Origin of the sequence: Rhizobium sp. CF142, assembly GCF_000281145.1 — a bacterium.
In the GTDB taxonomy this organism is placed as follows: Bacteria; Pseudomonadota; Alphaproteobacteria; order Rhizobiales; family Rhizobiaceae; genus Rhizobium.
Genome location: NZ_AJWE01000098.1, coordinates 1 through 55378, shown reverse-complemented (window position 1 = coordinate 55378; position 55378 = coordinate 1). Strand labels below are relative to the sequence as shown.

The 55378-nt window shown below is 58.0% G+C and carries 56 protein-coding genes, 2 tRNA genes and 1 pseudogene; 33 read left to right on the top strand and 26 right to left on the bottom strand.

Going from position 1 to position 55378, the window contains the following annotated elements; genetic code table 11:
• Positions 1-34: 34 nt before the first annotated feature.
• From PMI11_RS21390 to PMI11_RS21375, 4 genes are all read right to left on the bottom strand, one after another.
• On the bottom strand, positions 35-679 hold the full coding sequence (locus PMI11_RS21390) for a hypothetical protein (RefSeq protein WP_007821145.1): 645 nt from the start codon (positions 677-679) through the stop codon (positions 35-37).
• 348 nt (positions 680-1027) lie between these two features.
• Entirely contained in the window at positions 1028-1540 is a 513-nt protein-coding gene (locus PMI11_RS21385; RefSeq protein ID WP_007821144.1) for a hypothetical protein, read from the bottom strand.
• 47 nt (positions 1541-1587) lie between these two features.
• On the bottom strand, positions 1588-2451 hold the full coding sequence (locus PMI11_RS21380; RefSeq protein ID WP_007821143.1) for a hypothetical protein: 864 nt from the start codon (positions 2449-2451) through the stop codon (positions 1588-1590).
• Between the two features lie 227 nt (positions 2452-2678).
• Positions 2679-2753, bottom strand: a tRNA-Thr gene (locus tag PMI11_RS21375).
• 154 nt (positions 2754-2907) lie between these two features.
• On the opposite strand from PMI11_RS21375, the gene PMI11_RS21370 reads away from it, so the two are divergent.
• From PMI11_RS21370 to PMI11_RS21325, 10 genes are all read left to right on the top strand, one after another.
• Positions 2908-3117, top strand: coding sequence for a hypothetical protein (locus tag PMI11_RS21370; protein ID WP_037071850.1), 210 nt, complete (start codon positions 2908-2910; stop codon positions 3115-3117).
• Positions 3118-3233: 116 nt separating this feature from the next.
• A complete protein-coding gene (murA, locus tag PMI11_RS21365; RefSeq protein WP_007821142.1) occupies positions 3234-4526 on the top strand; it encodes a UDP-N-acetylglucosamine 1-carboxyvinyltransferase in 1293 nt (430 codons plus the stop codon).
• 115 nt (positions 4527-4641) lie between these two features.
• Positions 4642-5079, top strand: a complete 438-nt coding sequence (locus PMI11_RS21360; protein ID WP_007821137.1) for a DUF2948 family protein — start codon at positions 4642-4644, stop codon at positions 5077-5079.
• Between the two features lie 34 nt (positions 5080-5113).
• Positions 5114-6412: a histidinol dehydrogenase gene (gene hisD / locus PMI11_RS21355; RefSeq protein WP_007821135.1), complete on the top strand. Its 1299-nt coding sequence runs from the start codon at positions 5114-5116 to the stop codon at positions 6410-6412.
• A 4-nt stretch (positions 6413-6416) separates the two neighbouring features.
• Positions 6417-6890 carry a UPF0262 family protein gene (locus PMI11_RS21350; RefSeq protein ID WP_007821133.1) on the top strand — a complete coding sequence of 158 codons (474 nt, stop codon included), beginning with the start codon at positions 6417-6419 and terminating at the stop codon, positions 6888-6890.
• Positions 6887-7372, top strand: a complete 486-nt coding sequence (locus PMI11_RS21345; RefSeq protein ID WP_193385624.1) for an arsenate-mycothiol transferase ArsC — start codon at positions 6887-6889, stop codon at positions 7370-7372. The genes PMI11_RS21350 and PMI11_RS21345 overlap by 4 nt, the downstream gene beginning before the upstream one ends.
• A 120-nt stretch (positions 7373-7492) precedes the next feature.
• The gene (infA, locus tag PMI11_RS21340) at positions 7493-7711 is read left to right on the top strand and encodes a translation initiation factor IF-1 (RefSeq protein ID WP_003545338.1); all 219 of its coding nucleotides are present in this window, start codon (positions 7493-7495) and stop codon (positions 7709-7711) included.
• A 58-nt stretch (positions 7712-7769) separates the two neighbouring features.
• A complete protein-coding gene (locus PMI11_RS21335) occupies positions 7770-8390 on the top strand; it encodes a Maf-like protein (protein WP_007821131.1) in 621 nt (206 codons plus the stop codon).
• 183 nt (positions 8391-8573) lie between these two features.
• Complete coding sequence (gene yacG, locus PMI11_RS21330) at positions 8574-8786, top strand: DNA gyrase inhibitor YacG (protein WP_007821130.1); 213 nt, start codon at positions 8574-8576, stop codon at positions 8784-8786.
• Between the two features lie 246 nt (positions 8787-9032).
• Positions 9033-9108, top strand: a tRNA-Phe gene (locus PMI11_RS21325).
• A gap of 496 nt (positions 9109-9604) precedes the next feature.
• On the opposite strand, the pseudogene PMI11_RS38155 reads toward PMI11_RS21325, so the two are convergent.
• Positions 9605-10621: pseudogene (locus PMI11_RS38155) on the bottom strand (recombinase family protein); the annotation flags it as partial.
• Entirely contained in the window at positions 10618-11025 is a 408-nt protein-coding gene (locus tag PMI11_RS37405) for a hypothetical protein (protein ID WP_007821129.1), read from the bottom strand. The pseudogene PMI11_RS38155 and the gene PMI11_RS37405, both read right to left, overlap by 4 nt.
• Before the next feature lie 344 nt (positions 11026-11369).
• Between PMI11_RS37405 and PMI11_RS21310 the strand changes: the two genes are divergently transcribed.
• The 3 genes from PMI11_RS21310 to PMI11_RS21305 all read left to right on the top strand — a co-directional run bounded on the left by PMI11_RS21310 (position 11370) and on the right by PMI11_RS21305 (position 12972).
• Entirely contained in the window at positions 11370-12008 is a 639-nt protein-coding gene (locus PMI11_RS21310) for a hypothetical protein (RefSeq protein WP_007821128.1), read from the top strand.
• 291 nt (positions 12009-12299) lie between these two features.
• Complete coding sequence (locus tag PMI11_RS37610) at positions 12300-12515, top strand: hypothetical protein (RefSeq protein ID WP_162137076.1); 216 nt, start codon at positions 12300-12302, stop codon at positions 12513-12515.
• Positions 12472-12972 carry a hypothetical protein gene (locus PMI11_RS21305; protein WP_162137075.1) on the top strand — a complete coding sequence of 167 codons (501 nt, stop codon included), beginning with the start codon at positions 12472-12474 and terminating at the stop codon, positions 12970-12972. The genes PMI11_RS37610 and PMI11_RS21305 overlap by 44 nt, the downstream gene beginning before the upstream one ends.
• 1092 nt (positions 12973-14064) lie before the next feature.
• On the opposite strand, the gene PMI11_RS21295 is transcribed toward PMI11_RS21305, so the two are convergent.
• Entirely contained in the window at positions 14065-14634 is a 570-nt protein-coding gene (locus PMI11_RS21295; RefSeq protein ID WP_051034624.1) for a recombinase family protein, read from the bottom strand.
• Positions 14635-14941: 307 nt separating this feature from the next.
• Here PMI11_RS21295 and PMI11_RS21290 point away from each other — a divergent pair, with 307 nt between their 5' ends.
• From PMI11_RS21290 to PMI11_RS21265, 7 genes are all read left to right on the top strand, one after another.
• Positions 14942-15295 (top strand): hypothetical protein, encoded by a 354-nt coding sequence (locus PMI11_RS21290; protein ID WP_037071844.1) that lies wholly within the window; start codon positions 14942-14944, stop codon positions 15293-15295.
• A 47-nt stretch (positions 15296-15342) separates the two neighbouring features.
• Positions 15343-15564 (top strand): hypothetical protein, encoded by a 222-nt coding sequence (locus PMI11_RS37400; RefSeq protein WP_007821124.1) that lies wholly within the window; start codon positions 15343-15345, stop codon positions 15562-15564.
• 1 nt (position 15565) lies between these two features.
• Positions 15566-16117, top strand: a complete 552-nt coding sequence (locus PMI11_RS21285; protein ID WP_007821123.1) for a hypothetical protein — start codon at positions 15566-15568, stop codon at positions 16115-16117.
• A 171-nt stretch (positions 16118-16288) separates the two neighbouring features.
• Positions 16289-16477, top strand: coding sequence for a hypothetical protein (locus tag PMI11_RS21280; protein ID WP_037071843.1), 189 nt, complete (start codon positions 16289-16291; stop codon positions 16475-16477).
• Positions 16470-16757, top strand: coding sequence for a type II toxin-antitoxin system RelE/ParE family toxin (locus PMI11_RS21275; RefSeq protein WP_007821122.1), 288 nt, complete (start codon positions 16470-16472; stop codon positions 16755-16757). Before PMI11_RS21280 ends, PMI11_RS21275 begins: the two co-directional genes overlap by 8 nt.
• A 164-nt stretch (positions 16758-16921) precedes the next feature.
• Positions 16922-19246: an AAA family ATPase gene (locus PMI11_RS21270; protein WP_007821117.1), complete on the top strand. Its 2325-nt coding sequence runs from the start codon at positions 16922-16924 to the stop codon at positions 19244-19246.
• The gene (locus tag PMI11_RS21265; RefSeq protein WP_007821115.1) at positions 19243-21132 is read left to right on the top strand and encodes a UvrD-helicase domain-containing protein; all 1890 of its coding nucleotides are present in this window, start codon (positions 19243-19245) and stop codon (positions 21130-21132) included. Before PMI11_RS21270 ends, PMI11_RS21265 begins: the two co-directional genes overlap by 4 nt.
• A gap of 25 nt (positions 21133-21157) precedes the next feature.
• Here PMI11_RS21265 and PMI11_RS21260 read toward each other — a convergent pair whose 3' ends face one another.
• The 6 genes from PMI11_RS21260 to PMI11_RS21230 all read right to left on the bottom strand — a co-directional run bounded on the left by PMI11_RS21260 (position 21158) and on the right by PMI11_RS21230 (position 25955).
• Positions 21158-22618: a TraM recognition domain-containing protein gene (locus PMI11_RS21260; RefSeq protein WP_007821113.1), complete on the bottom strand. Its 1461-nt coding sequence runs from the start codon at positions 22616-22618 to the stop codon at positions 21158-21160.
• Positions 22615-22845, bottom strand: coding sequence for a hypothetical protein (locus PMI11_RS21255; protein ID WP_007821111.1), 231 nt, complete (start codon positions 22843-22845; stop codon positions 22615-22617). Before PMI11_RS21255 ends, PMI11_RS21260 begins: the two co-directional genes overlap by 4 nt.
• Positions 22842-23333: a hypothetical protein gene (locus PMI11_RS21250; protein ID WP_007821109.1), complete on the bottom strand. Its 492-nt coding sequence runs from the start codon at positions 23331-23333 to the stop codon at positions 22842-22844. The genes PMI11_RS21255 and PMI11_RS21250 overlap by 4 nt, the downstream gene beginning before the upstream one ends.
• Before the next feature lie 24 nt (positions 23334-23357).
• Complete coding sequence (locus PMI11_RS21245; protein ID WP_007821108.1) at positions 23358-24629, bottom strand: relaxase/mobilization nuclease domain-containing protein; 1272 nt, start codon at positions 24627-24629, stop codon at positions 23358-23360.
• The gene (locus tag PMI11_RS21240; protein WP_007821107.1) at positions 24626-25066 is read right to left on the bottom strand and encodes a hypothetical protein; all 441 of its coding nucleotides are present in this window, start codon (positions 25064-25066) and stop codon (positions 24626-24628) included. Before PMI11_RS21240 ends, PMI11_RS21245 begins: the two co-directional genes overlap by 4 nt.
• A 655-nt stretch (positions 25067-25721) precedes the next feature.
• The gene (locus PMI11_RS21230) at positions 25722-25955 is read right to left on the bottom strand and encodes a hypothetical protein (protein WP_007821103.1); all 234 of its coding nucleotides are present in this window, start codon (positions 25953-25955) and stop codon (positions 25722-25724) included.
• A 183-nt stretch (positions 25956-26138) separates the two neighbouring features.
• Between PMI11_RS21230 and PMI11_RS21225 the strand changes: the two genes are divergently transcribed.
• Positions 26139-26945 (top strand): non-homologous end joining protein Ku, encoded by an 807-nt coding sequence (locus PMI11_RS21225; protein WP_007821101.1) that lies wholly within the window; start codon positions 26139-26141, stop codon positions 26943-26945.
• Between the two features lie 33 nt (positions 26946-26978).
• Here PMI11_RS21225 and ligD read toward each other — a convergent pair whose 3' ends face one another.
• From ligD to PMI11_RS21205, 4 genes are read right to left on the bottom strand one after another with little or no spacing between them, the layout of a single operon-like run.
• Entirely contained in the window at positions 26979-29504 is a 2526-nt protein-coding gene (gene ligD / locus PMI11_RS21220; protein WP_007821097.1) for a DNA ligase D, read from the bottom strand.
• A gap of 2 nt (positions 29505-29506) precedes the next feature.
• Entirely contained in the window at positions 29507-30349 is an 843-nt protein-coding gene (locus tag PMI11_RS21215) for a non-homologous end joining protein Ku (protein WP_007821095.1), read from the bottom strand.
• Between the two features lie 12 nt (positions 30350-30361).
• Positions 30362-30595 (bottom strand): DUF2188 domain-containing protein, encoded by a 234-nt coding sequence (locus tag PMI11_RS21210; protein ID WP_007821093.1) that lies wholly within the window; start codon positions 30593-30595, stop codon positions 30362-30364.
• 32 nt (positions 30596-30627) lie between these two features.
• Positions 30628-30891, bottom strand: a complete 264-nt coding sequence (locus PMI11_RS21205; RefSeq protein WP_007821092.1) for a hypothetical protein — start codon at positions 30889-30891, stop codon at positions 30628-30630.
• Positions 30892-31047: 156 nt separating this feature from the next.
• Here PMI11_RS21205 and PMI11_RS21200 point away from each other — a divergent pair, with 156 nt between their 5' ends.
• The 4 genes from PMI11_RS21200 (at position 31048) to PMI11_RS21185 (ending at position 35797) form a co-directional block, all read left to right on the top strand.
• Positions 31048-31476, top strand: coding sequence for an OsmC family protein (locus PMI11_RS21200; RefSeq protein ID WP_007821091.1), 429 nt, complete (start codon positions 31048-31050; stop codon positions 31474-31476).
• Between the two features lie 96 nt (positions 31477-31572).
• A complete protein-coding gene (locus tag PMI11_RS21195; RefSeq protein ID WP_007821090.1) occupies positions 31573-33024 on the top strand; it encodes an FAD/NAD(P)-binding protein in 1452 nt (483 codons plus the stop codon).
• Positions 33025-33140: 116 nt separating this feature from the next.
• A complete protein-coding gene (locus PMI11_RS21190; RefSeq protein ID WP_007821089.1) occupies positions 33141-34034 on the top strand; it encodes a DMT family transporter in 894 nt (297 codons plus the stop codon).
• Between the two features lie 65 nt (positions 34035-34099).
• Positions 34100-35797, top strand: coding sequence for a hypothetical protein (locus tag PMI11_RS21185; protein WP_007821088.1), 1698 nt, complete (start codon positions 34100-34102; stop codon positions 35795-35797).
• A 1-nt stretch (position 35798) separates the two neighbouring features.
• Here PMI11_RS21185 and PMI11_RS21180 read toward each other — a convergent pair whose 3' ends face one another.
• The 4 genes from PMI11_RS21180 to PMI11_RS21165 form a co-directional block, all read right to left on the bottom strand.
• On the bottom strand, positions 35799-37373 hold the full coding sequence (locus PMI11_RS21180) for a VOC family protein (protein WP_037071869.1): 1575 nt from the start codon (positions 37371-37373) through the stop codon (positions 35799-35801).
• Positions 37374-37461: 88 nt separating this feature from the next.
• Positions 37462-39057, bottom strand: coding sequence for a response regulator (locus PMI11_RS21175; protein ID WP_007821086.1), 1596 nt, complete (start codon positions 39055-39057; stop codon positions 37462-37464).
• A 3-nt stretch (positions 39058-39060) separates the two neighbouring features.
• Positions 39061-39486: a response regulator gene (locus PMI11_RS21170; RefSeq protein ID WP_007821084.1), complete on the bottom strand. Its 426-nt coding sequence runs from the start codon at positions 39484-39486 to the stop codon at positions 39061-39063.
• Positions 39473-41560 (bottom strand): sensor histidine kinase, encoded by a 2088-nt coding sequence (locus tag PMI11_RS21165; RefSeq protein WP_081493286.1) that lies wholly within the window; start codon positions 41558-41560, stop codon positions 39473-39475. The genes PMI11_RS21170 and PMI11_RS21165 overlap by 14 nt, the downstream gene beginning before the upstream one ends.
• Before the next feature lie 258 nt (positions 41561-41818).
• On the opposite strand from PMI11_RS21165, the gene PMI11_RS21160 reads away from it, so the two are divergent.
• The 3 genes from PMI11_RS21160 to PMI11_RS21150 all read left to right on the top strand — a co-directional run bounded on the left by PMI11_RS21160 (position 41819) and on the right by PMI11_RS21150 (position 43820).
• Positions 41819-42190 carry a response regulator gene (locus PMI11_RS21160; protein ID WP_007821078.1) on the top strand — a complete coding sequence of 124 codons (372 nt, stop codon included), beginning with the start codon at positions 41819-41821 and terminating at the stop codon, positions 42188-42190.
• A gap of 457 nt (positions 42191-42647) precedes the next feature.
• Positions 42648-43352, top strand: a complete 705-nt coding sequence (locus PMI11_RS21155) for a response regulator transcription factor (protein ID WP_007821077.1) — start codon at positions 42648-42650, stop codon at positions 43350-43352.
• Between the two features lie 30 nt (positions 43353-43382).
• Positions 43383-43820 carry a response regulator gene (locus PMI11_RS21150; protein WP_007821076.1) on the top strand — a complete coding sequence of 146 codons (438 nt, stop codon included), beginning with the start codon at positions 43383-43385 and terminating at the stop codon, positions 43818-43820.
• Positions 43821-43830: 10 nt separating this feature from the next.
• Here the strand turns inward: PMI11_RS21150 and PMI11_RS21145 are convergent, their stop codons facing one another.
• The 4 genes from PMI11_RS21145 to ybaL form a co-directional block, all read right to left on the bottom strand.
• Positions 43831-44547: a sensor histidine kinase gene (locus PMI11_RS21145; protein WP_007821068.1), complete on the bottom strand. Its 717-nt coding sequence runs from the start codon at positions 44545-44547 to the stop codon at positions 43831-43833.
• Between the two features lie 96 nt (positions 44548-44643).
• Positions 44644-47193 (bottom strand): protein translocase subunit SecD, encoded by a 2550-nt coding sequence (secD, locus tag PMI11_RS21140; RefSeq protein WP_007821067.1) that lies wholly within the window; start codon positions 47191-47193, stop codon positions 44644-44646.
• 94 nt (positions 47194-47287) lie between these two features.
• Entirely contained in the window at positions 47288-47707 is a 420-nt protein-coding gene (locus PMI11_RS21135) for a hypothetical protein (RefSeq protein WP_007821066.1), read from the bottom strand.
• Positions 47708-47722: 15 nt separating this feature from the next.
• Complete coding sequence (gene ybaL, locus PMI11_RS21130; RefSeq protein ID WP_007821065.1) at positions 47723-49546, bottom strand: YbaL family putative K(+) efflux transporter; 1824 nt, start codon at positions 49544-49546, stop codon at positions 47723-47725.
• 34 nt (positions 49547-49580) lie between these two features.
• On the opposite strand from ybaL, the gene PMI11_RS21125 reads away from it, so the two are divergent.
• Positions 49581-49886: a helix-turn-helix domain-containing protein gene (locus tag PMI11_RS21125; RefSeq protein WP_037071842.1), complete on the top strand. Its 306-nt coding sequence runs from the start codon at positions 49581-49583 to the stop codon at positions 49884-49886.
• A 6-nt stretch (positions 49887-49892) separates the two neighbouring features.
• On the opposite strand, the gene PMI11_RS21120 is transcribed toward PMI11_RS21125, so the two are convergent.
• A complete protein-coding gene (locus PMI11_RS21120) occupies positions 49893-51317 on the bottom strand; it encodes an ArnT family glycosyltransferase (protein ID WP_007821063.1) in 1425 nt (474 codons plus the stop codon).
• 650 nt (positions 51318-51967) lie between these two features.
• Here PMI11_RS21120 and PMI11_RS21115 point away from each other — a divergent pair.
• The 4 genes from PMI11_RS21115 to PMI11_RS21100 form a co-directional block, all read left to right on the top strand.
• Complete coding sequence (locus PMI11_RS21115; RefSeq protein WP_007821059.1) at positions 51968-53596, top strand: globin-coupled sensor protein; 1629 nt, start codon at positions 51968-51970, stop codon at positions 53594-53596.
• A 63-nt stretch (positions 53597-53659) separates the two neighbouring features.
• Positions 53660-53956, top strand: a complete 297-nt coding sequence (locus PMI11_RS21110) for an STAS domain-containing protein (RefSeq protein ID WP_007821057.1) — start codon at positions 53660-53662, stop codon at positions 53954-53956.
• Positions 53953-54318, top strand: a complete 366-nt coding sequence (cheY1, locus tag PMI11_RS21105) for a chemotaxis response regulator CheY1 (protein WP_003570362.1) — start codon at positions 53953-53955, stop codon at positions 54316-54318. Before PMI11_RS21110 ends, cheY1 begins: the two co-directional genes overlap by 4 nt.
• 18 nt (positions 54319-54336) lie before the next feature.
• The coding region (locus PMI11_RS21100) for an Hpt domain-containing protein (protein ID WP_007821053.1) at positions 54337-55378 on the top strand (1042 nt) is incomplete at its 3' end.

Below are 55378 nucleotides of genomic sequence, written 5' to 3'. Positions count from 1 at the left end.
TTGCGCGTGTCAAGCTGCCAACCGACGCTGCGGTCTATGAGGTGCGAGGACAGGTATCGAGCTCGATCCACTCTTCTGCAGATGCAAAGCACCTGACTGGTATACCTATTACTTTCGCAATCAGAGGGCCGACTTTTGGGTCCGGATTTATTACATCCACGTATTCGGCGCTCTCAGCCCAGCCTCTGTAGATCTCATTCAGGTCGACATCACTCTCTGTCATCCCGATGCCCCACATTACGATGCTTCGAGGTTGTCGCTTTTTGACCGACGCGAGGATCATTCGGGCCATCGGCGTCTGTTCGTATGTCTTGTTCAAACGAGGCGGAATGAGCCCAATGTATGCCGATCTCCCATCGCCAGTCACAAACATGGGAAAGAGGTTTCCGGGATCGCCAAACGAGAAACCATTTTCGTCGAAAGCCATGTTTAGCGAGCCGTGAGGTTTGCACACAGGAATTTGCGCGGGATCCGTGGGATTGGGAAGATATGTGAAATCTGACCCATTTTGCATGAGCCCAGCTTCGATTAACGTATCGTAATTGAGGCTTAAAATAAGATCGTCGGCCGAGAACCTAGAAACCATACGTCTTGTAATAGGGAGATCTGTGAAGTCAGCGCCTTTTTGAAAGCCTTGGTTAATGAGCAGAGCGATTGGATCACCGATGCCGTGGCGCATGAAGTTTTTCCAATGCGCTTCTCCCTGTAATACATTAGGCAGGGTGTCCTTGATCCGCCACGCAAATTCAATGAACTGCTCAATATTGACCTCGTTCCGCTCTTAAAGCGAAATGAAGACCTCTCGAAGATCCTGATCTCCACTAATCCTAATGCCTTTTTCAGCCAGAAATAGGTGTAGGAAAGGCCACGGATGGAAATTCGCCCACGTTTTCCGAGCGAAATTTTTCATCGTTGGAGGCCAAAACTCCCTTGGCACACCAAGTTCGGATGCCTGGGCTACAGAGGCGCCGGCGCCTACGACAAGGTGACGCATATTGAAGTTCATCTCCGTTGGACAGTTATCGCTTCAGTGATCACGTGACTCGTCCACCAGCTTCCGGAGTCGCTGGTGCAATTCCTTCGAGCGCTTATGGTGGTTTAGAAACTGGTCTGTCATGTCGCGCCAGGGCTCGTCGCCGGCTTTGAACTGGTGCCTTAAACGCCCCGCTTCGATCGCCTCGATGTTGGCTTCGTGAAATGCAATGGCTTCATCGATTTGTTCACGAGCTGACTCCGGAAATGAATCGTCCATAAGTTTCCCCCCGTTCATTGCTCGCGATGCCTTAGCTCGCTTCGCGCGCTCGCTAATTTCTGCAATTCTCTGCTCACGGGCTCGACGAGCAGCCAGCTCGGTTTCGAGGCGTTCGTAGATAAGAATCGCTCTTTCACCTTCTTCCCCAAGTGTCACGATGATCTCTGACAGGCGGTTGAGCGCCCGCTCAATGCGTTTTGCTGTGATCGGTTTTTCGAACGAGTGCACGAAACTTGTTCGACTCTCATGGTCAGCTGCTGAAGAGCCGTCGCGAGAGATGTTTTTCATGCGGCCCTCCCGCTCGACATGCCCTTGGTGTCTTGAATCCTGACAACTCAGGGCAGGTTGTCTTTAAAGATGTCGATATATTTAGACCGCCAGCTATCATACTTGGGGTATCGCGAGAGGTATTCGAGCGAGCCGTCAGTGAGGGTGTGCGCAGACCATATTTCCTCCGCCACATTCCCAACCTCGGCAATGAGGTCCGATAGCTTCGCTTTATCCTCCTCTGGAAGGTCGGTCTCCCTTATGAGTTTATCGAGCAGACTCCTTGGCTGTCTCGCCTCTGGTGACTGCAACAGCTCGTGGAAGTTTACGTTCGGATTCTGATAGCTTTTTAATTTTGCCGAAAGGGCTATATATTCGGGATCTGCTGCATCGATCGGGCCCCTAAATTTTTCACTTATCTGTTGCTGCACCATGCGACGCCGATCATTTACTCTCTGAGCAACAATCTGTTCAGCGATTGAAAGCAAGTCGATTGTCATAAATCTGAGAAGCGGTTCACGCATCTCACGAACCTGCGATTCAGGGATTTCATGCATCGAGAGATTGTCTTCGATCTCGCGCATAAAATTCTGTTTAGCAGCCCAAGGTACATCTGACATTCGATTCATGTAGCCTAACTGGTATAGAAGAAGCTTGGATGAGGTAGATGCTGATGCTCGAAGCAGTTTCGTCAGCTCTTCAGCCTCGGTGATGCGCTCGCGCAGCTTTGCCTTCAGCCCGAAGAAGGCGAAATTGTCCATCAATGGAAGATAAATGAAAATAAGGAAGACCCCGGTAAGAACGCCGAGGACAGTCGCCGCTGCCGCCTTATCCTGGTAGGCCGTCACTATGCAGAAACCGGCTGCTGCAATACAACCCGCCCAGAGCACGGTTCGATCCCATTTCACAGATCTCTTCGACGCATTTTCCATGCCAACTCCAAGGCGCTCGGTTGAATCTGGATCGGACTATAATGGGCGGTGTTTGAACTCTCTAGTTTCCGGACACCGTCTCCACGGGAACATTTTCAGAACTACCTGCACGGATTTTGCACGGATCTTCTAGCGAATTCGCGTTCTGTTCCGCGATTTCATACCGAATTGCGCGGCGGGCACGGGTGGGTATTCCACCGTAATATGCTGATATCTTTTAAGAAAACTGGTGCTGCCGAGTGGGATTGAACCACCGACCTCACCCTTACCAAGGGTGTGCTCTACCACTGAGCTACGGCAGCAGGACCAGACGCGAGAAGCGGAAACGCTCAATTCGCGTGAACGGGGCGGCTATTGCCACAGCTTCGGCAGGAGTGCAAGCCGCAAATTCCAACTTCTCTGGGAATAACGTCCCGCCCACTTTTGGAATGGCTCGAATTCGGGTAGTTCTGGGGGATGAACGAAGAGACTGAGAAGGCCCGGCAGAGCCGGAAAGCGGCCATGGAAGCCCAAGCGGCATTGCGCCGCGAACGGGCGGCCGAAAAGCTGAGAGAAAATCTTTCAAGACGCAAACAGCAGGTGCGTGCTCGCCGGTCCGGACAGGCGGACGAGACGAATGGGCTGCCCGCTGCAAAAACGCCTGCCGCAAAAATGGACGAATCGTAATGTTCGGTCCGCGACGAATTGAAGCGTGCGGGGATTTGCTCTAAAGACCCCCACTTCTTGCCTTGCCCCCACAGGCAAAACCTTTCAAGAAAGGCGGGCCTCGCCCGTAGGTACACATGGATCGTATCAGAATTGTCGGCGGTAATGAGCTCAATGGCATCATTCCGATCTCCGGCGCCAAGAATGCCGCGCTGCCGCTGATGATCGCCTCGCTTTTGACGAGCGATACGCTGACGCTGGAAAACGTACCGCATCTTGCCGATGTCGAATTGCTGATGCGCATCCTTGGCAATCACGGCGTCGATGTCGCCGTCAACGGCCGCCGCGAGCGCCAGGAAGATTCCTACGCCCGCACGATCCATTTTACCTGCCGCACCATCGTCGATACCACCGCGCCCTATGAGCTGGTCTCGAAGATGCGCGCCTCCTTCTGGGTCATCGGTCCGCTTCTCGCCCGCGAAGGCCATTGCCGTGTTTCTCTGCCGGGCGGCTGCGCCATCGGCACGCGTCCGGTCGATCTCTTCATCGACGGCCTGACCGCGCTCGGCGCGACGATGGAAATCGATGGCGGCTATATCAATGCCAAGGCGCCGCAGGGCGGTCTCATCGGCACCCACTACACCTTCCCGAAAGTGTCCGTTGGCGCGACGCATGTGCTGATGATGGCGGCAACACTTGCCCGCGGCACGACCGTAATCGGCAATGCCGCACGCGAGCCCGAAGTCGTCGACCTCGCCAACTGCCTGAACGCCATGGGCGCGAAAATTTCCGGCGCAGGCACCTCGACCATCACGATCGAAGGCGTCACCTCGCTTTCGGGCGCGCGCCATCGCGTCCTGCCTGACCGTATCGAAACCGGCACCTATGCTATGGCCGTCGCTATGGCCGGCGGCGATGTCGTACTCGAAAATACCGATATCGCTCTGCTGGAAACGGCGCTGGAAACGCTGCGCCGCGCCGGCGCGGATATCTCGTCGACCAACAATGGCATGCGCATCAAGCGTAACGGCGCCGGCATCCAGCCGGTCGATATCGTCACCGATCCCTTCCCGGGCTTCCCGACCGACCTGCAGGCGCAGTTTATGGCGCTGATGACCCGCTCGTCCGGCATCTCGCATGTCACGGAAACCATCTTCGAAAATCGCTTCATGCATGTACAGGAGCTTGCCCGCCTCGGCGCGAAGATCTCGCTGTCGGGCCAGACGGCGAAGATTGAAGGTGTCCAGCGGCTGAAGGGCGCCCCGGTCATGGCGACTGATCTTCGCGCTTCCGTCTCTCTCGTCATCGCCGGCCTTGCCGCCGAAGGCGAGACCACGGTTTCCCGCGTCTATCACCTCGATCGTGGCTTTGAGCGGCTGGAAGAAAAGCTGACCCGCTGCGGCGCCATCGTCGAACGCGTCAGCGAGTAAGAAAAGGGCGCTTATGCGCCCTTTATCCTGGTTGCGTATTTGGCCGTCGCGCCTTATTTCCCTTGTCTGACAGATCCGCCGCTGCTGCGGCCGAAAGACATGGGATAGAGGCTGGATGACCGACCTGAAGCTTGTTGCGCTCGATAGCGAAGACTTGGCCGTCATTTCCGCACATATGCAGGACAGCGTCTTCAAGGTGGCCGATATCGATTGGTCGCCGCGCGACAAGCAGTTTTCGCTCGCTACCAACCGTTTCGTCTGGGAAGAGGCGGCCCGCAAACGCAAGGGTTTCGAACGACGCCGCGCTGCTCTCGTTTTCAAGCGCGTGCTTTCCGTCCGCTCGATTGGCATCGACCGTGCTCGGCGCGACGACGTGCTGTCGCTGCTGGCCTTGCGTTTCGAGCAGAAGGGCGAGGGGCCGGAAGGCACGCTGGAGCTTTCGCTGTCCGGCACGGCCTCGATCGTCCTTGAGGTCGAATGCATCGAAGTGCAGCTTGCCGATATCGGCGGCGCCTGGGAAACGACTTCCAAGCCGCGTCACCCCGGCACCTGAGCCCAACAGTTTCGATCAGAGAAGGAATACCGCCTTGGCAATCTGGCTCAATCAGGCATCCGATGGTTTTGAGCAGCGTTTCGCGGCTTTTCTGACCACCAAGCGGGAAGTCTCCGAAGACGTCAACGCCGTGGTACGCGCCATTATCGATGACGTTCGCACCCGCGGCGATGTCGCTCTCGCCGAATATTCGAAGAAGTTCGACAGCATCGACTACGCCACCGTACCGATGCGCGTCACCGAGGAAGAAATCGACAACGCCGTCGAGGTCACTCCATCCGAAGTCCTCGGCGCGCTGAAGGTTGCCGCACTCCGCATCGAATCTCACCACCGCCGACAGCTCCCGAAGGACGATATCTACGAGGACGCCATGGGTGTTGGCCTCGGCTCGCGCTGGACGGCAATCGAAGCCGTCGGCCTCTATGTGCCCGGCGGTACGGCGAGCTATCCGAGCTCGGTCTTGATGAATGCCGTACCGGCGAAGGTTGCAGGGGTCGATCGCATCGTTATCGCCGTGCCGGCGACAGGCGGTTCGGTCAATCCGGCGGTGCTGGCCGCGGCCAAACTTGCCGGCGTCAATGAAATCTACCGCGTCGGCGGCGCGCAGGCGATTGCCGCCCTTGCCTATGGCACGGAAACGATCGCCCCGGTTGCCAAGATTACTGGCCCCGGCAATGCTTATGTCGCCGCCGCCAAGCGCCAGGTCTTCGGCACTGTTGGTATCGACATGATCGCCGGCCCGTCAGAAGTGCTCGTCATCGCCGACAAGGACAACAATCCCGATTGGGTTGCCGCTGATCTGCTCGCCCAGGCCGAGCATGACGAGAGCTCCCAGGCCATCCTGATCACCGACGACGAAGAATTCGGTAAGGCGGTCGAAGCGGCCGTCGAACGGCAGCTGAAGACGCTGAACCGTGCAGAGACTGCTGCGGCGAGCTGGCGCGATTTTGGCGCAATCATCCTTGTCTCCGATCTCAAGGATGCCATTCCGCTCGCAAACCGTATCGCCGCCGAACATCTGGAACTCGCCGTCGCCAATCCCGATGCCTTCGTGGATAAGATCCGCAATGCCGGCGCGATCTTCATCGGCGCCCACACGCCCGAAGTGATCGGCGATTATGTCGGCGGCTCCAACCACGTGCTGCCGACGGCGCGTTCCGCCCGTTTCTCCTCCGGCCTTTCGGTTCTCGACTTCGTCAAGCGCACCTCGATCCTGCGGCTCGGTCCGCAGCAGCTCCGTGATCTTGGCCCGGCAGCGATTGCGCTTGCCGTTTCCGAAGGCCTCGATGCCCATGCGCGATCGGTCGCGATCCGCCTGAACCTCGAAAGGTGAGGGAATGGTGAAGGACGACTTCCGGCTCTGCGACGTTGTCCTTGACGATACGATCGGCCGTTCGACTCCTGATGTCGAGCATGAGCGGGCGGTGGCGATCTTCGACCTGATCGAGGAGAATTCCTTTACACCCGTCGGTCATGCCGGCGGACCCTACCGGCTGAACATTTCGCTGGTCGATTCCAAGCTGGTCTTTTCCATCACCACGGAAAAGGGCGAGAATGTTGCAACCCATATCCTGTCGCTGACGCCATTCCGCCGGATCGTGAAAGACTATTTCATGATCTGCGAGAGCTACTACGAGGCGATCCGCTCGGCCTCACCGAGCCGCATCGAGGCGATCGATATGGGCAGACGCGGCATCCATAACGAGGGATCGCAGACCCTGAAAGATCGTCTCTCGGGCAAGATCGATGTCGATTTTGATACCGCCCGGCGTCTCTTCACGCTGGTCTGCGTACTCTATTGGCGCGGATGACGGCGATGGAGCCGCACGTCGAAACGGAGGACGGAAAGCGGCCGGGCGCCATCCTCTTCATGTGCGGGCTGAATGTCATCCGCTCGCCGATGGCAGAAGCGATCGCCCGTAGCATTCTGCCCGGAAATACCTATATAAGGTCTGCTGGCGTTCGCGCCGGCGAACGCGATCCTTTTGTCGATGTGGTGCTGGAAGAAATCGGCCTGTCGCTCGGCCGCCGCCAGCCGCAGACGCTGGAGGAGCTTGAGGACGATTATTTCGACCTCATCATCACGCTCTCACCGCAGGCCCATCACGCAGCACTCGAGCTGACCCGCTCCAGCGCCGTTGACGTGGTCTACTGGCCGACTATGGATCCGACGGTCGTGACCGGAACGCGCGAGCAGATATTGGACAGCTATCGAGAGGTTCGCGATCACCTCGCCGGCCTCATTGAAAGCCGGCTACTCAAGAGAAATGGCATCGCCGCGCAATCGGCGTGAAACAAAAGATAGAAAGCCCGATCTACGAGGTTCACAAATCCCCGTTGATTGTGTAGTTTCCGCGCAAATTTTGAGGCGCCCAGCGCCGCTTTACCCAACACACAGGAAGAAAACCCTTATATGCCGAAAGAAGAAGTCCTCGAATTTCCGGGTATCGTGACCGAACTTCTGCCGAATGCGACATTCCGCGTGAAGCTCGAAAACGAGCATGAGATCATTGCCCACACCGCCGGCCGCATGCGCAAGAACCGTATCCGCGTTCTCGCCGGCGACAAGGTTCTGGTCGAAATGACACCCTATGACCTGACGAAGGGCCGCATCACCTACCGCTTCAAGTAAGCTTGGTCTGCGAAGCTCCCCGGAGTTTCCGCTCCCGCCTGCCGATGGTCGAGGTTCCATGGCGCTAAAATACAAGCTCATTCTGGCCTCGGGCTCGCCCCGCCGCGTCGATCTGCTCAATCAGGCTGGCATCGAGCCTTCGCGCCTGATGCCGATGGATATCGACGAGGCACCGAAGAAGTCGGAGCATCCGCGCTCGCTCGCTCGCCGCCTCTCCGGCGAAAAGGCGGAAGCGGCACTTGCCGCCATCAAGGGCGACATCACCTGGAAGGGCAGCTATATCCTGTCCGCCGATACGGTGGTCGCCGTCGGTCGCCGCATTCTCGGCAAGGCGGAGTTTGCCGATGAGGCGTCAAACTCGCTGCACCTGCTCTCCGGCCGCAATCACGTGGTCTATACGGGCATCTGCCTGATCACGCCCGACCGCAAGGTGCGCCAGAAGATCGTCGAGACGAAAGTGCGCTTCAAGCGCCTGTCGAGCTTCGAGATCGAAAACTACATTGCCTCGGGCCAGTGGCGCGGCAAGGCCGGCGCTTACGGCATCCAAGGGTTGGCTGGCACATTCGTGCAGAAAATGGTGGGTTCCTACACCAATGTCGTGGGACTGCCGCTTTATGAAACCATTCTGCTTCTGACTGGCGAGGGCTTCGATGTCCACAGCCGTTGGCCCGAGGGCTGATCTCCCGATGGAGCATGTCGCGCAAAAGTGTGCAGCGGTTTTGCGATAACGACATGCGTGCAATAAAAAACTAGCGCCGTGCGTCCATTCGGACGCACAAAGGACGCTCTGCCTTGTTGAGTCTACGCGTCAGGCTTTCCGAAAATCGGAACGATTTTCGGGCCGATGCTGTAGGAGGAAACCATGTCTGATGAAATGAAGACCGACGGCAAGGTCGAGCCGCTGCGCAAGACGCGCCCCTGCCCGGAATGCGGTAAACCGTCGAACCGAGAACACTATCCCTTCTGCTCCAACCGCTGCCGCGAAGTGGACCTGTCGCGCTGGCTGACGGGCTCCTACGCCATCCCCGTGGCCGACGACGAGACGAAGGCGGATTACCCCGACGAGGAAAACTAGGGCAACTCCAGCAAAAACGTGCAGCGGTTTTTGCGTCCGCAATTGCATGACGACAAAGGAACAGAGCAGGTTTTCCACCGCGAAGCCTTTATTTTTCCTCGCAAATCGCCAAAATCCGCAGGACCGTCAAAAAACTATCATTTGATGCTTGCCATGGGCGAACAAGATGCTATAACCCCGCTCGCTTCCGGGGCGAACCAAGGCCCTGACATTCTCAAGCAGGATGTTTCCTAAGAAGCATGGCTAGCCCAGGTAGCTCAGTTGGTAGAGCAGCGGATTGAAAATCCGCGTGTCACTGGTTCGATTCCGGTCCTGGGCACCATTCCATTTTTAGACATGTTCATGTCTCCTAACATCTTAAAAGGTGTTGAGATTTTTGCGGTTCGATAACCCTCGTTCCGCGCATAGGCGAGACGGTTGGCAAAGACCAGTTTCAGCACCGCGCGGCGGTCTTCCAAACGGGGCGAATGCCAAAGTTTACAAGGGTCTGAGAGGAAGTCGAACGCGGTTCGATAAGTCTCGCTGAAACTTTTGAGCGGCTTGCCGCAACTGGCGATCTTTTCCTGCATCAGCGTCTTTTGCGTTTCGAGTTCCTTGATCTTGCGCTCGTACGCCTTGACCACGGAATCGCTCGACGCATCGACAATGCGTTCGAGAAGAGAGTCGACCTTCTTCTCTATGGCGCGAATCTCGCCTTCGAGCGAACGCCCCTGCATCTTCGCGTTGGCGGTTCTGCCGTCCCATAGATCGCGGACCATCTCGAAGGCCAGATGGAACAGACCTTCGGACGGCTTGAGCGTGGCGAGCAGCGCCTCGAACGCGCCTTCGATTTTTTCCTTGCGGATGGATTTCCGGTGGTCGCGGCATCCCTTGGTGTCGCAAAGATAATAAGGATACAACGCGCTACGCCCTTTCGACCAGCAGGCCGTCAAGGGTTCGCCGCACGACGCGCAGCAGACGAATCCGCGCAGCGGGAAGGATTCACTTAAGTTCTTGCGCGCCGGGACCTTGGCGTTGCCTTTGCGGCGTTCCTGCACGGCAAGCCATGTCTCGAAGCTCACCAGGCCTTCATGCCTGCCCTTAATGGGCTCCACGCCCCAATCCTCACTGGAGACGTAACCAGCATAAACAGGACGCGAAAACAGCTCGAAAATGCGCTCGGGATGAACCTCGCCCTTGTGATCCTTCGGCCACGCGGGCTGCGCTTCCAGATAGCGTTTCACCTCGAAAATCGCCTCGAAGCGTCCGCTGGCGAACCCTTCCAGAACATCGGCGATGATCGTGGCGTAAGGCTCGTCGCGCACCAGCATCTTGCCGTGACCGGCCTGCCGCTCTACCCGAAACCCGATGGGGCATCTGAACGGCCAGTAGCCGTTCTGAAGCCTTGCCCGCATCCGGTTGCGCGTCTGTTCGGCGTTCTTTTGCCGCTGGTGCTGCGAGACGGACGCGAGCAGGTTTTCCACCAGAATGGAGTCGGAATCCTCGCCGAACTCGATGGTCGGGCTTTCCAGCTTGCCGCCCGCTTCGCGGAGCAAATCGCGCAAATCCCAATGGCCGCGAATGTCTCTACTGAACCGGCTGATATCATCGATAATCGCGATATAGCCTTCCTTGCGGTGGCTTTTGAGGAACTTGACCATCGCCATCATGGCGGGGCGGTTGGCATGGCCGCCGCTCACATCGTCGCGGAAGACTTCCACGACCTCATAGCCTTTCATGGCGGCGTAGTCGCGGCAACGCCGCTCCTGACTTGCAAGGCCATCGCCTTCAATGCGTTGCTTTGCAGAACTGACTCTACAATACAAAACGGCTTTTTGGGTCTGGAATGGGTTCATGATCGATCCTTTCTCCCGCCGCCGCGCTTCGCGGCATGGTGCGCAAAGACACTGGGCAGGTCTTGATGGTTTTGGAATGTGGGGCCGTGCTCCGATGCTATCACAGCGGAATCGCTCGTTTCATCTCCCACATCCGACTTCTCCACATCGCGCGCCGCAAGCTGGGCGGCGTCCTCACCAAACGCCCGGTCCACGAAGCTTTGCATGATCTGCCAGACCGTTCGCATCAGTTCGGTTTTCTGGTCTTCCGACAGATCGAAATGTGCGACATGGCGGCGGTATTTTTCCAGATCGGGCGCGGCGGGCACGGAGGACACAGGCCGGACCGCTGGCGGATCATTCCTCAATATCTTCAATTCACCGTCCATTGCCGTCCCGCCTTTCCGCGTCTTCTTGTTTTTCATTGGCCCGCTCCTTTCGAGAGCAGGCGAACGGAACAATACAGGAACAACCCACGCGTGCGCAAGAATAAATTCCTATTTTGCGTATTGCGTGGCATGGGCAATCGCGGACGTTGGCGCGTTAAGCGGAGGTAAGAATCTATCGGCATGGCGTATCTCCTCGCGGCGGATTTCCGGCTTTAAAGCCGTCAAAATCTTTCGTTCGAAGCGAGGAAGCGTGTATTTATGTAATACCCTGCCGGTCAACGACGCGCCAGATAGCGACCGCGCAGTCTGTACAAGCAAAATCGTCGGAAAGGCCGGGGTTTTCCTTGCTATGCCTTTGGCAGAAAACGGAAATTGGCGACATGGCGAAGCCTGCAAAAGCAAAATCCGCGCGGCGTTCGAAGCCGCTCTACCATTCCGCCAAGATCAGCGATTACCAGTTTAAAAAAGCTCTATGGCACTTCGTGCTGGACGACACCGCCGCCGAAACCGCCCGCCATATCAATTTGAGCATCAATTCCATCAGCGTCATTTGGGGCAAGCTGCGAAAATTCTTTTTCGAAGTGGGGCTATTTATGGATATCTATCAGGGCGGCGATCCCGCAGACGGCTCGGCACTGGCCGAGCCGGAATTCGAGCGCAGGCTGATCGAGTTTCATTTAAAGCGGTCGGCGGCAAAGCGCGGGCTCAACTCGCCCCCGAGCGAGCCGGACTATCATTTTGCGGAAAGCCACTGGCGGTTTCATTTTGCGATTATGAATGAAGGGCGCGCTACGGAAGCCGTCCACGCTATGATGTTCGGGCACTTGCTCGAAATAATCCGCATCTGCGGCCCGGTCGGCAGCAAACCCCTCAACCAAAAGCAGGGGCTGCTGGCCGTATTCCGGCAGATGGAGCAAAGGTTGTTGTGGATGGAGAGGAATTCGCAGGATTATCGACTGCCCACGCGCCGGAGAGAATTGCGGTCAATAAGGGAAATCCAGCATGGCGGAAGATGGTAAAGATGTTTTCGAGCCCGACCGACGTGAATCAGATTCCCTGTCTGAGGTCCGAACTCTTCTGCACTAAGAACTAAGAAATTTTGCGCGGTTGAGTTTCGTTGCGCCGGTGCGCCCCCCAAGCTTCTCCCTTAACTATTATTAATCTGTTGAAAAGAGCCTCCTTGTAAGCTCTGCACCAGCCCGCGTGTTAATGCTAACGCGAATCAGTAGTGCCGACTGATTCTTGAGATTCGAAATTTCTAGTTGCTTTTCTGATGTCCGATAGTCTATCTTTCACAAGAAGGTAATACGATGACGCAAAGCAAAGAAGTCTTCTCAGTCCGACCGGCGAATGACTTATCAAAAAAATCTGGTAAAGACGGGGTCAAAGTAACTTTTTTTTCTTCATCTAAAGACCTCCTGGCAACGCCGGTAAGCGATGCTCAGGTTCTGAAGCCCGAAAGAACTCGTGGGATTTCTGAAGATGGAACGATCGGCGCAGCAAATATTAGAATCTGCCCGAAGTAAATTAATAAAAGGCGACGAAGACCTTAACGGGATAGTGGCGTTTTATATCTACCTGAAAATCAACAAAAACTTAAATAATGAATTCGATGTGAAGTCCGTGCCCAGCTTGAGGGCGCACGCGGATTCACTGATAAATTCATACATCAACAAGAGAGTTCGAGACGAGATAGAAGTTATAAGTACAAAAATATCAACAGATATATTTAACGGCTCTATAAAGGAGTTTTCGGAAAATATAATTTACGAGATTGAAGATAAAATTTCAGCAATTTCTGACGAGATTAGTAAAAAAGGCCGCCTTAGAGAGCAAATTTTTAGCTCTTTAATGACCAGTATTATGCTTGGTGTTCTTCTCTATATTATAGTACTGGTTTCTCCGCTAATAAATCCACTTCAGCCATTGATCGAGAAACAGGCTTCCCGTTCAACAGTCGAGAGCGTTCAGGATGGCAAATAGCAGCAAGAAGAAAATTATAGGCAGTAGGGAAGGCTTTCCCCTTAAGGATTCACCCGTTACGCGACCGTACGTTGTCGAGGGCGAATATAGCAAATTCGAGCTCACCGTTAATGTCCTTCCTAATGGATGGATTCTGTATGAACCTCGGTGGATAACGAGACCGCCGACGGGGTACATTTCCGAAGTAGTGGGCCAACTCACATTATATAGGCAGCACATCAAATACCCGCTTCAAAAGGTCGAGGCGAGGCAGTTGCCAAAGATACGAGCTGTGTCCAGTGGCGTGTTTTATTGCCCCAAGACAGCCGGATATGTCCCAGGCATGTTAATTCGATCCTATGACGCAGCAGGCGTTTCCGAATTTGATTTTCACGGAGAACTAACAGAAAAGCCCAACTGACCACGAACAGGGCTCTCTTCGCCTGCTGGTTCAGCGTTCTAACCTTTCCCGGCTGATCGCAAGATGTGCGGTGTAGTACCGCAAATCTTGGCAAAGGGGGTGCTGCGCCCCCCGTTTGCATTCCCCCAGCCTTGGCGCATCCTCGGCATTGAGCCTCGTCCGCGCCATCGAAACGCCCGCCGTTTCATCGCGCTTGAGAGAAGGGCCTTCGCGCCCCTCCCCAAGACCCCACCCAGACCACCGCTTCGCCGTTGGATCACGACCATGGGCGTATGCCGCCCTTTGGAATCCCCCACCAGGCTTTCGCGCCTGGACACGACCGTGGGGAGACTTCGCTCTCCCCTGGACCCCATCGAGCAGGAAGGCGATTTCGCTCTCCTCCTGCACCACCAACGACCGACAAGGCGCTTCTCCCTACCGGACACCCGACCAATCGTTGCGCACATTGGATGAGCGCCAGCCATGCGCTGGACCGCCCAAAGAAAGACTGGTGGCGCTGCCCCCAACGCCGCATCAAGGGTTCGGCTGCGCCCGATATCCTCGCCATGCTCGCGCTGTGCGCTGCGCGTGGCTCCGGTATTGCCCTTGACACTCTGCCCCCCGCGTTCGCCACGTGGCAGGGTTGCAGGACGATGCCTGCAATCCTGCTTTGATGGAAGAGAACACCCCAGAGCTTTCGCGGAGGGGAGAGATCAGTTCGGCAAAGCTTCCACGGATCGTTTAATAGCGCGCGTCAGGCTCCAGGGTGCAATCTTGTATTCGGCGGCGATCTGAACCCGCGTGGCTTGGCCGGTGACGATCCGATGATGCGCGTCGAACAACTGGATTTGCGTCAATTTCGGCGGTCTGCCGATCCGTTTGCCTTGCGCCCGCGCGGCGGCGATCCCCTCCTTGGTCCGCTCGATCAGCATTTCCCGCTCATATTGGGAAGCGCCGCTCATGATGGTGTAGATGAACCGCCCGTGCGGCGTTGTCGTGTCCAGATCGAGATTGGCGATCTGGAAATACACGCCCCGTTCCCGCAAGGCGTCGAGTTCTATCAGCGCATCCTTGGCGCTTCGATAGGCCCGGTCGAGCGCCCAGACCACGAGCATGTCGCCGCGCCGAAGGCGGCCAATCACCCTGTCATAGACCGGCCTGTGCCGTGCCACGGCGGATAGGGTTTCGATGTGGAGCTCGTCAGCGATATGTTTCAGGCCCTCGATTTGCCGGTCGGGGTTCTGCTCTGCGGTCGAGACACGCAGATATGCGATCTTTTTCATGCGTTCTTTCAAAAGGTTGGTGCTTCGGAGAGGCACTTAAACGACCCCTTTTGTGCCGGCTGTCCGCGTCATCGCGGAAGCCGCGAAACCTCCGGCTTTCCGTAGCACAACAGCATATCGGGCCATCGTTATTCAAATGTCAACATAAACGGTCGTTTATGAGCGCTGCCAATAGTCCAGAATCCCAATCTATTCTTAAAATGAAGCTGAATATCCCTCGTTACACTTAGGCATCTCCAAGTATTGACGGGATTTCTCACGCATTGATGAACCTTCCAGCAACCAACGCTCCACCGAACAGGAGAAGATGGTGCGCCGTTATTTTGTATCCTGCGCCGTTGCGGCAGCAGCCCTTGTATCCTTTCAAAGCCCTGCGTTCGCCAATGACGCCGAAGGTCTTGAAATCGGTCAGATGAAAGCCGTCAACGGTACCGTCGAAATGCGAATTTCCAATCTCAGCGAGAAGGCCGACGATATCGTCGTCTGGGTCGCGGACGGCGATTCACGCTATTGCGAAAGGATAACAAACATAGGGGCCAGGAAATGGATTCACCTGAAGTTTTTCTGCGAGTCCATAACGCCGCAAAGCCAACTTCGGATTGGCTACGCCTGGTCGGAACGCGTTCCGCGCATTGCGTCGGTCGCAAAACGCATTGACTAGGCCGCGTGGATTGATCGACTATCGCCGATAGCCTTGGAGTTGACCCCATGCGTCCCGAAGACATCGAGCGGTTTTGCATCATGCTTCTTGCCGGTCGATCCCCGGCCGAGATTATCGAAGAGTTTTTCGCCGGTGAATCCGCCTACTGCATCGAGCGCCATACGTTGTGGCTGGAAAACTCGTGGCGGCGCTATCTGGAACTATGCAAGGAGGAGGGGTTTCCCTCACTCGAAGCTTTGCAGGCCGCGTCCGCAGCGAGGAAACACTGAGATGTCCGGCGACGTTGAGGGAATCGCGGCCATGAAGGCGTTTATCGAGAAGGTCATGGACCTTGAAACCTACGTGACCACCGGCCTTTACGCCCATATGGAGCTTTATAGTGAGTATGGCGAACAAGTTGAGGGTGACTTCGACCGCTTCCTAGCCCAACAGGTGCTGAATGCGAACGCCGAATATATCCTGACCGAGCTGCATGACATTATTGACCATGAAGATTATCGCCAGCGGCGCGAAGAGGAAGCCGCCGAAGAGCGGCTGGAAATGAGCATGCGCCCGCCACAACGCGCCGCGCAGCGGCAGCTTGCCTTGCAGGACTTGCGGCAGTCAGTCTGCGCCGCTTTGGAAGATCATCCGGCCATGACGCGGGAAAACAGGGTTTTGGAGCATCTTGCCGCCATGCATCACGCGCGGCGCATCTTCGAACGGGACGGCACCGAACCCGCCGACGATCTGGCCCGTTATGATGGTTTGATGAGGCTTGCCGAGGACAAATTGCGCTTGCTTTGCTCGTGGGCGTTCGAGCGAAGGGATGACAGCCAATGAGCCGGCCGTCCCAGGAAAATGTCAGATTGCATCTGCGCTGGAGGCAAGGAGGGGGTGCGGCGACATTTGTCAGAGCCAGCCCGGCAGCTTATAACCTATTGTCCGACTTGCATAAATTGAGAGGGGAAGTTTCTTGTTCAAAAACGGCTCCCGAAATGTGATAATGGCTCCATGAGCACCACGCAAAAACCGCTGTCTTTTGACGATGCCACCTTTCCTACTTCAAGCGAGGCGACAGCGGATGTCCGCGCGTGGCAGGCTGAAAAGATCAAGGCTGGCCTGAAAGACGCCGATGAGGGCCGGTTCGCATCGCCGGATGAGATAAAAGCTACCATCCAAAAATTCATTCCAAATGGATGAACTTTTTTGGACTGAGACGGCGCGGCAAGACCTTCACGATATAGGTTCTTACATCGCCCTCGACAGTCCGCGCTCGGCTGAAAATGTCGTGCGCCGGATTGTTGAGACCGTTGGTCTACTCACCTACCATCCGAAAATAGGCCGTATCGGGCGCGATGAAACCACCCGCGAAATCGTGGTGAGAGCTACCCCGTATATCGTTGTTTACCGCCTGCGTGAACGTATCGAAATAATCACGATTTTCCACGCATCGCGCAAATGGCCGGAAAGCTTTACCTGACGCATTGCCGGGGAGTATGCCGACGAGATCGACAAGGAAACGGCTGAATTGAACCGATTTGTGTAGGCAGCCTTTGTTCGCCGGGCGGCGGCTGGCGTATAAGCCAACTTTTTATCGCGTCCCCAAAGATGTAGTGCTAGGTTGTGCTACCTGGAGGGGCAGTTATGCACATCGAATTCGTTGAGATCGGCAATTTCCGAAAGCTTTTGGGCGTTAGGATAGTCTTGTCCAAAGAAAAAACAGTGTTTGTGGGAGCCAATAATAGCGGCAAGACGTCCGCAATGGTTGCTCTCCGGCACTTTCTGGTAGAGCGTGAGCGCAACAAGTTTTCCTTAAATGATTTCACACTGTCTCATTGGCCGATCATTGATGCCATGGGCCAATCTTGGGAGGACTCAAAGGCAGCCGATCAGGAGCTTGCCTTGCCCGATTGGACTCCAATCCTTCCGTTCGTTGACCTGTGGCTGTCAGTTACAAAGGCTGAAGCACATTACGTGCAAAAACTCATTCCGACACTCGATTGGGATGGAGGTCTCCTGGGCGTTCGCTTGAGATTCGAACCGCGAGATTCGCTTCAGTTACAAAAGGATTATCTCGCAGCACGCGATGACGCCAAAACTATTCAGGCGGTTGACACTCCACCAGCTACGACCGATAGCTCCGCAAAAGCCATCATGCTTTGGCCAAAATCTTTGACGGAGTATTTGCAACGTCGTCTCTCCAAGCAGTTCACTGTTCGAGCTTATATTCTCGACCCTGCGAAGATAGCTGATCCAAAGTTCGGCGTTGCCCAGCCACAAATTGTGCCCGTTACAGCAGAGCCCGTTGATGGCGAACCCTTCAAGGGTCTTATTCGCATTGATGAAATCAGTGCACAGAGGGGTTTTGGGCAGTCCGAAGGCTCCAAAGACCCAGACGACGACAATGCTGCTACTGGCGCATCCGGAACAAGACGGATGTCTGACCAGCTTCGTCGTTACTGGAATCGTCATCTTGATCCCTACGAGAACCCTGACGCGCAAGATTTGCAGGCGCTTAAAGCAATTGAAACAGCTCAGAAGGCTTTCGATGATCGCTTGCGAGAGGGCTTTGCCCCAGCTCTAGAGGAAGTGCAGGGACTCGGTTATCCAGGTGTAACGGACCCGCGTCTAAACATCTCTACACGGTTGAAGCCAGTTGACGGACTCAATCATGAGGCAGCGGTCCAATATATGATTCAAATGGTCGACGGCGAACACGCTTTTGATCTTAATTTGCCCGAGGACTCAAATGGCCTTGGATACCAAAATTTGATTTCTATGGTATTTCGCCTGATGAGCTTCCGGGACGCTTGGATGCGCGTAGGAAAGGCAAATTCGAGCTCAGATCTTGAGACGGATATGCTCGTCCCTCCGCTCCATCTAGTTTTAATCGAAGAGCCGGAGGCGCATCTTCATACGCAAGTGCAGCAAGTTTTTATTAGACAAGCCTACAAAATTCTTCGCAAGCATAAGGAGCTTGGGTCGAAATCAACCCTTTCAACGCAGATGGTTGTCAGTACGCATTCTAGTCATGTTGCACATGAGTGTGACTTCGACGCCTTGCGGTATTTCCGGCGCCTCCCATCAGAAATGAAAAGCGTGCCGACCTCATGCGTTGTCAATCTTGGTACAGTTTTTGGAACAGACATTGAGACTAAGCGCTTTGTCACCCGGTACTTGAACGTCACTCATTGCGATCTTTTCTTCGCGGATGCCGCCGTGCTTGTGGAAGGCCCAGCGGAGCGAGTTCTAGTCCCGTACTTTGTCAGCACCCAACCCGAACTTGCGGATCTTGCCGAGTGCTATGTTACGTGGCTAGAAATTGGCGGGAGCCACGCGCACCGTTTACGGTCATTAATTGAACATTTGGGACTTACAACCCTGGTTGTGACGGACCTCGATGCAATGACGGATGCACGAATTTCTGTTCCTCCGAAAAGGGGAGCGAAACAAAAATCCCGAAACGCAACCCTCAGCGGCTGGTGGCCCGCGAGTGATGACCTCGACACGCTTCTTGATGTAAAGCCAGAAGCCAAAATTAAGAATTACAAAGATGAACGCTTTGGCATGAGGGTTGCCTACCAAAGCCCCGTCCAGGTTCAGTTTAAAGGTGTCGCGTCGGAAGCCGTTGCCAATACGCTTGAAGACGCATTGGTATTCCAAAACCTTGATTATTTCGCCACGACTACAGGGAAGGGTTTGTTTGCAAGGTTCAAAGCGTCTATCGCGGCGAGCGGGTCGATTGGTGAACTTGGCCAGAAACTCTTTGATGATCTAAAAAGTGGAGGAAAGGCGGAATTCGCTCTCGACCTCCTTGAAATTGAAGATCCCAAAGCGCTTCAGGCGCCGCATTACATCAAAGAGGGACTTCTCTGGTTGTCTACGCAATTGCGCAAACAGCAGCAGGAGTTGGGTGTCGCTACCTCCGCTCTAACTCCCGAGCCGCAGAACGCGAAAGCCGCAGCATGATAGTCGAAGCGATTCCTGCCTCTAACGTAGGCATTGATGACCACGTTGACGATGAACTCGCCACGTACTTGAATCCAGAAAATCCTCGCAATTTCTTTTTGTTCGCGGGCGCCGGATCAGGCAAGACCAGATCGCTCGTTAAAGCGCTTGGCCATATTCGCAGAAATCACGGGCGATATCTTGCCTTTCGCGGTCAGCGTGTAGGAGTAATCACCTATACAAATGCTGCCTGCGATGAAATTAAACGTCGCTCTGATTTTAGTAGCCTATTTTATGTGTCAACGATTCATAGTTTCGCTTGGGAGCTAATCCAAGGGTTTAGTAGTGATATCCGAGAATGGCTTCGGATCGATCTCGCTGCGGACATCGCCAGGCTAAACCTTGAGGAATCGAAAGGGCGGGCTGGTACAAAGGCGTCGATCACGCGGCAATCGCAGATAGTGTCAAAGACAAAGCGGCTTTCTCGATTAGACGAGATATCATCTTTTGTTTACAGCCCGACCGGCGAGAATAGCGAACCCAATTCCCTAAACCATTCTGAAGTCATATCGATCTGTGCTGCGTTTCTTACCGCAAAGCCCCTGATGCAATGGATATTGATTGGTAGATTTCCATTCTTGCTGATCGATGAAAGCCAGGACACAAACAAATATTTGATTGACGCTTTTTTCGCAACAGCCGCGGCGCACGAGGATAGATTTGGATTGGGACTGATCGGCGATGTAATGCAACGCATCTATGCTGACGGCAAAGAGAAAATAGAAAAGAGCCTGCCAGTTTCTTGGAAAACGCCTGAGAAAAAGCTAAATCACCGCTGCCCGAAACGGGTTGTCGAGCTCATAAATCAAATACGATCTGTTGCAGACAAGCATGCGCAGGTGCCACGCAGCGACGCCATCGAAGGTCACGTCAGGCTTTATATTCGCTCAGTGGGTGCCGAAAATCGACAAGCAGTCGAGGATGCGATCCGCACGGATATGGCGATCATCACAAGCGACGAAAAATGGAATGTTCGTAATGACTGTAAAATTCTAACGCTCGAACATCACATGGCTGCGAGGAGATTGGGGTTTGACGCCGTACTTCAACCTCTCTTAGCCGTAGAGAGTTGGAGAACAGGGTTGCTCGATGGAAGTCTTCCAGCAACTCGGTTCTTCAGTCAGATAGTATTACCTCTCGTTGAGTTCGGGCAAAAAGACGACAAATTCGCTGTGGCACGTATCGTCCGGGAAAAATCCCCATTGGTTTCCAGAGATGCGCTTAAAGAAGCTGCCGATCCCACCTTTCTACTGCGGAAGGCGAACGACGCAGTGAAAAATCTGTTGAAATTGTGGGATGATGACGAGCCTACTTGCGGGAAGGTGCTCGATTGCATTGCTGAGAGCAATCTATTTGAGATACCTGATGTCTTAAAGCCGGTGGTTGCCCTCCGGTTGTCCAAAACTGTTTCGAAGCCCGCCGACGACGACGCTGATCCAGTAAGCGAAAAAGTAACGGCGCTACAAGGCTTTCTTGAAGCACCGTTTGGCCAGATTAGTCTCTATAATCAGTACGTATCCGGCCTCGCCTCCTTCGACACTCACCAAGGAGTCAAAGGTCTGGAATTCGAACGCGTCATGGTCATTATCGATGACTCCGAGGCACGAGGATTTATGTTCGGCTACAACAAGCTCTTCGGTATCGAAGGGGCGTCCCCAACCGATATCAAGAATGTAAAAGAAGGAAAGGAAACAGGGGTAGACCGCACTCGTCGCCTTTTGTACGTAACCTGTAGTCGCGCAGAGAAAAGTCTATCGGTCGTTCTGTATACAGAGAATCCTCAAGCCGCAAAAAATCAGGCACTAGCCCAAGGCTGGTTCAAGGAAAACGAGATTGATTACAGTTAGACTGGAGACGAAACACTGCTTTGAACTACGGTGACGCGAGCTTTCTATTTGTCGCGCTCGATAATCTGACATGCGGTGATGAGGCCGAATTTCCGGCTCCTGCTGTCAACCATTCATATTTGTCCGGCTTCAGCCGCACGTCTCGAAGCATGCCGCTCATCTCCGGTCGTTCCCAGAAATTCGGCATATCGACAACAAAATACCCATGGTCGCGGGATTCGAGCAGGCCGGTTTCGCCGCCGGTCGCAAGGCGCACGTCCTCCACTTGCAGCAGCGGGCGGGATTGTTCGGCGAGATTGTCGCCCGAGCCGTTGACCTGATTCATGTTGACGTTGAAGCCGCGCACCATGACGGAGGTTTTGCCCGAGCGGTGCTCGATGTCTTTTAGCGTCTCGTTGTCCGGCAGGCCGCGATAGAGCGTGTGCGCCACGGCTTTCTTCCAGATACGCGCGGTTTCGCGCCCGTATTTGGCTTCGATCTGGGCGGCGGCGTTCTGGAACACGCCGAGGAAATTGATTCCGCCTTGGCGGTAGAGGGTGAGGATTTCATAGAAATTGGACACGTAAAGCTGCCCCCATTCCTCGCCGACGACGAGCGCGCGCAAAGAGCCGTGCGCGTCGGCGAAGCGTTCGATGATCGCCGCCGTCATGGCGCCGACAAAGGTGCGGCTCGTTTCGCTCCGGGACGAGCCGATGATGAAGAGCGCGGTGCGCTCTGACTTCATATCCCCCGGATCGAAGGAATTGCAATCCGTCACCAGCCGCGCCGCCGCCCCCGGCTGGAACCCTTGCAGGCGTTCGATGATGAGCGAGGAATAGGCGTTCCACTGACCCGCCGATTCCGTCAGGCTCGCGATCTGGCGGCAAAGGCCGGATTCCTCTTCCATCCGGGAATCGCTCGCCCAGACCAGAAGATCGTCGGCGATCTCTTCGCGCCCCCGCCCGAAAAAATCCCACAAGCCGCCCGCCGTGCAGGGGAAGCGTTCGGACGGGTGGAGCGCGGTAATCTTGTTGTAGAGCGCGAAGGCAGTTCGCACGCCCTGACCGATCCAGCGATGAGCGGGGTTCGGGTCGATGGGGACGAGATAGGCGGCGGCATCATAGGCCGCATCCCAGACGATGGGCCGCAGTTCGGGACGGGCGGCGATTTCAAGAAGGCGCGTGTTGATATTGTAGCTTTGCGAGGGATAGCCGTAGAGCTGCCCCGCATTGAGGAAAAGCACATTGTATCCCTGAAGTTCGAGCGTTTTCCACGACACCCACGCCAGTTCCCCGTCCTTCGGATCGGTGATGATCTTGGTCAGGTGCGCAGTTCGGGGCGAAACGAGATTGACACCCAGAAACCGCGCCAGCTTGCCCTTACCGGCCTGCGCATCGATGGCGACGGGCTCGGTTCCGTCATAGACGAGCGGCCTGCCGCGATTGAAGCCGAGTTCGATCCCGCGCCGCATCCGGCGCGGAACGTGGTCGATGGCAATGCCGCTCATATCAGCCCCGATTCATTCAAAGCATCCTCGTCGTTCAGCGCAGCGTTGCCGAGCGCGCCGGACGGGTTCGCGGCTAGCATGGCGCGCAGTTGCGCCGCCGCCTGCGCTTCCGCCCGCGCGCGATTGACGCGGGCCTCCGCAGAATCCTCCCACGCGAGTCGCTGCTGCGCGTGGGATTCAAGCATCCAGAAGAACTGGTAGAATTCCACGATCTTGCGCAGGCTCATTCGCGTTCCTCCTCATCGTCCCAACGGGCGAAGCGGAAGGATTCCGGTTTCTGGCGCGGCAGGGATTGCCGTGGCGGGGCCGGAAGCTGCGGTTCAGGCGGCGTATGGGGCGCGGGCGGCGCGTTGCGGTCTTTATCATGGGAAATCAGCATCTCGATGCCGAGCGAGCCGAACATATATCCGATCAACGCTGTGGTGAAATCCAATTGGATGGTGACGTTCAAGGCAATATTCACAAGCAAAAGGAAGGCGGGCGTCAGAAGCACGCAGCAGATTCCGCGCCAGACGAAGGCGCGCGCTTCCTCCGGCGCAAGCGTCCATTTGCCGATCGTCAGCGGCTTTCTCCATGCGAGAATGGCAAGGAACGTCGTAACAAAGGTGATAAAGATAAGAAACGCGAACACGAAAATGCCGAGAACATAGAGTCCGGCAAGGACGAGGATGACAGCGCCGACTGCGCCGTTGTTATCGTTGTTGTTGGAAGACATGCGTATTCCTCCTTGTGGTCAGGATCAACGTTCGAGTCTCAATCCGATGGATGTTTCGCGGGCGCGGGATTGCTCTTCATGGCCGCGCGAGAATTTGAGGTAGCGCCCGATATCCGCGCGAAGGGCGAGCAACTGTTGCGCCTGTTTCGAGCGCAGTTCCTTGAACTGCGTTTGCAGGCCAGCGCGCTGTTCAAGCTGTTTGTCGATGAGCTTTTGGCGCTCTTGCGCCTGCCGCTCCCGCGAGGCTTCGGCTTCCGCTTCATTGACGGCGCGAAGCTTCTGGTATTGTCCCGTCAGGCGGTGCCAGAGCCCGCGAAAGCCTGTGGGCAGGCGGGCGGCGCGCTCACGGGTTTGCACGTCCCATTCGATCCTCTGGCGCTCTTCGAGCTTTTGCCGCGCCGCGCGATGCTGGCGCGTCATTTCTTCCTTCGCCTCGCCAAGCTTGGCGGAACGGCTCTGAAAACGTTCGCGGGATTCGGCGATGTGACGGCGGATCGACGGCGTCATGCGCGCGCCGATCATCTTTTGCGTGTCATCGACGGATGAGAGGTTTTCGCCATCGCCAAGGCGGGCGCGAACGTCCTTCGTCTTGATATCCAGCATGCGCGGCAGCGACCAGACTTCGCCCACATGATCGAGGACGACGAAGCCGCGCTTGTCGCCGCGTGCGAGGAAGAAGCCGCGATCCTGCAAGGATTGCGCAAAGGATTTGAGATTGTCGGAGCGGTTCCAGCAATCCTGCATGGCCTGTTTGAGCCAGCGCGGATCGATGTCTTGCCGCTTGGCCTGCTGCCATTCGGCCAGGCTGAAATTGGTGGGATTGCGCTCGCGGGAATTTTCGAGGCCGCGCGGCATTTTCCAGCCATGTTCGAGATACAGATCGCGCGATACGGCCATGAGCTTTTGCTTGAAAAACGACATGGGACGCGCGGTCATGGTGTCCGCGTCGATGCGCGACCAGACGCAATGGGCGTGACGCCTGCCTTCCTTCTCATGGAAAACAACCGCGCGCGGCTGTCCATTCAGACCCAGCTTGCGCTCGATCCGCTCTATGGCGTCTTCGAAGTCCGAGGCGGGAACGCGCGCGTCTTCCGGCGGGCTCAGGGATAACGAGAAAAGATATTGCTGGCATTTGGTGCCATGGCTCACCGCCTCGATTTCCTTGAACGCGCCGTGCAGGTCGTCGGCGGCAAAGCCGCGCAGTTCGTGGACAAGCACATGCTCGTTGTCGTCTGTTTTCAGAAGATGGGCCGCGAGATTCTGCCCGGTGCCGCGCTGGCTTCCCTTGAGGATCATGGCCCATTCTCCGGCTTGAGGCCGAGGGCGGCCATGAGCAGGCGGCGCATGGCGCGCACATCTTCCAGCGTGGCGCGCAACTCGACTTCCGTCTCCGGCGTCATCGGCAACGCGCCGATATGGCCGAGGCGGACAAGCTGGTTGAGGTTGCCGGAAATCCGCGAGCTTCCGAGCAAAGCCAGCGCCTTCGCCAGCGCCGTCCTGTCCTCCACCGCCAGACCCGTCCGGCGCACCCGCACCGGAAGCGCCGCGCCGAACAGCTTGGCCTTCACATAAGAACCGAGCGGCGCACCGGCGGCTTCGGCGATCAGCCGTGCCCGTTCGTCCGGCGAAAGGCGCAGGCTGAACGGCGGGGGCCGCTGCTTGGGTGGTTTATGGCCTAACGGCCCATCGCGCCGCCCGGATATTGAGGCGTTGAACGTTTCTCGAAGGGACATGACCGCCTCCCTAGAGCGAGGGCGGGGCCGGACGAGCCAGCGAGGTATCCTTTAAAATCTGCTCCCAATGAGCCAGTTCAGCGAAAATCTGGTTCGATTCGTCGCCTGACAGGCGCACCATTCAATCTCTGAAGCATTCTTATCCAAATAAACATGGCATTGTAGAATGTGGCTGTCTGGGATAGCGCGCCATACGCTGAACCCTGCGCCATCTTCACCTCCTCAGCACAATCGCGCCTAACCTTCAGACCTTAGTCCGTTTCGGACAGGTGTATTTTTGCGCATGATCCGAAAATGGATCGCAACAATGGGGGAGGAATACTGTGATCTACGAAAAGCGAAATATTACCGACAGCCCGAAAGAACGGACGCTCTTCGAGAAGGAAGCGGCCGATGCCCTCAACAAGCATTACCGGCGTCCGATCGCTATCTGGTTTTCCTGGCAGCCAGGGCAGAAGCCTAACACCATCGATCTTCGGGCCACTCCCCAGGTACTAACTCAAGCTGAGAGTCGAGGTCCAAGAGGGCTTCCATGATTTGAGAGATCGTGCCGAACGGACTGCGGGATGATACCCATGCAATCTCCCGACACTTTGCGTTGACGTTCGATGGCCGCTTCGGCTCTCATCGGCTGCGACGCTCCGCACCGCATCATTCAAACGGAAATGTCGTACGGCTCTTCAACCGGCCGGAATTCCGGCGGACGAGAGAATGGCGAAGGCCCGAGGTCGAAGCTTGAGAACCAGCCCGGCGGTCCATATTTTGTTTCGTCGCTCAAATCCGGCGGCGGAAACAGTCCGGCAAACTTCGCGTAGGATATCATCACGCCAAAAAACAGCGTGAGGACGAAAGCGACTTTCTTGGCTCGGGAGACATCATCTTTTTGCATTTGTTTGCCTGCTCATAACGACATCGAACCAGTTGGTACGAAAATCGTGTCAGGAAATTGTCGAAACGAATATGTGATTGCAACCGGGCCTCTTAGCCGTTGCATTCCGCCGGAACGTCGCCGGAATTTTCTCTCCAATATGGAATGGACGGAACCTCTCGCGACCATTTCCGTTTATGGCCCATGGCCCGTCAAACATTCTGGAAAGGTTACCTCAAGCTCTCGCTTGTCACCGCGTCCGTTTCCCTGACGCCGGCGACGACGGAGTCGAGCAAGGTGCGGTTTCATGTATTGAACCGCGCAACGAAAAACCGCGTCGAAAGCCGCTATGTCGATAGCGTCACACACAAGCCCGTTGCCGAGAGGGATCAGATGAAAGGCTATCCGCGTGGCGAGGACGACTATGTTCTGCTCGAGGATGAGGAGATCGAAGAAGTAGGGCTGGAAAGTACCCGCACAATCGACATCGATACTTTCGTGCCGCGCGGTTCGATCGACTGGATCTGGTACGACAAGCCGCATTTCCTGGCGCCGGAAGACAAGGTCGGCATCGAGGCCTTCTGCGTGATCCGCGAGGCGATGAAAGCCAACAATGTCGTCGGCATCGCCCGGCTGGTGCTTTACCGGCGAGAGCGTGCCGTGCTCTTGGAACCGCAAGGCAAGGGCATCATTCTCTGGACGCTGCGTTATGGAGACGAGGTGCGCGAACCGGCCGCCGAACTCGATATGAAGGCGAAGGTCGATAGCGAGTTGCTGGCATTGATGAAAAAGCTGGTCAAGGAAGAGACGAAGGAATGGAGCCCTTCGATGGTGCAGGATCCGGTTCAGAAGCGGCTGAAGGCGTTGATCCGCAGCAAGGAAAAGAGCCTCAAGAAGGCCGCCCCGGCTCGCAAGCCTGCGCCCGTGAAATCGACGGGCAATGTCATCAACATTATGGATGCGCTTAAGAAGAGCCTGGCCGCTGAAGGCGGTCGCGGGAAGTCGCGGTAATCTTAAAAAGTCCGCAGGGTTGGAAGTTAAGCCCTATCGTTTCCGCTTCTGCAATGGCTTTGCCGCCGCAAAGAACCCATCCCAAGGATCCTTGCTAAGCGCATCGAGCCGCGCCGGCGTATTATCGACGGTGAAATAGGCGGGGCCGATTTCGGTCGTCAGTTCACTCCATTCCAGCGGCATGGAAACGGCAGCACCCGGGCGAGCACGCGCGGAATAGGCGGCAACGGCGGTGTTGCCGCGGCCGTTCCGGAGATAGTCGATAAAGATCTTGCCGCTTCGCTTCGCCTTCGTTGCCGTCGCAAGATAGCGGTCGGGGTCATCCTCCGACATGCTGTCAGCAAGCCATTTCGCGAAACCCTTCACCTCGTCCCAGCCTGCTTTCGGCTCCAGCGGTGTCACCACATGAAGGCCCTTGCCCCCGGATGTCTTGACGAAAGCCGCAAGACCTTCACCCTCGATCCGCTCCTTCAGTTCGTAAGCGGCGGCTATCACATTTTCCCATGGCACATCCTCGCCGGGATCGAGGTCCATGGTGATCATATCGGGTTTTTCCCAATTCTCCGTCGTCGTGCCCCAGGGATGGATTTCCAGAACGGCCGATTGCACCAGCGCCACGAGACCGTCGAAATCGGTAATGCGCAGCAGCTTCTCGCCACCCTTGTCTTTGGGGTCGGTAATTTCCTCGATATGGTCGTTCATGCCTTTCCAGGCATGTTTCTGGAAAAAGCGCTGATGGCCGGAAATCCCATCGGGCAGGCGCAGGAGGGCAAGCGGCCGGTTGACCACATAGGGCGCCATGAGGCGCCAGATCTGCGCATAATAATTGGCGAGGCCTTCCTTGGTGACACCTTCATCCGGCCAGTAGATGCGATCGGGATGAGTGAGCGGCACTGCCGATTTCGGCAGGTTTTTCGCGGTCGTCTTTTCCATCTCGGGCACAACGTCCTTTGCCGGCTTGTCCTCCCGCAATCCGCGGAAGGCCGCGTGGCGCAGAATACCATCCGCCGACCATGCGCGGAACTCCACTTCGGCAACGAGCTGCGGCTTGACGTAATGCAGGCCGCGCCGCTCCTCGGCGGTCAGCTTGTCGTCGAAGGAATTCTGCTCCATCTCCATCGCCGAGAGCCGCTCGTAAAGCATCTGCCCCGTCGCGACCGTGTAACCGGTGCCGACACGGCCGACATACTTCAGCGCGCCATCCTCGTAATAACCCATGGCGAGTGAGCCGATGGCATTCTTCATCGCGGTCGAGGGCACATAGCCGCCGATGACGAATTCCTGCCGCTGCGAGCATTTCGACTTGATCCATTCACCGTTGCGGCCGGAAATATATCTGCTGTCGCGCTGCTTGGAGACGACGCCTTCGAGGCTAAGCCGGCAGGCGTGATTCAGCACCAACCCGCCGTCCTCGTTGAAATGCGTGCTGTAACGCAGCTTGCCGCTATCTTTGGGAACCACCGTCTCCAGCAGATATTTGCGTTCGAGGAGGCCTGCATTGAGCAGGCTGTATCCGTCGAGATAGAGCAGATCGAAGGCGTAGAAGACGAAGCGGTCGAAACGACCTTCGCTGAGGTCATGCTGCAGGGCAGAGAAGTCCGATGCGCCGGTATCGCGCTCGACGACGAGTTCACCATCGATGACGGCCGTTTCGACCGGCAAGGATGCAAAGGCATCGACAAGGTCCTTGCCGAATTTCTCCGTCCAGTCGAGGCCGCCGCGCGTCAGCATCGTCACGCGCCCATCCTTGATCTTCACCTGCAGCCGGTAACCGTCGAACTTGATCTCGTGGATCCAGCGCTCGCCGGCCGGTGGCTTGGGCTTCAGCTTGGCGAGCGCCAGCTCGATGAAGTCGGGCATATCAGCTTTTTTCGCGCCCTTTGGCCAATCCTGCTCTTGCGGGGCAGGGGACTTTGCCTTTCTCGCCGGCGCCGCCTTGGCCTTTGGGGCAACAGCGTTGCCACCCTCCGGTCTGGAGTGCCAGGTGGCATCGGGATTTTCCGCCACTTCTTCGAGTTGCCGGCCGGTCTTGGCGGATTCGGGGCGCTCTTCGAGGATATCGACTTCGCCCTCATGGCGGGCTTCCTCGTCGTCGCCCTTGATGAGCAGCCAGTTTTCGCGCTTCTCGCCGGGTTTTCCATGCATGCGCACCAGATGCCAGCGCCCCTTCAGCTTCTCGCCGTCGAGTTCGAATTCCATATGCCCTTTGCGATAGGCCTTGTGCGGATCGCCTGTTGGAGTCCAGCTGCCGCGATCCCAGACGATGACCGTGCCGCCGCCATACTGGCCCTTTGGAATGATGCCTTCGAATTCGCCATAGGAGAGAGGATGATCCTCGACATGGACCGCCAGGCGCTTATCTTCAGGGTTGAGGCTCGGTCCCTTGGTGACGGCCCAGCTTTTCAGCACGCCGTCCATCTCCAGCCGAAAATCATAGTGCAGCCGCGTGGCGTCGTGCTTCTGGATGACGAAGCTGTTGCCCTTCGTGCGGCCTTGTCTGCCGCGTGGCTCCGGCGTGATCTTGAAATCGCGTTTGGTCTGATAGGTCTCGAGCGCCATGATCAGCTCGCCTTTCTGCTGCTTCTATCAGAAGTTTTGCGTGCGGCAGGTTTCTTCGCCGGCGCCTTGCCGCCCATTTTCGCACTTTGGCGCAGCGCCTCCATGAGATCGATTACCTTACGTTCCGGCTCGCGTTTGCGTTTCGGCGGCGCGCGCCCTTCGATCTTGGCTTTTACCAGCTCGACGAGCGCGGCCTCGTAGCGGTCGTGGTATTCACTCGGGTCGAAACGGCCCTCTTTGGTGCCGATGATATGGCCGGCGAGGTCCAGCATCTCCTTGTCGAACTTGATATCGGGAATGTCCTTGAAGACGGAGCTTGCCGAGCGCACTTCATAGTCGAAGTTCAGCATGGTCGCGATGATATGGTCGTCATGCGCGCGGATGAGCAGCGTGCGGTTGCGGCGGAAGAGCACGGCTTCGGCAAGGGCTGCTACCTTGCCGTCAAGCATGCCTCTGGCAATCAATGCGAGGGCTTCCGCATCATGCTCGTCAACCGGCGCCAGATAGTAGGGGCGGTCGAAATAGAGCTTGTCGATCCCATCGAAGGGAATGAATCCCTTCACGTCAAGCACCTTGTCGCTTTCGGGCATAATCTCGGCGATCTCATCACCTTCGATGAGGATGTAGTCGCCGCTCTCCATCCGATAGCCTTTGACCTGGTCGTCGCGCTCCACCGGCTTGCCGGTTTCGCTATCGACGAACTGCCGCTCGACGCGATGGCCGGTCCTGCGGTTGACGATGTTGAAAGAGACGCGGTCGGAAGAGGAAACAGCCGTATAAAGGCCGACGGCGCAAGCAAGGTCGCCGACCTTCAGATGGCCCTTCCAGCTTGCGCGTCCCGCCATCGCCTCCTCCGTTTAGAGCCTGCTATTGCTTTTGTCGGTTTCGATCTGCTGGAATTTCCAGCCGCTTCCATCCGGCGCCGGATAGGCGAGCAGCGCATCGCCCTTGCCGATCTTCTGGCGCGCGGCTGCGTTTCTTGCGCGATCCATCGCCTGTTCTGCCGTGGCATAGGGTTCAGACAATGTGTTGCCGAGCTTGTAGGCCCAGCCATTGTCATGTGGAACGATCTGATAGGTGATGTCGGCCATGTGCTTTCCTCCTTGTCAGCCGTTCTGGTCATTCATTGCCGGGGCGAGCTGCTGCGCCGCTCGTCAAGCGCGATGATCTTTTCAAGCGATGCGATATCCTCGCTGGTGACGACAGGAACCGGATCGGCGGCGATCGCTTCCAGTACTTCCTCGGATACCGCACCGTTGCGGATTGCCCATTCCAGCGTCTCACGTGTCTCCCGTTCTGCCTTCAGCTGAGCATAGAGCGCGACAATCAGGCGGTCGCGCGCATCCATACTGCTGTGTTTGCGGTCGATCTTGCGGATGCCAGGCATGGGAAAGTCCTGCCTCTTCATGAGGTTTTTCAGGTGAAAAAACCGCTGAACAGTGGAAAGGTTCCGCTGAGCGGTGCAACGAAAATCAAAATCGCCGCATTGCGGGTTTGCGGCCAAGACACTATCTGAAAGCTATATTCGATAGAGGATTTCAAAATGGCCGATCTCAAGGCGCGTCCCCGTCCCACAGGTGCAAATGCCGTTCTCGGTCGCATCGGTTTCCCGCATGTCACGTCGGTCACCGGCGGTGAGATCGATATCGTCACCAGCCCATCACAGCCGGGCTTCAACCCGCTCGACCTGCTCTATTCCTCGCTTTCGGCCTGTCTCGTTCTGAGCGCCCGCATGGCGGCAAGCCAGTTCGGCATCCTCGACAAGATCACCGAGATCACCGCTGATGTGACCGGCGAGAAGGCGGCGGAAGGGCTGTCGCGCGTCGCCAAGTTCAACATCGCCTTCTCCATCAAGGGCGATATCGATGAGGAAACGCGCCGCAAGATCGCCCATATGGCCGAAGACGAGATCTGCACCGTCAGCAATACCATCAGAGGCACGCCGGAATTTTCAACCACGATCACCGGCTGATCGGGTCTCCGCAGAATTCTGCATGAAAATTATAGACAATAGGACCGGAGCATTGCATGGCCTTCGTGCTCCACCTATGCTCCGGCATCGATTGAAATGACGCCGGCTGAGATGCAGTTCCAGACAGAACCTTCGACCGAACAGAAATCCCAGCGGCCGCTCGTTGCCATCATCGGCGGCGGCGTTTCCGGGGCGGGTGTCGCCTATCATTTGCTGAAGCTTGCCGGCAACGATGCACCCGATATCGTGGTCTTCGAGCCGCGCCCCATGCTGGGCCGCGGCCTTGCTTATGACACCGCCGATCCGGCGCACCGCATCAATGTGCCGGCCGCCAAGATGAGCCTGCAGCCGGATGATCCGGAAGAGTTCCAGCGCTGGATTGAGGCGAATAATGCCGTGCGCGACGATCCCGAAGCTGCTCGCGAGAACGGCCAGCTTTTCCCGCGCCGGCGTGTGTTCGGCGATTATGTCGGCGCACTTCTGAAGCCCTTCCAGAAGTCGGGCGCCATCTCTCATCGCCGCGCCACGGTGACGGCCATCCGCCGCCAGCGCGATAGCTGGGTGATCCTCGACGATAAGGGCGGGCGCACTGAGGCCGATATTGTCGCCATCGCCACCAGCCATCCGCCGCCGGTCACACCGGGCAGGCTGGCGGCTATTCTTGGCGATCATCCTCGTTTCGTTGCCGATACCACGAAACCAGGTTCCCTTGAGGTCGTGCGGCCGCAGGACAGAGTTCTCGTCATCGGCAACGGGCTGACGGGGGCAGACGTGATCGCCTCGCTTGCGCGCAACGGCCATGAAGGTCCTGTTGTGGCGATTTCTCGCCGCGGCCTACGCTCTCGCGGCCATGCCGCGGCTCCGCAGGAACCCTTCGGCGATTTCATCGCCGATCCCGCATCCTCGGCAGTCGCGCTGTTGCGCAAGATCCGGCTAACCATTCGCCAGGCAGCAGAGCAGGGCTTGAGCTGGCATGCCGTCATCGATCAGGTGCGCTCCCAGGGGCACGATCTCTGGCGCGCTTTGCCGGTCGCCGAACGGCGGCGCATCGTCCGGCATCTCAGGTCCTACTGGGATGTTCACCGTTTCCGCATCGCCCCGCAGGTGGAGGCGGTGCTCGATTCAGCAATCGAAGCCGGCCGGCTGGAAGTGCTTGCGGCATCCGTCGCCGATGCCAAGGTCGAGGGTGAAACGATCCGCGTCACCCTACAGCCGCGGCATGCCCGCGAAAGATTGGAACGGACGTTCGATGCCGTCATCGTCACGACCGGTCCCGCACATGGTGGCATTTTGCAGACACAGCCCTGGCTCGGTGAACTCGAGCGCGAAGGCTATCTCGTCCTTGATCCGACCGGTCTCGGACTTGCTTGCTCCGAGCGTTCCGAAGCGCTCGGAGCGGACGGTCGGGTGATCTCCTCGCTGCTCATTTCCGGTCCGCTTGCACGTGGTACCTTCGGTGAATTGATGGGATTGCCGCAGATATCAGAACATACGGTCTTCGTTGCCCGCGAGATCACAGACAAGCTGAAAGCCGCAGCCGCGGGATAATTGGCGACCTATTTCTGATCGATCTGTCGTTCTCTGACTGTTATCGAGGCACGACTCCTGATAGTCGCTGCGTCAGTCGCGGCTTGCGAGATAGCCGCGCAGAGAGCATCGAGATCATGTCGCAGGCCGCTTCCTCCGTTTCCGAAACTCCATCTTCCAGTCGCCTCCCGCTAGTCGCCCTTATTGTCGGCGGCGCGGCGATCGGCGGATCGCCGATCTTCGTGCGGCTTTCCGAGGTCGGGCCAATGGCAACGGCCTTCTGGCGTGTGGCGCTGGCACTGATCCCGATCTTCATCTTCTCGCTTTTGCGCAAGGATACCGGCCCCAGGCCGAAGAGCCTTGCCGATTATGGTATGCTGATCCTGCCGGGCGCCGTGTTGGCGCTTGATCTGTCGGCCTGGCATCTATCGATCACCATGACCTCGGTTGCCAATGCGACACTGCTCGCAAACCTTGCGCCGGTCTTCGTGACCGCCATCGGCTTTCTGTTCTTCGGCACCAAAGTTACCCGCGTCTTCGTGCTCGGCCTCGTCCTGGCATTGGCCGGCGTGGTCGTGCTGAAGGGCGGGCCTGCTGCTCTTGGAAATGGTGATCTGCGTGGTGATGGGGTCGCCATGATCGCCGCCTTCTTCTATGCCTGCTACATCCTGGCAATCGGCGCGCTGCGCAGCCGTTTCGATACGATCCGCATCATGCTGTGGAGCACAGCCTCTGCCGCAGTCGGCGTCTTCCCGCTTGCGTTCTTCTTCGAAGGCCACATGCTGCCGCTAAGCCTTTACGGCTGGTCGGTGGTCTTCGGCCTTGCCTTCGTCAGCCATGCGGGCGGGCAAGTGGCGATCGCCTATGCGCTTGCCTATCTGCCGGCAGCCTTCTCCTCGCTGACGCTGCTTCTCCAGCCGGTCGTGGCGGCCATCCTCGCCTGGGCGCTGCTCAACGAATCGATCACGGCAATGCAGGCCTTGGGCGGCCTGATCGTTCTTGCCGGTATCACGATCGCAAGGCGGGGATAATTCCGTTTAAAGGAAGCTTGACCATTGGCTGGTAGATCTGTCCCGGAGTTTGGACGGGATCGGCCATGGCGAACCTTGATCAGGTATTTTCAGCTGAAGTTCACAAGGCGGAAAAGCCGCAGGAAGTCGCTGCGCGTCAGGCTTCGACTGCGCCCTTGCTGGCCTTCATGGCCCTTGCCGCCGTCCTCGTCACTCTCTTCAAATTTCCGCCGCTCCTCGATTATGCGAACCACTATGCCCGCATGTGGTTGCTTGCCGGCGGCATAAGGGAAGCACCTTTCCCCGAAATCTACACGATCGAGTGGAACCGCACTTTCACCAATGTCGGCATTGACCTGCTGGCCCGCTTCATCGGTCCCGTAATCGGCGTTTCGCTGCTCGCCCGCGTCCTGCTGTTCCTGGCGATTGTCCTGCCTCCAACAGGCGCCATCGTGCTGCATCGGCGCCTGTTTGGCGGCAGCTACTATTGGCAGATCGGCATGCTCTACCTCGCCTGGTGCGCCACGCTGATCGGCGGTTTCATCAATTTCCAGATCGGTCTCGGCCTTGCATTGCTGCTTTCAACGCTGGATCACCGACTGCAGTCCGGTTCTGCGGTCAGACTCTTCTTATGGCGGATGGCAGCGTCGCTGTTCCTCACCGTCGTCCATATATTCTCCGTAGGCTTCTTTCTGGCGATCGTTTGCGGGCTGGAATTTTCCTGGCGCTTTGATGTCCTCAAATCTCGTTTGGCGGTCCTGCATCTTGCCGGCAGGCTCGTGGCGGCAATCATCGCCTGCCTGCTGCCACCGGTCGTGTTGGCGCTAACCGCTGCCGATCTTCCGGGAAGTCAGGTTGGCGATATCCTGGCGGTCTGGAACGACAGCCCAGTGCTGCTGGTTTCCAATCTGCTCTCCGCCATCTGGACCTATGTTGCGCTCGTCGACGTAATTTTCCTTGTGCCGATTCTACTCGTTTGCAGCAGGGCGTTTGCCGCAAAAAACATACGCGTTCACGCCGGGCTCGTTATCACCGCGGCAGGCCTTCTTGTCCTATCTATCCTTTCGCCACGGCATGCCTTTGGCACCGGTTGGATAAGCTGGCGCTTTCCCATCATGGCCGCCCTTGTCGGTATGGTGATGATCTGCCCTTTTCAAAAGATCGGCCGGCGTCAGGCTATCATCCTGTTCCTCGCCCTGAATGTAGCTGTCTTTGGCCGGACCGCCTGGATCGGTTTCAACTGGTGGCAGGGGCAGGCCGATGTTGCGAGCATCGAGAAGGTGCTTGAAGCCGTTCCCTCGGGCGCTGCGATCCTGCCGCTGCAGCACGATCCGGCCTTTGCCGAGATAAAACTCAATCAGCGGCATTACGCGTTTACCGAGGATACATTCCGGCATCTGCCGACATTGGCGGTTCCTCTGGCGCATGCTTTCGTCCCGACGCTCTTCAGTGCGCAGGGCAAGCAGCCTCTTGCCGTCCTTCCATCCTGGGCAGATCGCTCGGTACCGGAAGGAAATCTCTTTTCGACCGGTGTGCTCTCCTGTCCAGGTCTGATGGCGGAGGCGGCCAGCTTCACGCCCTATCTCGCCAACTGGCGCAGCAAGTTCGATTTCATCCTGATCGTCAACGCCGATGTCGTCGATCAGAATGTCGGCGACGCGATGCCGGCGGGTACCCGCCTTATAGAAGACGCCGGCTTTGCAAGGCTTTATGCAATCGATCCCAACGCACCGCTGATGCCGGCTGCCGTTCCGGCATCATGCCCGAATAGCTTCCACTGGTAGGCTATTGGGTTTCCTGCAGTTTGTTTTCCTGCAGCAGCCATTTCTGAATGATAGGCACGTCGGCATCGCCGAGATCGTGACCGCCGGGGATGACGTCGGAATCGACGGTCGCACCCGACGTCTTCAGCCGCTCTTCCAGCTCGCTCGCATACTTGCCGTAGGCATCCATCTTGCCGCTGATGACAAGCAGGTCCGTGCCTTTCAAGTCGGCATGCGGATAGGCGCTGAGCACCGGCATGGAGCGCAGAAGCACAGCCTTGTGCACCAGGTTCGGGTGCAGGTAGAGCAGCGAATTCAGAAGGTTAGCGCCATTTGAGTAGCCGACATAGACGATCTTCTTCGGATCGAGACCATAAGATTTTACCGCGCCTTCGATGAAGGCGGCGAAGGCTTCGGCTTCGTTCTTGATGTCGTCCTGGTCGAAGGAGAAGGGCGTGATGCGCTTGTACCAGCGCGGGAAGCCTTCCTCGGTCGCGCGGCCACGCACGCCGAGAAGGGTGGCGCGTGGCGCGACCTTGTTCAGCAGCGGCATCAGCGTCGTCTCGTTGCCGCCGGAGCCGTGCAGCAGCACGAAGACGCTGCCGTCGGGATCGGGCGGCGTATAGAAACGATGGACAAAGGGCAGGTCGCGATAATTGATGCGCGGCTGGCCGGGCATGGAAAACTGCGGCAGCACGACCTTCAGGTCGCTGAGATTGGTGATCGAATCCTTCGGCGGAATGAAGAGCTTGGTCCCGAGTGTGGTTTTCGGCTCATCCACCATCATGCCCGGCTGGTTGGTGGCAAGCTCTATAAGCGTGCCGCCGGGTTCGCGGGCATAGAGCGAGCGGAAGTATTTGCGATCGTGCAGATTGGTTGCCGATGCATTTTCCTTTTCGAGCGCCTTGTGGACGGCAAGCACGGCTTCGTCGTCATCTGCGCGGAAAGCCACGTGGTCGACCGTGCCGGTTCCCGGCGCGCCGGACCAGAAGCCGCGCGCATCGCGCACGTCGATGATGTCTCCCGACTGTGAGACGAGGCGGTCTATCGTGCCGCGATTTGCCTGGAACCTGTACCCGAAATGGCTTTCGATGAAATGGCGGCTTTCGGTTGGCTTTTCGGTCAGCATGGTCGCACCGCGCACGCGCTGCACGGCGTGTTCGACCGGCACATCGCCGCCATTCCAGACGGCCGGCGACTTCAGATCCTTGGTGCCGGCAAGCTTGACGATGACATTGTCGGGGTCCTTCAACCGCAGCACCGGCTCGCCGAACTCATCCGCGGGGCCTTCCGAGCGGAAGCCGAAGCGCATGGCACGCGTCAGCCAGTAACCGATACTGGTCGGATCGATCGCCAGCGACATCTCGCTGATCTGACCGTAGCCAGCACGGCCGGGCGCTCCGTCCTCCCAGACGAGGAAGGTGACGAGCGAGCCCGGGGTGCCCTCAGCATCGCCATAGAAGAGATGAAGCTGTGTGGCGTCTTCGAAACCGGCCGTCTGTTTGACGAGCCGCATGCCGAGGAATCCGGCGTAGAAATCCACATTCGCCTGCACCTTGCGGGTGATCAGCGTGATATGGTGTATGCCTGAAGCCATGGATGAAAGCCCGAATTGAAAAGGCGAGGCCAGAAGCGCGAGTATGAGGGTCGTTGCTAGCGTCATACCGTGGCCAATGACCTTTTCTCTAATTTTGTTCCGCAAAAAGCACAAGTGCGTCACCGCGCGGCAGGAGTTCCAGCGTGTCCACCTCCTCCAATGCTTCTTCGAGTTGTTGCAGCGTCGGCGGCTTGACCATATAAGCGCGCGCGCCGAGGTCTTTCGCCCGTTGCATGTCGGTCTCGTCGCTTGAGGTACTGAGAACGCAGACCGGAATCCGGCTCAGTTTTGCGTCGGACGAAAGGGCATGCAGCACCTCGAAACCGTCCATAATGGGCATGTTGATATCCAGCAGCATCAGGTCGATCTGTGGCTCATCGGGAATACCGGCGCGTTGCTCCAGAAGTCGCATCGCCTCGCGGCCGTTCGTCGCCACATGCAGGTTGAAGCTCACCTTCTCACGCCGCATCAGCTTGATCTTCAGCAACTGAATATCGGCCGGGCTATCTTCGACCAGCAGCACTTCCGCAAGCCGGCCGCTGCTTTCGCTTGTGTGGTCGGATAATTTTGCATTCTGCTGCATTTCGTTGGCCGCCGGCCGTTCGCCGGTGAATTCGGCGAGTGGCACTTCGAGAAGGAAGGTGGCGCCCCGGCCGGTCTTCGCCTCGCACCAGATCGATCCGCCATGCAGCTGCGCGATGCGGCGGCATATGGCAAGCCCGAGCCCTGTGCCTTCGATGCCGCGGCCGACGAGGCGCTTGAAGGGTTGGAAGATCAGCTCACGATGATCAGGGTCGATGCCCGGCCCGTTGTCGCCAACCGTCAGGCGGCATATCCCCCTGTCTGCTATGGCCGAAACGCGCACTTCCGGAACGGTATCCTCGCAATAGCGGATCGCATTGGAGACGAGGTTCTGTAAAAGCTGGATCAGCAGCGTCGCGTCGCCCATCACCTCCGGCAGCCGACCGCGGATGATGATCGCCTGCCGGCTTTCGATTTGTTGATGCAGATTATGCTCCACCTGATCGAGCACGGCTGACAGCGGGACCGGCTTGAGCTCGAGCTCGCTCGAAACCTCCAGCCTCGTGAAGCCAGAGACCTTGACGATCAGGTCTTCCATGTGATCGGCGGCGCTGAGGATATAATCGAGAAGCTCGCGGTCTTCGGCCGGCAGCTCGGCCGAGCCGTGCAGTATGCGGCTGAAGGATTTGATCGTTCGTAGCGGCTCTTTGAGATCATGCGCCATGGCGCGGGTGAAGATTTCGAGCGACTGCCGCTTCTGCTCAAGCTTTGCTTCCAGTGCACCATGCATCATGGCGTTCTGGATGCAGCGATGCAGCGTCTCGGGCGATAGCGCATCCTTGGTGAGATAGTCGCGCGCACCGCTCTTCATCACTTCAACGGCGACGGTCTCGTTGCCTTGGCCGGTCAGCATCACCACATTGGCGGCCGCATCCTGGGCGAGGATTTCCGAGAGCACGCCAAGGCCGTCGCGGCCGGGAAGCGAATAGTCGAGCAAGATACAGTGAGGGTGCCTCTGGCTGTTGAGGGCGAGACCCTCGTCACCGCTCTCGGCCTCGATCACGGTATAGTTCGTGCCGGAGACGCGCGCCAGCATACGGCGATAGACTTCCCGGTCGTCTATGTTGTCATCGATGATGAGAACGCAGCAGTCTTCCGCCAAACGTCAGTCCTCTAGGGGCAGGATCGCGATTTCGAACCAATATTCCTTGAGCCGCTGGATAGCGGCGAACAATCCGTCGAGATCGACCGGTTTCTGTACATAGGTGTTGGCGCCGAGCGCATAGCAGCCCTCGATGTCGCGCTCGTCGTCCGATGTCGTCAGGATCACGACCGGGATCTTGCGCCAATGCGCATTGGACTTGATCGCCTCAAGCGTCTTGCGCCCGTCGAGGCCCGGCATATTCAGGTCGAGCAGGATGAGGCCGGGCTTCGGCGCCATGGTAGCGAGCACGTCGAGCGCTTCCTGACCGGAGGCGGCCCAGCGGATGGGGTTGCGCAGATTGGTGCGCTTGAAGGCACGCATCGTTGCTTCGAAATCGTCTTCGCTGTCCTCGACGATGAGGATCGGTTGCGTGTCACGCTGCAGCATTCTGACCCTCGCGCTTCCTTCCCAAGGTAAAATAAAACGTCGTGCCGATGCCGACGTCCGACTCGAGCCATATCTCACCATTGTGACGCCCAATGATCTTACGCACGAATGTGAGCCCCGCGCCGGTGCCGTCCTCGGAACCTTGCGATTTTTCAAGCCGTTTGAAAATGCGGAAAATATCCTCGTGGAATTCTTGGGGTATGCCCTTGCCGTTGTCCTTCACGTAGAAGACGTTGCGGGCTGTCGTCCCATCCTTGCCGACATAGCGTTCCAGATAGCCGACGCTGACCAGCGGCACGGGTTTGTCGTTGTATTTGATGGCGTTGGTGACGAGGTTGCGGAAGACCTCGGTCAGACGCGGCGCATCGCAGACGACCTCCGGCAGCACGCCGTCAATGACGACCTTCGCATGCCGCTCCTCAAGAAAAAGCTCCATGGTGGTGGCGACGTCGCGGACGATCGAACCGATATCGGTTCGTTTGACCGCGAGCTGCTGGCGACCGATGCGTGAGAAATAGAGAAGATCGTTGACAAGCTTTTCCATGCGCTGGCTGAGCCGGACGAGCCGATTGAGCCGGCGCACACCGTCTTCGTCGAGCTTATCCTCATAATCTTCCAGCAGGAAGCGCGAATGATTGTGCAGGCCGCGCAGCGGTTCCTTGAGATCGTGCGAGGCGATATAGGCGAACTCATCGAGATCGTGGTTGGAGCGTTCGAGATCGGCCGTATAGGCCTCGAGCTGCGCAAGCGTCGTCTTCATCCGCTCTTCTTGCCGCATACGCTCGCTGATATCGCGCACGATGCCGACGAAGGTCTTTCCCGGGTCGCTGCCGACAGCGCTGACCGAGAGGTCGATTGGGAAGACCACGCCGTTCTTGCGCCGACCGGAGACCATGCGCGTCGTGCCGATTATGCGTTCCTCGCCGGTGCGCCGGTAATTGCCAAGATAGGCGTCATGTTCGGAATGATAGGGTTCCGGCATCAGCATCTTGATGTTATTGCCGATCACTTCCTGCGGTGTGTAGCCGAACATGGTTTCGGCGGCTGGATTGAAGCTCATGATCCGCCCCACCTCGTCGATGGCGATCACGGCGTCAGGCGTATTGCGCACCAGCGCGCTGAAGCGGATGCGCTCGGTTTCCAGATGCTGGCTGTTGCGCATGAAATAGAAGACGAAAATCGCAATCAGCCAGAGCGTCGCTGCCGTGATCGAGCGATTGGTGGCTTCCCGCCAGTATTCGTTCTCGGCATGGTTGACGGCGAAAAAGCCGAGCAGGATCAGGACAGTGCAGACGAAGGCGAACAACATCGGTGCGTTGCGATTACCGAACCAGAGCGCCGTCAGCACGAGCGGGACATAGAGAATACCGTTCGCCACGCCAAGCGGCGTATAGAGATCGACGATGAGGCCGGTAAAACAGATCGATGCCGGTATCCAGAGGGGGATCTGTGCCCTGTTGGTTGGCAACATCCACCAGGATCTGGCGAGAAGCCCGCAACCGAAAGCCACCAGACCGATTGCCGTGGGCAAGGCCACCGCGGCATAAGGCCCCCAGCGATATCCCCGCTCGGCATTGGTGACGTAGCCGGCAAGCGCGATCATGCCGAGCGTGATCGCGATATAGCTGGTGAGTTCCTGTACGAGCTGACCGCGCGGCTCCTTCCCATATAGCGCAAGGAGAATGGACAGATTGGTGATCAGGAAGATCAGCGCCGTGTTCGGCCCCATGCCGCCGCCGATCTGTTCGACAAAGGTTGGAGAGATGAAAAACTGCGTCAGGAAGACATCGACATTATGTATCGTGCGGCCGAGCGTGATGATCTCTGTCAGGCGCACCGCGGAAAGCAGGGCGGCAAGGCTGCAGGCAATGACGGGCACGATGCGGTTAGGCTTGCCTGTTTCCATCGACGTGGCAAGCCCGATACCCGACAGCACGAAGCAGATGGCGGTATTGAATGCCATGGACGGAAAGCCGGGCACGATCGAGATGATGATTTCGACCTCCAGCAACCACCCGGTCAGCGCCGTCAGACCGAGCAGGACCAGCAGGTAGCCGATGACGAGCGCGACCATGCGGTAGCGACCGCTTCCCGCCCCGTCTCGTCCCGATGTGGCAGCATCCCGCACCTGCATCACCTCTCCGCCATCTCCTTGTTGGCGAGCCATCTTTTCCGAAATCGCCGAATACTCAATAGGCAGATTGTTGCGCAAAACATGCTTTTTCGACAGTAAATCCCCAAAGGTCGATATCGAATTTTAGTGAAGTGGCGTTAATGTCTCAGTGAAGGACAGTGCAGAACATCAGAAGCAATATCCGGATTGTGGTGCCAGATGCCGACCTTGTTTTACGTCGACGATAGCAGGGATGATCTCTTCTATCTCGACTATATCCGAAAGAAACAACAGGTGGATGTTGATCTATTCTGCTTTTCCACCGCGCAGGCTGCATTCGAGGCGCTTGAACAGCGTCTGGAAAGAGGCGAAGGCCTGCCGGATATACTGATCGCCGATCTCTACATGCCTCTCGACAGCGGCAGCGGGCTGATCGCGCGGCTGCGACAGGATGACCGCTTTTCCGCAATGCAGCTCGGCGTGTGCAGCGGTTCGGATGCGGTGGAGGACCGAGAACGGGCACTTGCCGCCGGTGCCGATTTCTACCTTGAGAAGCCGCTGGACTTTGCCAGGATCGGCAGCGGCCAGTGATTGCGTAAGGCGCGACATAAATACACGCAAAAAGTGCGAGACGCCTGCAAGAATGCACAATTGACAAGCCTGGCAGTGCATTTCAAACTGCAACCGAAGAAACGAAAACCAAAAAGCACTGAGAGAGCCGCCCGATCCCTGTTCGCCGCCACGAACGTCAGCCAACCCCTTAGCTGATGGCCCGACCGGCTCTCCCGCGCTTACTTCTGGCACTGTCTTCCGCATCCATGGATGTTGAATACGGAGAGATTGGGATACCTAGGTAAGAGCTACTATTCGAGTGAACTGTCCTACGCATCACCTGTAGTTGAGATGTCTCCGCCTGCGATATCGAAAGTCCCCATTTCGTTATCGATCATCAACCATCTCGCAATTTTTGTAGCTGTTCGCGTTTAAGACGTATATCCCAAGATTTCGGGATCGTCGGAATGAGAATTGGGGAGGAGGAAGGGTGGGAATGACCAGTGCTGCCGCAGTTCCCTTTCATGCCGGTCCGGAACTTAGCCGGGCTATCAATCGCACGGATTTTTTTCGCCTGCTGAAGGCGGCCGCACAGCATTACAATTTCGACAATTTTACCTTGGCGCGCATTTCGGAGGCTGCAACTCCTTTCGGCGAACGCGACGTCGTCATCACCAATGTCGCCGAACGACGCATGAGCCTCTTTGTCAGGACTCTCAAGGAGGCGCTGGGAACTGCCAAGGCGCGGACGGCGCAGTTTTTGACGACGCCGGTGCATGGAAAAAGTGCGACGATAGAAGGCTACCCGTCAGACCTCGTCTTCAATGAATTCAGCGGCAACACATTCCTTTTCATTCCACTGTTTACGCCGGAAGGGCGTCGCTACTGCCTGGTGCTCAGCGGTCAGCGTCAGGAGCCGGACCAGGGCGAGGTGGCGGATATTCTGCTCGATGCGATGCGCATCTTCGACAAGCTGTATGAGGAAATCCTGACGCAGGAAATATCCGGTCGGCTCACGCAGCGCGAAACCGAAATCGTCAAATGGACGAGCGAAGGCAAGACCTCTGCGGAGATCGCCATTATCCTCGGCCTTTCGGAACACACGGTCAATTCCCATATCACGGCCGCAGTCCGGAAGCTCGATGCCGTCAACCGCGTTCATATGGTGGCGATTGCGTTGCGAAACGGTCTGGTTTCGTGAGCTGGTTTCATTTCGGGGAAAGCTGAAACGATGAGTGCGGAAGCAACGCGCCGGAATGCGGTAAAGGTATTATTCGTCGATGACGAGTTTATCGAATTCCGTTCGCTCAAAAAGAAGATCGCCGATCTCTCCGAACCGCGTGTCGATGTCGAATATTCTCAATCGATCGGCGATGCACTGGACAAGATAAAGGCCGCTCGATTCGATCTCATCCTTCTCGACAATCGCTTGTTGCCGAATGCGGATTTTCGCGAGACCGTGCCTGAACTCAGGGGCATCGGCTATACCGGCCCGATCGGTGTCGTCTCGACCGATATATCAGGTAATTATTTCCAGGAATTCCCCGATTACGGTGTCGATTTCCGCATCGGCAAAGATGAGATCGACGTCCAGACGCTACAGCACATCATTCGAGAATACGTAACCTATGATGTTCCGGATTTCTGGAAGGATGACTACAGCATCTGACTAGGACGCTCTAAGCCGGCAGGCGGATCGCAAAGCGGCTGCCGCTCTCATCGGAATGGTCGAGCCTGATGTCGCCGCCGAACGCGCCGAGCAGGTCCCGCGTGGTCGTCAGGCCAAGCCCCGGTCCGGGCACGCTGCCGGCTTTCGGCAGCTTCCAGAAGGCATCGAAGATCTTCTCCCGATAGGCAGGTTCGATGCCGCAGCCATTGTCGGCAATGATGATGCGCCAATCCGCACCTTCCCGTGTGGCCGTCAGGGTGACATGCGGCGCTACAGCGCCATGATATGTCAGCGCATTGGAGAAGAGGTGCCTCAGAACAATGGTCAGAAGTGCGGCATCGCTGCGGATGAGAGGCAAATTGTCCGCATCAAGTGTTGCGCCGCTCACTGGAAATTCCTCCAGCGACTGCTTCCAGGCCTCTTGCGCAACGTCGGTGAGGCGCACGTCGCTGATGGTGATCTGCGGCGTCGTTCCCGCAAGGCTCATCAATGCCTTGGTCAGCCGCTGCGCCGTCTGGGCCTTGTCCATGATCATCCTGAGGCTCTGCAACTGTTCGCTGTCGAGCGTCGGCTCCAGATCGTCGAGCAGCATTTCCGCATACATGGCAATATGGCGGAGTGGCGATTGCAGGTCGTGCGAGGCGGTCGCGAGGAAGCGTTTGATACGCTCCTCCTGATCCCCAGTGGAACCGGTTTCCGGCTTTTTCGCCGTCGGGTTGGAAGACATGTGGCGGTGCTCCCGATCTCTTTGAACCGAACATAGAAAGAGGGCGCCGGCTGTGCAACCGGCGCCCTCTCCAAGTTCACTTTAAATATTGGCGGTTCAGCCTGCCGTTTTGCGCGGCTGGCCTGCATCCGGCGGAATGATTTCCACGGCTGCATCGTTCGAAGCTGCCACTGCCTTGGCATGGCGGCGGCGCCAGTCGCCGAGGAAGAGCAGGATCGGCGCTGCGATGAAGATCGAGGATGCGGCCGCAACGAGAATGCCGAAGGCCATCGGGATCGCGAAGCTTTCCACCGCACTGCCGCCCCAGATCGCCATCGGCAGCAGCGAGAGGAAGGCCGTCGCGTTGGTATAGAGGCTTCGTGCCAGCGTCTCGTTGATCGACTTGTCGATGATTTCGCGCAGCGGCATCGACTTGTAGAGGCGCATGTTCTCGCGCATTCGGTCGTAGACGACGACCTTGTCGTTCACCGAGTAGCCGACGAGCGTCAGGATCGCCGCGATAGCCGTCAGGTTGAAGTCCAGGCCCGTCAACGCGAAGAAGCCGATCGCCTTGGTCACATCGAGTATGAGGGTGACGATGGCGCCGACCGCGAACGGCCATTCGAAGCGGTACCAGATGTAGAACAGCATCGCCAAGCTGGCGATCACGACGGAGAGGATACCGGCCCATGCAAGCTCGCCACTGACCTTCGGACCGATGACGTCGGTGCCGGTGACGGTCGCCGACGGATCGATCTTGACGATCTCAGCCTTGAGCTTGGTCACGGCGGCCGTCTGTGCTTCTTCACCACCGTCCTGGCGCTGTGCGCGTACCAGCATGGTGTTGTTGTCGCCGAAGGACTGCAGGGCCACTTCGCCAAGGCCAAGGCCGTTCAGGCCTTCGCGGAAGCGGCCGAGATCGGCAGCGTCCTGCGTCTTCACCGACATCTGGATACCGCCACGGAAGTCGACGCCGTAGTTGAGGCCCGGATAGATGAAGAGGGCGATCGAAGCGATCGACAGCAATGCGGAGACGGTCACGCCGAGGAAGCGGGCCTTCATGAACTGGATATGCTTGTCGTAGGGGCTGAAGGGGATCAGCGGCTTGATGTTCAGGACCTTCATCTTCCGGCGGCGGGTGATCTCGATCATCGTGACGCGGACGAAGGCGACCGAGGTGAACATCGAGATGATCAGGCCGAGCGCCATGGTCACGGCAAAGCCGCGAACCGGGCCGGAGCCGAACCAGAACAGGATGGCGGCGGCGATGAGCGCCGTCATGTTGCCGTCGATGATGGTCGAGTAAGCGCGGCGGAAGCCGGTGTCGATAGCCGCAAAGGCACTCTTGCCCTTACGCGTTTCTTCACGGATGCGCTCGTTGATCAGCACGTTCGCGTCGACTGCAAGGCCAATACCAAGCACGACGCCGGCGATGCCGGGCAATGTCAGTGTCGCGCCGACCAGCGTCAGTGCCGAGAAGGTCAGGATTGTGTGGATGAGAAGCGCGACATTCGCCAGAATGCCCCAGGTGCCGTACAGCACGAAGATGAAGGCGGCGACGAGCGCGAAGCCGACGACGCCGGCATAGAGACCCATGCGGATCGCATCCGCGCCGAGATCGGCGCCGACGGTGCGTTCTTCGATGACGGTCAGCTTGGCGGGCAGGGCGCCGGCGCGCAGCATGGCGGCGAGCGTATTTGCGCTATCAGTCGAGAAGTTGCCGGAGATCTGGCCCGAACCGCCGGTGATCGGCTCGCGGATGACGGGTGCGCTCAGCACCTTGTCGTCGAGGACGATCGCGAAGGGATTGCCGACATTCTGACGTGTAATATCGGCAAAGCGGGTCGCACCGGCGCTGTCGAAGCGGAAGGTGACGACCGGCTGCTGGCTCTGGTCGAAGCTGACGCGGGCATCCGACAGGCGGTCGCCCGATATTTCGACGCGGTCGAGAACCGCATAGGAGCGGCCTTCGTCGTCCTGCATCATCGTAACGCCGGGTCCGGGCGCATTGTTGGGCGACAGCATGTGGAAGGACATCTTGGCGGTCGAGCCCAGAAGTTCGCGAAGGCGGGACGGATCCTGCGCGCCCGGAAGCTGAACGAGAATGCGGTTGGCGCCGATGCGTTGGATCGTCGGCTCGGCAACGCCGACCTGGTCGACGCGCTGGCGGATGACTTCAAGGCTCTGCGCGACGGCGTTGTCGACATTGGTTGCAATACCGGCCGGCGAGAAGCCGATGGTGATATTGCCGCCGTCGGCCGTGACCGCAAGGTCGGACTGGCCGGCACTGATGCCGCTGGAGATCACATTGCCAAGGGTGCGAAGCTGGGTGACGGCAGCATCGCTCTGCGACGGGTCGGCGAGCGAAACAACGATGTTGTTGTTGTTGCGGACGACCGACTTTGGCTGAATGTTCTTTTCGCGCAGCACGCGGCGCGCGTCCTGCAGGAGCGAATTCAGGCGCTCCTTGGTGAGGTCGGCTTCATCGACTTCAAGCACCAGGTGCGAACCGCCGCGAAGGTCGAGACCGAGCGAAACCTGGCTGTGCGGCAGCCAGGAGGGGATGCGCTGCAGCACGCTCTGCGGCAGCGCGTTCGGCAGGGCGATCAACAGGCCGAGCACGATGATCACCGTATAGGTGAACACCAGCCATGGTGAATTGCGCATATTTTAAATCCTTGGATAATGCTTGGGCCGGCGCAACCGCGCTGCGGCATGTCTACATGTCTATTGGATCAGAAGCACCCGAAGGCGACGTGATTCAGGCAACCTGCGGCGGCGCGCGGGGCTGGTGAGCCCGGCAAGCTACAGGGCGCAGCGGGGCCTCGAATTCAGGAGCCGGAGCGGCTTGGCGCCAGTCGGCGAATTGCAGTGTGGGTGTAGCATTCAGCGATGCTGGGCCGGCATCGTGGACCTGCTGCTTCGGCGCCACCTTGCGGTCGCTGATCAGCAGGCCGCGAATGGCATCGCGTGCAGTCACCTGCGTCTGCTGCGAATCCCGGCTGGAGGAAGACAGGCTGTTTGGCGCCGATGAAGGGCCGATGACGATATTGCCGCCGAAGAGCAGGCCGAGATAGGCGAAAATCGCAACGACGACGGAAGCGGCAATACTACTTGCCAGACGGCGCTGACCCAGCTCCGTCTCTCCCGTCTCGGCGATTTCACTCCCAAATCGGCTCAAAGGCGCGCCAATCTCTCATTCTTTTTCCAGCGGAGGCTCCACCGGTGGCAGGATTGTACCAGCCGAAGGTCCGTCTTCATAGGGTGCACTGTCATGATGCACTTGGGCGAGCCGGTCAACCATGCCAAGCGCAATTTCCCGCTCTCCCATGATCACAGTATCGGCGCCGTATTGCCGCAGTTCCTCTACTTCGGCATCGGAATGGGCACGCGCGACGATCAGGATCGAAGGATTGACCGCACGGCCCTGCTCGGCGATGCGGCAGGCTTCGAAGGCGTTCGGAATGGCGATGACGAGGCTGCGCGCGCCGGCGAGATTGGCGAGATCGAGCGTTTCGCGGACGACAGCATTGCCTGAGAGCACTTCGGTACCCTGGCTCCGTAGTTCGGTAATGCGCTTGTCGGAATCCTCGATGACGAGGAAAGGCGTGCCCGATGACTTGAGATTCTGGCCGACAATGCTGCCGACGCGGCCATAACCGACGAGAATCGCATGGCCGCTGAGAGCCGTCGGATGAAGGTGGTCTATGTCGACCTGTTCCTCTGTATGCGCGAGCCCGGTATCGGCTGCCGGAGCAACTGCTTCCGGCGCCGGCTCTTCGTGCCTGGATCGTTCCAGCAATGGCCGCATACGGTCGCACACGAAGAAGAGCAGCGGGTTGAGAATGATCGAGATGATGGCGCCGGCAAGGATCAGGTCACGCCCTTCCGCCGGCAATAGACCAAGTTCGACGCCGAGCGCGGCGAGGATGAAGGAGAATTCACCGATCTGCCCGAGACTCGCCGAAATCGTCAGCGCGGTGCTGACCGGCTTCTTGAAAAGAAGGACGATCAGGAAGGCGGCGACCGATTTGCCAATGATGATGATGAAGATGGTCGCCAGAACCGGCAGAGGCCGTTCGATCAGGATATTCGGATCGAAGAGCATGCCGACGGAAACGAAGAAGAGCACCGCGAAAGCGTCGCGAAGCGGCAGGCTTTCCTGGGCGGCGCGGTGGCTGAGTTCGCTTTCGGAGAGAACCATGCCGGCAAAGAAGGCGCCGAGTGCCAGCGACACGCCGAAAAGCTTGGAGGCGCCGAAGGCAACGCCGAGCGCGATCGCCAGCACACCGAGGCGGAAAAGTTCGCGCGAACCGGTATGAGCGATGCGGTGCATGGTCCAGGGGATGAGCTTACGGCCGAAGACCAGCATCAGGGCGACGAACAGCGCCACCTTGACCAGCGTCATGGCGATTATGCCACCGACGCCGAGATCGAGGCCGAAAAGCCTGTTGAGCCCCGCCGAGAGAGGCTCGACTGGCCCATGACCATCGCCGGTGATGCTTGCGGCTGCCGGGATGAGCACCAGCGCCAGCACCATGGCAAGGTCTTCGACGATCAGCCAGCCGACGGCGATACGCCCGCGTTCGGTCTCGACGAGACGCCGCTCCTGCAGGGCTTTCAGCAGCACGACCGTGGAGGCGACGGAAAGCGCCAGGCCGAACACGAGGCTGCCGCCCGTCGGCCATCCCATGAAAGCGCCAAGACCCCAGCCGAGCAGCGTGGCAAAGCCGATCTGCACGACCGCTCCCGGCACCGCGATGCCGCGCACGGAAAGCAAGTCCTTGAGGGAGAAATGCAGGCCGACGCCGAACATCAGCAGGATCACGCCGATTTCGGCCAGCTCGGGCGCAAGGCTCTGATCTGCGACGAAACCCGGCGTGTGCGGACCGACGAGAACGCCTGCGACAAGATATCCCACGAGAGGAGGCAGCCGCAGGCGATTGGCGATCGCGCCCAGGATAAATGCCAGCACAAGGCCGCCGACGATCGTCGAAATCAAAGGCGTATCGTGGGGCATCGCTCTCTCCCGATCTGGAAATCCTGTTCAAAACATGACATATATGATCTATATTGACCAATATGGGTGGTTTGAAATTATGGGTCAAGGTGCAAAAGAAACAATTCTGACGCCCGCTTTGTGCCGCGCGGCTCGTGGTCTGCTTGATTGGACGCAGGCGGATCTCGCCGAGAAGGCTGCCGTCTCCCGTAGCACGATACGCGACTATGAAGGCCGTCATCACGAAATCCATCGTGCGACGGAGGCGCAGTTGCGCCTTGCCTTCGAGGAGGGCGGCGTAAAATTTATCGAAATAGAAGGCTGCGGAACCGGTCTCTGCCTGCCCGGCCCCGTAAACTGAGCTGCCCTAGGGCTGCATCAGGCAGGCCGCACCGACCTTATAGACGTAGATCGTATCGCCTCTGTAGTTGCCTTTTTCCGGCTGCCAGCTTTTCAGCATTTCCGGCGTTTCGTTCGCGCAACTCAGCGGCTTGGAGGTCAGGAACAGAACCTGCCCGCTGGTATCGGCCGGGAGCGCGAATTCCTGTTCGTAATAGCTGTCCGGCAGGTCGGCTGGCGGACGGGCATAGATCTTGTAGGGTGCGGCTCTCAGCGTGTGGAAGAGATCGGCGACCATGTCCCTGTTGTCGGTGACGATGATGCCTGCGCCGGCCTGCGCGGCAAGATCGGCGGCTTCGCGGCTTACTTCGGCCCGGCCGAGGTAACGCTGCATGACTTCCTTGCCGTTTGGCAGCACCAGTTGATGTGCGAAGATCGTTGCGAAGGGGAAGAGAAGGCAGGCGACGCCATTGATGGTGAGCGAGGTTCTGAGACCTTTCGGCCACAGGCGGTGAAGCAGCCAGACCGCCAGCACGATACCAGCCACATAGGCCGTGACGGCCCAATTGGCATAGGCCTTGGCGACAGTTGCCTGCAGGGTAATGAGCAGCACGACCGGGATCGACAGCCAGACGAGCATCTTCTCACGCGGCTCACTGCGGCCGCGGATCATGTTCCAGACAGCCCAGAGCATGGCGAAAAAGACGATCGGGCCGACGACGCCGAACTGCGCGGAGAAGAATTCCAGCCCGCCGCGAATATTGCTGCCGAGATCATTCCAGTGGGCGATATCCTGCGTGTGGCGCACCGTTGTATTGTTGTTCTGTAGGTTCCACCAGAGGTTCGGGAACGCGATGACCGCCGAGGTGACGACGGCGATGACGAAATCGCGCACCGAAATACGCGCCGCCGGAATGAGCAGCATCGCAATCGCTCCGCCAGGCACAAGGAAGAGCACGGCATATTTCGTAAGAAACGCCAGCCCGACACCGACACCCATGAGAAGTGCGAGCCCGACGGAGCGACGCTGCGTCAGCTCGAAATAGGCAACGAGCGCAATGGCTATGAAGAAGAGCAGGATGACGTCGGTGGAGAAGAAGACCGAAGAAAGCGCAACCGCCGGCAGCGTGATATAGGTCGCGCCGACCCAGCCTTCGATCTCAGGCCCGATGAAGCGCTTCGCCACTTTCATCAGCACCAGCGCAGTCGCCATGTGGAAGAGGGGGCCGGGAAGCCGCAGCCAGTAAATGTCGCTGGAGCGGGCAAGCTCAGTGAAGATCCTGAGCACCCAGGCGATCATCGGCGGCTTGGAATAATAGCCGAAATCGAGATTTTGCGACCAGAACCAGTACTGCGCCTCATCGACGAACAGGTCCGTCGTGTCGAAATGCAGAGTCACGATGCGGAAGATCGTAAACGCCAGAATGATGAGAAAGCCGGTCCGAGCTGACATAATCCCTTACTTCCGCTGACATAGGAGCGCGTGTCGATACACCAACGGTGCCGGGCTGCCAACGGGAAAGGTAAAGGGAGATTTAAGGCGCAGCGGCCACTTAGAAGACGCGAAGCGTGCGGTTGTCGCGGTGTGTCGCGATCAGATCGAGCAGGGCAACGGCTGCGGCGATCGAGAGGGCGATCAGGCAGGAACCCATTCCGAGAACTATCATTTCTCTTTCCTTATTGACGTCATGTCAGGCTCTATAAAACGGGTCTATAACATAAAGCTTGCGTGTGCCTTGTAGCAGCGATGCAACTCTGCGCCAGTATTTACTAGGTGAACTCTCCCAATTGTCTCAAAAGCTACCGGCGGGAATGGCTTATTAACCTTCAAGCAAGGAATTAACCATAAACATTGGGTTACACGTCGGAATGGGAAGATGCACTCGTTCCCACCAGGCATGACGCCGTACCGCCGTACCGGGTCGATCCGGTATCCATCTTCTTCAGGCAACTCCGAAACAGAATTGCTGATCAGGAGGCTTCAGTCCCCCGGTTGCGACCGGTGGCGAAGAGCACCTCTGCGTATCGCATTCATCGGAAGTTGCGAAGGTTTTTGGCCGGGTTCGCCCGGAAAGTGGTTGGGGATAGGCGTTGAGGCAGGATATGCCATCAGATCAGGCTCGTGGAGCACAGGCAGGCAGCCTGCGCGACCGCCTGCGCTTTGCCGGCCTCGACACCGACCAGTGCGAGATGGTCCGCCGTAATCGGCCCGCCCTTGAAGCCCATCTGAAAGCCGGCCTGCGCGATCTCTTCCATCGTTTCCAATCCTTCCCGGATGCCTCGCGCAATTTCGAGAGCGAGCGCCAGATCGAGCGTCTCCACGACCTGCAGTCCTCGCACTGGGACGTACTCACGGACGCGCGTTTCGACAGCCTCTATGCAGAACGCGTCAAGGTTCTCTCCGATACCGAAAGCAAGATCGGCCTCGACCCTCGCTGGCATGTGGCCGGCCACGGTGTCATGCTGGAACACGTGATTTCCGGTCTGGCCGATGAACTGGCCGGCCGCCCGGTACTGCCGTCGGCCAAGCGGCGTGCCCGCGAGATCACCGACCTGATGACCTCAATCATCCGCATTGTCATGGTCGACGTCGAAATCGCCGTCTCGCTGCGCTTCAATGCGCTGCGCTCCACGCAGCAGCGCGCGCTCGCCGATCAGCGTGCCGAAGGTGAAGCGGAAGTCGCCCGCATCTTCAGCGATGTCATCGAAGGCCTGTCGGCCCGGGACTTGACGCAGCGTGCACCGGTCGACGGCGCTCACACCGACATTGCTGCCGCGCTGAACGCTGCACTCGACAACCTCCAAACGGAATTTGCCGCGATTGCAGAACGCAATGCGAAGGCGGAAGCCGCAACGCAATCGCTTGCCGGCGCATCCCGCAGCTTCGCCGGCAATGCTTCCGGTCAGGCCGGGCGCCTGCAGCTTTCCGCCGCTGCCCTTGCCGGTATCGCCGAGCGGGTCCGCGAGGGTGCAGCCGGCAGCCGCGCCGCCGAACGGGCTGCTGCCGCGACGCGTGCGGCCGTGGAGGAAAGTGGCGAGGTCGTCGGCCGCGCGATCAACGCCATGGCTGATATCGAACAGTCTGCGGAGAAGATCGGCCAAATTATCGGTGCGATCGACGAGATTGCCTTCCAGACGAACCTGCTCGCTTTGAACGCCGGCATCGAAGCTGCCCGCGCCGGCGAATCCGGCCGCGGCTTTGCCGTCGTAGCGCAGGAAGTGCGGGCGCTCGCCCAGCGCTCCGCAGAAGCTGCCCGTGAAATCAAGACGCTGGTGACTACAACCAAGACGCAGGTGGATGCCGGCGTGCAGATGGTCGGCCGCACACAGGATTCGATTGCCAGCATCGTCCGCCAGGTGACCGACATCAACGCCGCAATCGCCGGCATTGCGGGCGAGACGGGCGAACACGCCACCGGTCTCGAGGCCGTGACTGCAGACGTTAAGGGCCTCGGCGGCGAAGTCGCCGACAATGCCGACTTTGCGGAACGTTCGGCCGAAGGCGCCGATCATCTTCACACGGTCATTCTGGAATTGGGCCAGACGATCCGCGAATTCCGCATCGCGCGGGAAAATGCCTATGCAACCCGGCCTCATCAGGTGCGTGTTTCCGCCTCCCGGCCGGTTGCGATCGCAGCTCGCCCGGAAGTGGTCGAAGACGATTACGAAAATGACGATTTCAGCATGCTTCGGCCTCTCGCAAGCGCCGGAGGTGGGCGGAATGTTTACTAACCTATCGGATTATGACGCCAGCTCGCCTTCGCGGGTTGGGGACAAGGGGACAAGGAAAAGCTGATGGCAGCAAAGAAGAGTGCCAAGACGCTGGAGTTGCCAGCGGTTCTTGATCTCAATGAGGCTTCCGCATTGCGCGACAAGCTTCTCTCCATGCGAGGAAACCCTCTGGCGATCGATGCTTCGGCAGTCGAACGCATCGGCGCTCTTTGCGCCCAGGTTCTGATGGCCGCCGAGAAGACCTGGGACCAGGACAAGCAGTCGATCACCTTCTCGAAGGTGTCCGACGCATTTCAAAAAACCATGCAGCTGGTTGGCGTCAATATCGACCATCTGCTTGCCAAGGAGATCCGGCAATGAAGAAGAAAGTACTGACGGTGGACGATTCCCGCACCATCCGAAACATGCTTCTCGTAACGCTGAACAATGCAGGTTTCGAGACGATCCAGGCTGAAGACGGCGTTGAAGGCCTCGAAGTTCTCGAAGAGTCCAATCCAGACGTCATCGTCACCGACATCAACATGCCGCGCCTCGATGGCTTCGGCTTCATCGAAGGTGTCCGTCGCAACGAGAAGTACCGTGCGATCCCGATCCTGGTGCTGACCACCGAAAGCGATGCGGAAAAGAAGAACCGTGCCCGCCAGGCTGGTGCCACCGGCTGGATCGTCAAGCCCTTCGACCCCGCCAAGCTGATCGATGCCATCGAGCGTGTAACCGCTTAAAGCCCAGGATTTGCTCCTATGGATATGAACGAAATCAAAGAGATCTTTTTCCAGGAGTGCGAGGAACAGCTCGCCGAACTGGAATCCGGTCTCCTGAAAATGAATGATGGCGATCGCGACCCGGAAACCGTCAATGCGGTCTTTCGCGCGGTGCATTCGATCAAGGGCGGTGCCGGCGCCTTTGGCCTGGATGACCTCGTCGCCTTCGCCCACGTCTTTGAGACCACACTTGATTGCGTTCGTTCCAACAAGCTTGAGCCTAACCAGGACGTCCTGAAGGTCATGCTGAAGTCGGCCGACGTGCTCGCCGACCTGACCAATGCTGCCCGCGATGGCGGCAGCGTCGATGAAAGCAGAAGCCGCGGCCTCGTCAAGGAACTGGAAGCGCTTGCCCACGGTGAGCTGCCGTCTCCCTCGGCAGTTTCCGAGGCGCCCGCACCGAAGTCGGCCCCGAAGGCCGCTCCTGCTCCGGTTGCCGCGGCCCCGGCTCCCAAGTCGACCGACGATAGCGGCTTCCAGCCGGTCCCGTTCTCCTTCGACGATTTCGGTGGCGAAGAGAAGCCGATCGATCTGCCGGCCTATGAAATCACCTTCAAGCCGCGCTTCGAACTCTATTCAAAGGGTAACGACGCCACCCTTCTGCTGCGTGATCTCTCCCGCCTCGGCGAGATGAGCATCTATTGCAACGCCGATGCTCTGCCGGGCCTTGAGGAGCTCGATCCGGAAGGCGCTTATTTCTTCTGGAACATCACGATCAAGACGGACAAGGGCGAAGATGCCATCCGCACGGTCTTCGAATTCGCCGAATGGGATTGCGATCTGACCGTGAAGCCGGCAGAGGACAGCAAGCCGGGCGAGACCAACGAAGAACTGCCGATGATCCCGGTTCCGTTCGATCTCTCGATCCTGGACGATGGCGGGGCCTCCGAAGCGCCGGCCGCAGCCGAGACCAAGGCCGACGACACGGCTGCTGCTGTTGCCGCCGCTGAAACGGCGACCAATGTCGCGCAGATGGCTGCTGCCGCTGCCCGCGTCGAAAAGAAGGAATCGGCTGCCGCCG

What these genes read in the sequence shown, in the direction of transcription:
- PMI11_RS21390 (WP_007821145.1), bottom strand. Translation starts at nt 679, where the DNA reads ATGCGCCACGGCATCGGTGATCCAATCGCTCTGCTCATTAACCAAGGC.
- PMI11_RS21385 (WP_007821144.1), bottom strand. Translation starts at nt 1,540, where the DNA reads ATGAAAAACATCTCTCGCGACGGCTCTTCAGCAGCTGACCATGAGAGT.
- PMI11_RS21380 (WP_007821143.1), bottom strand. Translation starts at nt 2,451, where the DNA reads ATGGAAAATGCGTCGAAGAGATCTGTGAAATGGGATCGAACCGTGCTC.
- PMI11_RS21370 (WP_037071850.1), top strand. Translation starts at nt 2,908, where the DNA reads ATGAACGAAGAGACTGAGAAGGCCCGGCAGAGCCGGAAAGCGGCCATG.
- murA (WP_007821142.1), top strand. Translation starts at nt 3,234, where the DNA reads ATGGATCGTATCAGAATTGTCGGCGGTAATGAGCTCAATGGCATCATT.
- PMI11_RS21360 (WP_007821137.1), top strand. Translation starts at nt 4,642, where the DNA reads ATGACCGACCTGAAGCTTGTTGCGCTCGATAGCGAAGACTTGGCCGTC.
- PMI11_RS21350 (WP_007821133.1), top strand. Translation starts at nt 6,417, where the DNA reads ATGGTGAAGGACGACTTCCGGCTCTGCGACGTTGTCCTTGACGATACG.
- PMI11_RS21345 (WP_193385624.1), top strand. Translation starts at nt 6,887, where the DNA reads ATGACGGCGATGGAGCCGCACGTCGAAACGGAGGACGGAAAGCGGCCG.
- infA (WP_003545338.1), top strand. Translation starts at nt 7,493, where the DNA reads ATGCCGAAAGAAGAAGTCCTCGAATTTCCGGGTATCGTGACCGAACTT.
- PMI11_RS21335 (WP_007821131.1), top strand. Translation starts at nt 7,770, where the DNA reads ATGGCGCTAAAATACAAGCTCATTCTGGCCTCGGGCTCGCCCCGCCGC.
- yacG (WP_007821130.1), top strand. Translation starts at nt 8,574, where the DNA reads ATGTCTGATGAAATGAAGACCGACGGCAAGGTCGAGCCGCTGCGCAAG.
- PMI11_RS37405 (WP_007821129.1), bottom strand. Translation starts at nt 11,025, where the DNA reads ATGAAAAACAAGAAGACGCGGAAAGGCGGGACGGCAATGGACGGTGAA.
- PMI11_RS21310 (WP_007821128.1), top strand. Translation starts at nt 11,370, where the DNA reads ATGGCGAAGCCTGCAAAAGCAAAATCCGCGCGGCGTTCGAAGCCGCTC.
- PMI11_RS37610 (WP_162137076.1), top strand. Translation starts at nt 12,300, where the DNA reads ATGACGCAAAGCAAAGAAGTCTTCTCAGTCCGACCGGCGAATGACTTA.
- PMI11_RS21305 (WP_162137075.1), top strand. Translation starts at nt 12,472, where the DNA reads ATGGAACGATCGGCGCAGCAAATATTAGAATCTGCCCGAAGTAAATTA.
- PMI11_RS21295 (WP_051034624.1), bottom strand. Translation starts at nt 14,634, where the DNA reads ATGAAAAAGATCGCATATCTGCGTGTCTCGACCGCAGAGCAGAACCCC.
- PMI11_RS21290 (WP_037071844.1), top strand. Translation starts at nt 14,942, where the DNA reads ATGGTGCGCCGTTATTTTGTATCCTGCGCCGTTGCGGCAGCAGCCCTT.
- PMI11_RS37400 (WP_007821124.1), top strand. Translation starts at nt 15,343, where the DNA reads ATGCGTCCCGAAGACATCGAGCGGTTTTGCATCATGCTTCTTGCCGGT.
- PMI11_RS21285 (WP_007821123.1), top strand. Translation starts at nt 15,566, where the DNA reads ATGTCCGGCGACGTTGAGGGAATCGCGGCCATGAAGGCGTTTATCGAG.
- PMI11_RS21280 (WP_037071843.1), top strand. Translation starts at nt 16,289, where the DNA reads ATGAGCACCACGCAAAAACCGCTGTCTTTTGACGATGCCACCTTTCCT.
- PMI11_RS21275 (WP_007821122.1), top strand. Translation starts at nt 16,470, where the DNA reads ATGGATGAACTTTTTTGGACTGAGACGGCGCGGCAAGACCTTCACGAT.
- PMI11_RS21270 (WP_007821117.1), top strand. Translation starts at nt 16,922, where the DNA reads ATGCACATCGAATTCGTTGAGATCGGCAATTTCCGAAAGCTTTTGGGC.
- PMI11_RS21265 (WP_007821115.1), top strand. Translation starts at nt 19,243, where the DNA reads ATGATAGTCGAAGCGATTCCTGCCTCTAACGTAGGCATTGATGACCAC.
- PMI11_RS21260 (WP_007821113.1), bottom strand. Translation starts at nt 22,618, where the DNA reads ATGAGCGGCATTGCCATCGACCACGTTCCGCGCCGGATGCGGCGCGGG.
- PMI11_RS21255 (WP_007821111.1), bottom strand. Translation starts at nt 22,845, where the DNA reads ATGAGCCTGCGCAAGATCGTGGAATTCTACCAGTTCTTCTGGATGCTT.
- PMI11_RS21250 (WP_007821109.1), bottom strand. Translation starts at nt 23,333, where the DNA reads ATGTCTTCCAACAACAACGATAACAACGGCGCAGTCGGCGCTGTCATC.
- PMI11_RS21245 (WP_007821108.1), bottom strand. Translation starts at nt 24,629, where the DNA reads ATGATCCTCAAGGGAAGCCAGCGCGGCACCGGGCAGAATCTCGCGGCC.
- PMI11_RS21240 (WP_007821107.1), bottom strand. Translation starts at nt 25,066, where the DNA reads ATGTCCCTTCGAGAAACGTTCAACGCCTCAATATCCGGGCGGCGCGAT.
- PMI11_RS21230 (WP_007821103.1), bottom strand. Translation starts at nt 25,955, where the DNA reads ATGCAAAAAGATGATGTCTCCCGAGCCAAGAAAGTCGCTTTCGTCCTC.
- PMI11_RS21225 (WP_007821101.1), top strand. Translation starts at nt 26,139, where the DNA reads ATGGCCCGTCAAACATTCTGGAAAGGTTACCTCAAGCTCTCGCTTGTC.
- ligD (WP_007821097.1), bottom strand. Translation starts at nt 29,504, where the DNA reads ATGGCGCTCGAGACCTATCAGACCAAACGCGATTTCAAGATCACGCCG.
- PMI11_RS21215 (WP_007821095.1), bottom strand. Translation starts at nt 30,349, where the DNA reads ATGGCGGGACGCGCAAGCTGGAAGGGCCATCTGAAGGTCGGCGACCTT.
- PMI11_RS21210 (WP_007821093.1), bottom strand. Translation starts at nt 30,595, where the DNA reads ATGGCCGACATCACCTATCAGATCGTTCCACATGACAATGGCTGGGCC.
- PMI11_RS21205 (WP_007821092.1), bottom strand. Translation starts at nt 30,891, where the DNA reads ATGCCTGGCATCCGCAAGATCGACCGCAAACACAGCAGTATGGATGCG.
- PMI11_RS21200 (WP_007821091.1), top strand. Translation starts at nt 31,048, where the DNA reads ATGGCCGATCTCAAGGCGCGTCCCCGTCCCACAGGTGCAAATGCCGTT.
- PMI11_RS21195 (WP_007821090.1), top strand. Translation starts at nt 31,573, where the DNA reads ATGACGCCGGCTGAGATGCAGTTCCAGACAGAACCTTCGACCGAACAG.
- PMI11_RS21190 (WP_007821089.1), top strand. Translation starts at nt 33,141, where the DNA reads ATGTCGCAGGCCGCTTCCTCCGTTTCCGAAACTCCATCTTCCAGTCGC.
- PMI11_RS21185 (WP_007821088.1), top strand. Translation starts at nt 34,100, where the DNA reads ATGGCGAACCTTGATCAGGTATTTTCAGCTGAAGTTCACAAGGCGGAA.
- PMI11_RS21180 (WP_037071869.1), bottom strand. Translation starts at nt 37,373, where the DNA reads ATGGCTTCAGGCATACACCATATCACGCTGATCACCCGCAAGGTGCAG.
- PMI11_RS21170 (WP_007821084.1), bottom strand. Translation starts at nt 39,486, where the DNA reads ATGCTGCAGCGTGACACGCAACCGATCCTCATCGTCGAGGACAGCGAA.
- PMI11_RS21165 (WP_081493286.1), bottom strand. Translation starts at nt 41,560, where the DNA reads ATGGTCGCGCTCGTCATCGGCTACCTGCTGGTCCTGCTCGGTCTGACG.
- PMI11_RS21160 (WP_007821078.1), top strand. Translation starts at nt 41,819, where the DNA reads ATGCCGACCTTGTTTTACGTCGACGATAGCAGGGATGATCTCTTCTAT.
- PMI11_RS21155 (WP_007821077.1), top strand. Translation starts at nt 42,648, where the DNA reads ATGACCAGTGCTGCCGCAGTTCCCTTTCATGCCGGTCCGGAACTTAGC.
- PMI11_RS21150 (WP_007821076.1), top strand. Translation starts at nt 43,383, where the DNA reads ATGAGTGCGGAAGCAACGCGCCGGAATGCGGTAAAGGTATTATTCGTC.
- PMI11_RS21145 (WP_007821068.1), bottom strand. Translation starts at nt 44,547, where the DNA reads ATGTCTTCCAACCCGACGGCGAAAAAGCCGGAAACCGGTTCCACTGGG.
- secD (WP_007821067.1), bottom strand. Translation starts at nt 47,193, where the DNA reads ATGCGCAATTCACCATGGCTGGTGTTCACCTATACGGTGATCATCGTG.
- ybaL (WP_007821065.1), bottom strand. Translation starts at nt 49,546, where the DNA reads ATGCCCCACGATACGCCTTTGATTTCGACGATCGTCGGCGGCCTTGTG.
- PMI11_RS21125 (WP_037071842.1), top strand. Translation starts at nt 49,581, where the DNA reads ATGACATATATGATCTATATTGACCAATATGGGTGGTTTGAAATTATG.
- PMI11_RS21120 (WP_007821063.1), bottom strand. Translation starts at nt 51,317, where the DNA reads ATGTCAGCTCGGACCGGCTTTCTCATCATTCTGGCGTTTACGATCTTC.
- PMI11_RS21115 (WP_007821059.1), top strand. Translation starts at nt 51,968, where the DNA reads ATGCCATCAGATCAGGCTCGTGGAGCACAGGCAGGCAGCCTGCGCGAC.
- PMI11_RS21110 (WP_007821057.1), top strand. Translation starts at nt 53,660, where the DNA reads ATGGCAGCAAAGAAGAGTGCCAAGACGCTGGAGTTGCCAGCGGTTCTT.
- cheY1 (WP_003570362.1), top strand. Translation starts at nt 53,953, where the DNA reads ATGAAGAAGAAAGTACTGACGGTGGACGATTCCCGCACCATCCGAAAC.